The 57,545-nt window shown below is 47.7% G+C and carries 57 protein-coding genes, 4 pseudogenes and 1 other annotated feature (2 of these 62 cut by a window edge); of the genes and pseudogenes, 18 read left to right on the top strand and 43 right to left on the bottom strand.

Annotation, left to right across the window (positions count from 1 at the left end; genetic code table 11):
- From OTK50_RS18675 to OTK50_RS18650, 6 genes are all read right to left on the bottom strand, one after another.
- Positions 1-1,053, bottom strand: the 5' portion of a protein-coding gene (locus OTK50_RS18675; protein WP_044802724.1) for a toxic anion resistance protein. Its footprint begins 36 nt before the window's first position; only the first 1,053 of its 1,089 coding nucleotides appear in the window; the start codon lies at positions 1,051-1,053; its stop codon lies off the left edge, out of view.
- 6 nt (positions 1,054-1,059) lie between these two features.
- A complete protein-coding gene (locus tag OTK50_RS18670) occupies positions 1,060-2,682 on the bottom strand; it encodes a YceG family protein (RefSeq protein ID WP_105938128.1) in 1,623 nt (540 codons plus the stop codon).
- Between the two features lie 72 nt (positions 2,683-2,754).
- On the bottom strand, positions 2,755-3,528 hold the full coding sequence (locus OTK50_RS18665) for a TerC family protein (RefSeq protein WP_003156644.1): 774 nt from the start codon (positions 3,526-3,528) through the stop codon (positions 2,755-2,757).
- A 38-nt stretch (positions 3,529-3,566) separates the two neighbouring features.
- Positions 3,567-4,145 (bottom strand): TerD family protein, encoded by a 579-nt coding sequence (locus OTK50_RS18660; RefSeq protein WP_032872756.1) that lies wholly within the window; start codon positions 4,143-4,145, stop codon positions 3,567-3,569.
- A 33-nt stretch (positions 4,146-4,178) separates the two neighbouring features.
- Positions 4,179-4,760 carry a TerD family protein gene (locus OTK50_RS18655; protein WP_003156648.1) on the bottom strand — a complete coding sequence of 194 codons (582 nt, stop codon included), beginning with the start codon at positions 4,758-4,760 and terminating at the stop codon, positions 4,179-4,181.
- A 23-nt stretch (positions 4,761-4,783) separates the two neighbouring features.
- The gene (locus tag OTK50_RS18650; protein ID WP_003156649.1) at positions 4,784-5,380 is read right to left on the bottom strand and encodes a TerD family protein; all 597 of its coding nucleotides are present in this window, start codon (positions 5,378-5,380) and stop codon (positions 4,784-4,786) included.
- Positions 5,381-5,655: 275 nt separating this feature from the next.
- Between OTK50_RS18650 and OTK50_RS18645 the strand changes: the two genes are divergently transcribed.
- Positions 5,656-6,651: an LLM class flavin-dependent oxidoreductase gene (locus OTK50_RS18645; RefSeq protein WP_007409045.1), complete on the top strand. Its 996-nt coding sequence runs from the start codon at positions 5,656-5,658 to the stop codon at positions 6,649-6,651.
- Positions 6,652-6,696: 45 nt separating this feature from the next.
- On the opposite strand, the gene OTK50_RS18640 is transcribed toward OTK50_RS18645, so the two are convergent.
- From OTK50_RS18640 to OTK50_RS18615, 6 genes are all read right to left on the bottom strand, one after another.
- A complete protein-coding gene (locus OTK50_RS18640; protein WP_007409044.1) occupies positions 6,697-7,536 on the bottom strand; it encodes a metal ABC transporter permease in 840 nt (279 codons plus the stop codon).
- Positions 7,494-8,189, bottom strand: coding sequence for a metal ABC transporter ATP-binding protein (locus tag OTK50_RS18635; RefSeq protein ID WP_003156655.1), 696 nt, complete (start codon positions 8,187-8,189; stop codon positions 7,494-7,496). The genes OTK50_RS18640 and OTK50_RS18635 overlap by 43 nt, the downstream gene beginning before the upstream one ends.
- Before the next feature lie 54 nt (positions 8,190-8,243).
- The gene (locus OTK50_RS18630; RefSeq protein WP_029973931.1) at positions 8,244-9,203 is read right to left on the bottom strand and encodes a metal ABC transporter substrate-binding protein; all 960 of its coding nucleotides are present in this window, start codon (positions 9,201-9,203) and stop codon (positions 8,244-8,246) included.
- 185 nt (positions 9,204-9,388) lie between these two features.
- A complete protein-coding gene (locus tag OTK50_RS18625; RefSeq protein ID WP_224224010.1) occupies positions 9,389-11,068 on the bottom strand; it encodes a glycoside hydrolase family 13 protein in 1,680 nt (559 codons plus the stop codon).
- 83 nt (positions 11,069-11,151) lie between these two features.
- Complete coding sequence (locus OTK50_RS18620; protein WP_224224009.1) at positions 11,152-11,931, bottom strand: glucose 1-dehydrogenase; 780 nt, start codon at positions 11,929-11,931, stop codon at positions 11,152-11,154.
- A gap of 115 nt (positions 11,932-12,046) precedes the next feature.
- A complete protein-coding gene (locus OTK50_RS18615; RefSeq protein ID WP_088461478.1) occupies positions 12,047-13,168 on the bottom strand; it encodes a tetratricopeptide repeat protein in 1,122 nt (373 codons plus the stop codon).
- Positions 13,169-13,277: 109 nt separating this feature from the next.
- On the opposite strand from OTK50_RS18615, the gene OTK50_RS18610 reads away from it, so the two are divergent.
- Positions 13,278-13,781: a M15 family metallopeptidase gene (locus OTK50_RS18610; RefSeq protein ID WP_045206609.1), complete on the top strand. Its 504-nt coding sequence runs from the start codon at positions 13,278-13,280 to the stop codon at positions 13,779-13,781.
- On the opposite strand, the gene OTK50_RS18605 is transcribed toward OTK50_RS18610, so the two are convergent.
- Together OTK50_RS18605 and OTK50_RS18600 are read right to left on the bottom strand one after the other, a co-directional pair.
- Positions 13,778-15,136 carry a YcdB/YcdC domain-containing protein gene (locus tag OTK50_RS18605; RefSeq protein WP_130571649.1) on the bottom strand — a complete coding sequence of 453 codons (1,359 nt, stop codon included), beginning with the start codon at positions 15,134-15,136 and terminating at the stop codon, positions 13,778-13,780. The genes OTK50_RS18610 and OTK50_RS18605 overlap by 4 nt on opposite strands.
- Before the next feature lie 200 nt (positions 15,137-15,336).
- Positions 15,337-16,737 carry a YcdB/YcdC domain-containing protein gene (locus OTK50_RS18600; RefSeq protein WP_266121997.1) on the bottom strand — a complete coding sequence of 467 codons (1,401 nt, stop codon included), beginning with the start codon at positions 16,735-16,737 and terminating at the stop codon, positions 15,337-15,339.
- 126 nt (positions 16,738-16,863) lie between these two features.
- Here OTK50_RS18600 and OTK50_RS18595 point away from each other — a divergent pair, with 126 nt between their 5' ends.
- Positions 16,864-17,859, top strand: a complete 996-nt coding sequence (locus OTK50_RS18595) for a DUF5105 domain-containing protein (protein WP_094031472.1) — start codon at positions 16,864-16,866, stop codon at positions 17,857-17,859.
- A 42-nt stretch (positions 17,860-17,901) separates the two neighbouring features.
- Here the strand turns inward: OTK50_RS18595 and OTK50_RS18590 are convergent, their stop codons facing one another.
- The 4 genes from OTK50_RS18590 to OTK50_RS18575 all read right to left on the bottom strand — a co-directional run bounded on the left by OTK50_RS18590 (position 17,902) and on the right by OTK50_RS18575 (position 22,128).
- A complete protein-coding gene (locus tag OTK50_RS18590) occupies positions 17,902-18,834 on the bottom strand; it encodes an aldo/keto reductase (RefSeq protein ID WP_094031471.1) in 933 nt (310 codons plus the stop codon).
- 130 nt (positions 18,835-18,964) lie between these two features.
- The gene (locus tag OTK50_RS18585) at positions 18,965-20,035 is read right to left on the bottom strand and encodes a helix-turn-helix domain-containing protein (protein ID WP_094031470.1); all 1,071 of its coding nucleotides are present in this window, start codon (positions 20,033-20,035) and stop codon (positions 18,965-18,967) included.
- Positions 20,036-20,171: 136 nt separating this feature from the next.
- Positions 20,172-20,816 carry an esterase/lipase family protein gene (locus OTK50_RS18580; RefSeq protein ID WP_025284183.1) on the bottom strand — a complete coding sequence of 215 codons (645 nt, stop codon included), beginning with the start codon at positions 20,814-20,816 and terminating at the stop codon, positions 20,172-20,174.
- A gap of 196 nt (positions 20,817-21,012) precedes the next feature.
- A complete protein-coding gene (locus OTK50_RS18575; RefSeq protein WP_094031469.1) occupies positions 21,013-22,128 on the bottom strand; it encodes a type II asparaginase in 1,116 nt (371 codons plus the stop codon).
- Between the two features lie 177 nt (positions 22,129-22,305).
- On the opposite strand from OTK50_RS18575, the gene OTK50_RS18570 reads away from it, so the two are divergent.
- Positions 22,306-22,872, top strand: coding sequence for a TetR/AcrR family transcriptional regulator (locus OTK50_RS18570; RefSeq protein WP_039062533.1), 567 nt, complete (start codon positions 22,306-22,308; stop codon positions 22,870-22,872).
- Positions 22,873-22,908: 36 nt separating this feature from the next.
- Positions 22,909-24,348, top strand: coding sequence for a lincomycin efflux MFS transporter Lmr(B) (gene lmr(B) / locus OTK50_RS18565; protein WP_038455963.1), 1,440 nt, complete (start codon positions 22,909-22,911; stop codon positions 24,346-24,348).
- 35 nt (positions 24,349-24,383) lie between these two features.
- Here the strand turns inward: lmr(B) and OTK50_RS18560 are convergent, their stop codons facing one another.
- A complete protein-coding gene (locus tag OTK50_RS18560; RefSeq protein WP_094031468.1) occupies positions 24,384-25,511 on the bottom strand; it encodes an aminotransferase class V-fold PLP-dependent enzyme in 1,128 nt (375 codons plus the stop codon).
- A gap of 71 nt (positions 25,512-25,582) precedes the next feature.
- Between OTK50_RS18560 and pcp the strand changes: the two genes are divergently transcribed.
- Positions 25,583-26,230 (top strand): pyroglutamyl-peptidase I, encoded by a 648-nt coding sequence (gene pcp / locus OTK50_RS18555; protein ID WP_029325709.1) that lies wholly within the window; start codon positions 25,583-25,585, stop codon positions 26,228-26,230.
- On the opposite strand, the gene tatC is transcribed toward pcp, so the two are convergent.
- The 4 genes from tatC to OTK50_RS18535 form a co-directional block, all read right to left on the bottom strand.
- Positions 26,227-26,952: a twin-arginine translocase subunit TatC gene (tatC, locus tag OTK50_RS18550; RefSeq protein WP_044802706.1), complete on the bottom strand. Its 726-nt coding sequence runs from the start codon at positions 26,950-26,952 to the stop codon at positions 26,227-26,229. The genes pcp and tatC overlap by 4 nt on opposite strands.
- A gap of 61 nt (positions 26,953-27,013) precedes the next feature.
- Positions 27,014-27,211, bottom strand: a complete 198-nt coding sequence (locus OTK50_RS18545) for a twin-arginine translocase TatA/TatE family subunit (RefSeq protein ID WP_003156681.1) — start codon at positions 27,209-27,211, stop codon at positions 27,014-27,016.
- 12 nt (positions 27,212-27,223) lie between these two features.
- Positions 27,224-28,975 (bottom strand): alkaline phosphatase D family protein, encoded by a 1,752-nt coding sequence (locus OTK50_RS18540; RefSeq protein WP_266121996.1) that lies wholly within the window; start codon positions 28,973-28,975, stop codon positions 27,224-27,226.
- 262 nt (positions 28,976-29,237) lie between these two features.
- Positions 29,238-29,666: a cell wall hydrolase gene (locus OTK50_RS18535; protein WP_032872720.1), complete on the bottom strand. Its 429-nt coding sequence runs from the start codon at positions 29,664-29,666 to the stop codon at positions 29,238-29,240.
- Positions 29,667-29,819: 153 nt separating this feature from the next.
- Between OTK50_RS18535 and OTK50_RS18530 the strand changes: the two genes are divergently transcribed.
- Complete coding sequence (locus tag OTK50_RS18530; protein ID WP_130571654.1) at positions 29,820-30,203, top strand: DUF2512 family protein; 384 nt, start codon at positions 29,820-29,822, stop codon at positions 30,201-30,203.
- A 221-nt stretch (positions 30,204-30,424) separates the two neighbouring features.
- Here the strand turns inward: OTK50_RS18530 and OTK50_RS18525 are convergent, their stop codons facing one another.
- The 4 genes from OTK50_RS18525 to OTK50_RS18510 form a co-directional block, all read right to left on the bottom strand.
- A complete protein-coding gene (locus OTK50_RS18525; protein ID WP_057080017.1) occupies positions 30,425-30,763 on the bottom strand; it encodes a thioredoxin family protein in 339 nt (112 codons plus the stop codon).
- 172 nt (positions 30,764-30,935) lie between these two features.
- Positions 30,936-31,325 carry a DoxX family protein gene (locus OTK50_RS18520; protein ID WP_224224000.1) on the bottom strand — a complete coding sequence of 130 codons (390 nt, stop codon included), beginning with the start codon at positions 31,323-31,325 and terminating at the stop codon, positions 30,936-30,938.
- Positions 31,326-31,457: 132 nt separating this feature from the next.
- On the bottom strand, positions 31,458-32,396 hold the full coding sequence (locus OTK50_RS18515) for a ring-cleaving dioxygenase (protein ID WP_224223999.1): 939 nt from the start codon (positions 32,394-32,396) through the stop codon (positions 31,458-31,460).
- Between the two features lie 24 nt (positions 32,397-32,420).
- Complete coding sequence (locus OTK50_RS18510) at positions 32,421-33,041, bottom strand: nitroreductase family protein (RefSeq protein WP_108654936.1); 621 nt, start codon at positions 33,039-33,041, stop codon at positions 32,421-32,423.
- Positions 33,042-33,469: 428 nt separating this feature from the next.
- Here OTK50_RS18510 and OTK50_RS18505 point away from each other — a divergent pair, with 428 nt between their 5' ends.
- Entirely contained in the window at positions 33,470-34,363 is an 894-nt protein-coding gene (locus OTK50_RS18505) for a cation diffusion facilitator family transporter (protein ID WP_088461491.1), read from the top strand.
- Positions 34,364-34,508: 145 nt separating this feature from the next.
- On the opposite strand, the pseudogene OTK50_RS18500 reads toward OTK50_RS18505, so the two are convergent.
- From OTK50_RS18500 to OTK50_RS18480, 5 genes and pseudogenes are all read right to left on the bottom strand, one after another.
- Positions 34,509-34,687 (bottom strand): annotated as a pseudogene (locus OTK50_RS18500) (IS5/IS1182 family transposase); the annotation flags it as partial.
- A gap of 128 nt (positions 34,688-34,815) precedes the next feature.
- Positions 34,816-34,980, bottom strand: a complete 165-nt coding sequence (locus tag OTK50_RS18495) for a tryptophan RNA-binding attenuation protein (protein ID WP_224223998.1) — start codon at positions 34,978-34,980, stop codon at positions 34,816-34,818.
- 88 nt (positions 34,981-35,068) lie between these two features.
- Positions 35,069-35,319, bottom strand: a binding site (T-box leader).
- Between the two features lie 48 nt (positions 35,320-35,367).
- A pseudogene (locus tag OTK50_RS18490) lies at positions 35,368-35,602 on the bottom strand (hypothetical protein); the annotation flags it as partial.
- A 5-nt stretch (positions 35,603-35,607) separates the two neighbouring features.
- Positions 35,608-36,555, bottom strand: coding sequence for a DNA-binding domain-containing protein (locus tag OTK50_RS18485; RefSeq protein ID WP_044802701.1), 948 nt, complete (start codon positions 36,553-36,555; stop codon positions 35,608-35,610).
- Between the two features lies 1 nt (position 36,556).
- The gene (locus OTK50_RS18480) at positions 36,557-37,849 is read right to left on the bottom strand and encodes a sensor histidine kinase (protein WP_038456858.1); all 1,293 of its coding nucleotides are present in this window, start codon (positions 37,847-37,849) and stop codon (positions 36,557-36,559) included.
- A gap of 243 nt (positions 37,850-38,092) precedes the next feature.
- Between OTK50_RS18480 and OTK50_RS18475 the strand changes: the two genes are divergently transcribed.
- From OTK50_RS18475 to OTK50_RS18460, 4 genes are all read left to right on the top strand, one after another.
- Positions 38,093-39,076: a glutaminase gene (locus OTK50_RS18475; RefSeq protein WP_007409011.1), complete on the top strand. Its 984-nt coding sequence runs from the start codon at positions 38,093-38,095 to the stop codon at positions 39,074-39,076.
- A gap of 24 nt (positions 39,077-39,100) precedes the next feature.
- Positions 39,101-40,537: an alanine/glycine:cation symporter family protein gene (locus OTK50_RS18470; RefSeq protein ID WP_224223997.1), complete on the top strand. Its 1,437-nt coding sequence runs from the start codon at positions 39,101-39,103 to the stop codon at positions 40,535-40,537.
- A 115-nt stretch (positions 40,538-40,652) separates the two neighbouring features.
- Entirely contained in the window at positions 40,653-41,600 is a 948-nt protein-coding gene (gene mmuM / locus OTK50_RS18465) for a homocysteine S-methyltransferase (protein ID WP_224223996.1), read from the top strand.
- A 113-nt stretch (positions 41,601-41,713) separates the two neighbouring features.
- Complete coding sequence (locus OTK50_RS18460; RefSeq protein ID WP_224223995.1) at positions 41,714-43,117, top strand: amino acid permease; 1,404 nt, start codon at positions 41,714-41,716, stop codon at positions 43,115-43,117.
- A gap of 41 nt (positions 43,118-43,158) precedes the next feature.
- Here OTK50_RS18460 and OTK50_RS18455 read toward each other — a convergent pair whose 3' ends face one another.
- On the bottom strand, positions 43,159-44,226 hold the full coding sequence (locus OTK50_RS18455) for a branched-chain amino acid aminotransferase (protein ID WP_082998925.1): 1,068 nt from the start codon (positions 44,224-44,226) through the stop codon (positions 43,159-43,161).
- 370 nt (positions 44,227-44,596) lie between these two features.
- Here OTK50_RS18455 and gltP point away from each other — a divergent pair, with 370 nt between their 5' ends.
- Positions 44,597-45,847, top strand: coding sequence for a glutamate-aspartate/proton symporter GltP (gene gltP, locus OTK50_RS18450; protein WP_007609166.1), 1,251 nt, complete (start codon positions 44,597-44,599; stop codon positions 45,845-45,847).
- A 36-nt stretch (positions 45,848-45,883) separates the two neighbouring features.
- On the opposite strand, the gene OTK50_RS18445 is transcribed toward gltP, so the two are convergent.
- The 9 genes from OTK50_RS18445 to OTK50_RS18405 form a co-directional block, all read right to left on the bottom strand.
- Entirely contained in the window at positions 45,884-46,852 is a 969-nt protein-coding gene (locus tag OTK50_RS18445; RefSeq protein WP_224223994.1) for a rhodanese-related sulfurtransferase, read from the bottom strand.
- Positions 46,853-46,956: 104 nt separating this feature from the next.
- The gene (locus OTK50_RS18440) at positions 46,957-47,232 is read right to left on the bottom strand and encodes a hypothetical protein (protein WP_044802697.1); all 276 of its coding nucleotides are present in this window, start codon (positions 47,230-47,232) and stop codon (positions 46,957-46,959) included.
- Between the two features lie 42 nt (positions 47,233-47,274).
- A complete protein-coding gene (locus OTK50_RS18435) occupies positions 47,275-48,090 on the bottom strand; it encodes a phosphatidylserine decarboxylase (protein WP_007409003.1) in 816 nt (271 codons plus the stop codon).
- A complete protein-coding gene (locus OTK50_RS18430) occupies positions 48,083-48,571 on the bottom strand; it encodes a DedA family protein (protein WP_003156711.1) in 489 nt (162 codons plus the stop codon). Before OTK50_RS18430 ends, OTK50_RS18435 begins: the two co-directional genes overlap by 8 nt.
- A complete protein-coding gene (gene pssA, locus OTK50_RS18425; RefSeq protein WP_007409002.1) occupies positions 48,562-49,095 on the bottom strand; it encodes a CDP-diacylglycerol--serine O-phosphatidyltransferase in 534 nt (177 codons plus the stop codon). The genes OTK50_RS18430 and pssA overlap by 10 nt, the downstream gene beginning before the upstream one ends.
- A 476-nt stretch (positions 49,096-49,571) precedes the next feature.
- Positions 49,572-50,726: a phosphoribosylglycinamide formyltransferase 2 gene (gene purT / locus OTK50_RS18420; protein ID WP_094031459.1), complete on the bottom strand. Its 1,155-nt coding sequence runs from the start codon at positions 50,724-50,726 to the stop codon at positions 49,572-49,574.
- Between the two features lie 81 nt (positions 50,727-50,807).
- A complete protein-coding gene (locus OTK50_RS18415) occupies positions 50,808-51,878 on the bottom strand; it encodes an iron-containing alcohol dehydrogenase family protein (RefSeq protein WP_061581726.1) in 1,071 nt (356 codons plus the stop codon).
- Between the two features lie 71 nt (positions 51,879-51,949).
- Entirely contained in the window at positions 51,950-52,420 is a 471-nt protein-coding gene (locus OTK50_RS18410; protein WP_003156718.1) for a helix-turn-helix transcriptional regulator, read from the bottom strand.
- 264 nt (positions 52,421-52,684) lie between these two features.
- Positions 52,685-53,128 (bottom strand): hypothetical protein, encoded by a 444-nt coding sequence (locus OTK50_RS18405; protein ID WP_025284165.1) that lies wholly within the window; start codon positions 53,126-53,128, stop codon positions 52,685-52,687.
- A 373-nt stretch (positions 53,129-53,501) separates the two neighbouring features.
- Between OTK50_RS18405 and OTK50_RS19995 the strand changes: the two are divergent.
- Positions 53,502-53,840, top strand: a pseudogene (locus OTK50_RS19995) (peptidoglycan-binding domain-containing protein); the annotation flags it as partial.
- 286 nt (positions 53,841-54,126) lie between these two features.
- Here OTK50_RS19995 and OTK50_RS19990 read toward each other — a convergent pair.
- Positions 54,127-54,219, bottom strand: coding sequence for a hypothetical protein (locus OTK50_RS19990; RefSeq protein WP_377864224.1), 93 nt, complete (start codon positions 54,217-54,219; stop codon positions 54,127-54,129).
- A 2-nt stretch (positions 54,220-54,221) separates the two neighbouring features.
- On the opposite strand from OTK50_RS19990, the pseudogene OTK50_RS19985 reads away from it, so the two are divergent.
- The 4 genes and pseudogenes from OTK50_RS19985 to hpaB form a co-directional block, all read left to right on the top strand.
- A pseudogene (locus OTK50_RS19985) lies at positions 54,222-54,266 on the top strand (hypothetical protein); the annotation flags it as partial.
- Between the two features lie 9 nt (positions 54,267-54,275).
- On the top strand, positions 54,276-55,676 hold the full coding sequence (locus OTK50_RS19980) for a glycoside hydrolase domain-containing protein (protein ID WP_407966279.1): 1,401 nt from the start codon (positions 54,276-54,278) through the stop codon (positions 55,674-55,676).
- 72 nt (positions 55,677-55,748) lie between these two features.
- Positions 55,749-56,174: a hypothetical protein gene (locus tag OTK50_RS18395; RefSeq protein WP_072588752.1), complete on the top strand. Its 426-nt coding sequence runs from the start codon at positions 55,749-55,751 to the stop codon at positions 56,172-56,174.
- 147 nt (positions 56,175-56,321) lie between these two features.
- A protein-coding gene (gene hpaB, locus OTK50_RS18390; RefSeq protein ID WP_025284162.1) for a 4-hydroxyphenylacetate 3-monooxygenase, oxygenase component crosses the window boundary here: on the top strand, positions 56,322-57,545 show its 5' portion. 222 nt of this gene lie beyond the right edge of the window; only the first 1,224 of its 1,446 coding nucleotides appear in the window; the start codon lies at positions 56,322-56,324; the stop codon falls past the right edge of the window.

Genomic DNA, 57,545 nt, shown 5'->3' with positions numbered 1-57,545 from the left:
AAGCTGTTGAATCCGTTTCGCGCCGTCTTCTCTGATACGTCTGTTCTCTTCCTCGATCTGTTTCGTTTCCTGCATACCGCTGACGATCGTGTTCCAAGACGTTTCAATCGTCTCAATGTCAATGCTCGGACGGCCTGCCATACGGGCAATCTCCACGCTTTGGCTTGAAATATTTTCAGCGTTGCGCTTCAGCATTTCATTCGTGCGGCGGTCCAGCTCGCTCATTGAATCAGCCACAAGCTTTTGCCGTTTGACTGTGACAGCCTGAATGATGCCGTTTTTGAAAATCGGAATCGTAATGACGAAAGCGGAATTGATTTTCCCGATGAGCTTCGTATTCCCGCGCTGAAGGAGGCGGATCTGCGGCGCCGTTTGCAGCGCCACCATCCGCGCCATATCTAAATCATACACACGCTCCTCAAGCGCCTGAAGCCCGTCACGAAGCGTATCAAGCTGCATTTGCGCAAGCTGGTTTCCGCCGGCCGCTTTTTCTTCATAAGAAGGAATGAGCGCCTGCATTTCCTCAAGCTTCATCTGCCCGGCAACGACATACTTTTCAAGCTCCATGTAGTAGTTAATGTTGTTTTCATACATCTCTTCAAGCGTATGGTTCGTCTTTGCCATTTCATCTTTGTATTTTGAAATTTCAACGTGGATTTTTTCAATTTCTCCGCCCAGGGTGCGGTACTTTTGAAAAATCTTTTCAATCATGCTGTTGCCGCGTTTGAACATTTTAGCGAGAAATCCTTTTGGTTCATCGAAATCATTTTTGTCAAAACGGTCCATGATTTTTCCGAGCTGCGTCAGCATTGTGCCTGAATCCGTGACACTTGTTGTTTTCATCATATTTAAGATGCGGTCGGAGAACTTCGAGATTTCAACTGCCGGTTCTTTTCCGTACTCAAGCAGCTCCATTTGGTTTTTCACGTCAATCTGCTGCGAAATGCGCTGCACTTCAGGGTCTTGGCGCAGCTGCACCCTGATGTCATCTGCTTTTTGTTCAGAAATCTCTTCATTTTTATCAAGAACAAGCGGATTTTGATTTTCTGTCATGTTTATTTACTCTCCCTGCTTTTGCGTAATGGTTCTAAACAGCTTTCTTACGAGTGACGGCTCCTTATATTCCTGCCGAAACACCATATCCTCCAGCCAATGGACATCAAATTGGCTTTCTTCAATATAATGCTCAATATCTTGATGCCCCGGCGGATTATACAAGATGATATCGACGCCGAATTTATTTAAAAACAAAAGAGCGGCGGCGTCCGAACGTGTGAGTTCGCCATTTTGTTCCGTATGATATAAAACGAGTTTCGGAACGGTTTGGGCGTAATCAAACGTCTGAATCAATTGCAGCAGCGAAGCGGGCAGGTTCGTCGCCTGGCGGAACAAATAGATTGCGGCATCCCTTGCCTGCTCCCCGGGCAAAGCCTTCAGCCCTGGGTTTCTGCACATGTCAGAAATCACATTGGCGATGGCGTTCTGCACACCTGAAGGCAGATGCTTGTACTGCCAGATGTTGCTTCTTTTCAGCCTGTCCGCGTCAATCGCTCCTTCTTCGTTCAAAACCTGAGTGTAGTGATACTGGTAGTTGGCTTTCAGCTCTTCCGTAAACGGAAAACTGCGGATCATGTGTGTCTCCTGATAGTCCGCGGCGGTATGGAGTCTGTTCCAATATTCTTTCGTATCTTTGGAAACCCCCATCACTTTCGCAAAAAGGTTCGGAACGGCCACCCGCTCCCTGTCCGCTTTAAATTGCGGCCGGATAAACGCCCGCTCCTTCGCAATGAGAAATAACTCATCATACGTCGTTTTTAAAGTCACGGACTGCGGGGTATGATCCCTGAACTGCCAAGGCTTATACATCATAGATTCCTCATGGTTCAGCACATGCTCAATTTCTTTCGTTGACCGGTAGGCCGTCGTGGACGTTCTGTCCGGCTTTTCTTTCGGGAATGGCTCAAGGCCGCCTGTTGCGGGGAGCTTTATCACAAAGCTGAGTTCCTCATCCGGATCAATCAAGCTGAACGGATCTTCCGCAGCCGGATGAAACAATAGGACGTCACAGCCGATCAGCATGAGATAATAGAGAAAATAGAGCTGGCTTTTGGTAGCGTCTCCATACCACACCACCTTCGGCATCTCACGCTCTATATCGGCTTGTTCGAGCCATGGATTCAGGTGGTTCAGCGAAAACTTTGACACATCCAAGAGCACACGCCGGAAATCGGGATGATTCAGCCCGTTTTCATGCCGGTCCGCAAAGGTTTCCAAAAGCGTCATAAACGCGGTTCTCAGCCGGCGGTGCATAAGCGGATCAGCGTGTTTGGCAAGCAGCCTGCCCCCATCGAGAAACGCGACAAATCTGGAAACCGAAAGCCCTTTCTCTTTTTGATTGACCGAATGGATGTGCTGGAGCGCCTGAAACGTTTCAGGCGCGATGGTCTTATCCAGCGTCTCGCTTAACACATGGATGTTTTCATGAGAAGACAGCTCGAAAAGCTTATTGTAATACTCCGTCTCATCATAAGGAGTGCCCAAAATCCGGACGGCAAGCCGGGTAAACGCCAGCCCGTTTTCCCGCTCGTAACCGGGACGTTCCGGCAGCGGCCGCATCAGAAACGTTTCCCAGTCATCGTTTTCCGGCTCGGCCTTTCGGATCACCAATTCTTCCTGCCTCATCATCTTCCTCCTTTCTTTTCATGATTATCGGTACAAAAAAGGAAGGAAATGAACTCTCCCTCCTTTTTTGTTTTATTCTTCTTTAGATGCAGCCGTTTGCTCCTGAACCTGCTTTTGTTTGTTGAAATAGTGGATAATAAACGTTACCACAAACGCAGCGATGATGATTCCGAAGAACACAACGTGCGGCATTTCATAATCAAAGGCGCTCGCCGCCATTTTCACGGCGATAATCCCGATCAGCACGAAAGCCGTGTTTTCAAGCTCAGGGATTTTATCAATTAAAACAAGGAATACTTTTGCGACTGTACGCATCATGAGAATGCCAAGCATACCGCCGATCAAGAGCACCCACACTTTTTCCGATACCGCAAACGCGGCCAAAATGCTGTCAACAGAGAAGGCCAGATCCATTAACTCAACTGAAACGACAGTGGCCCAGAAAATTCCGAACGTACGGACCATCCATGAATTTTTCTTCATGCCTTCCGTATCATCATCACCTTCTCCGATCCAGAAATGCTTAATGACGAGCCAAGCCAGGTACAGCGCGCCAAGCACTTTGATCCACCAGAACTTAATGAGCAGCATTCCGATCCCGATAAAGATAAAACGGAAAATATATGCCCCGAACAATCCGTATGTTAATGCTTTCTTCCGCTGTTTTTCCGGCAGATGCCTTACCATAACCGCAAGCACTAACGCATTGTCGGCCGACAGCAGCCCTTCCAGCAGAACCAAGGAACCGATCAGCCCCCATGATACAGGGTCAGTCAGCACCTCACCCCACATTTTCCAATCAAAAAAGGAAGCGTAGGTCGACATAATATGATGTAGAAAATCCAAGTTTTTTCCTCCTATTTAGTAAAACGGTAATTTCCTGCTTACACCTGCAAGCCGTAATTCCGGCAAAGTGATGCCAGACCGCCGGAAAACCCGCTGCCGATGGCGTTAAACTTCCACTCAGCCCCATGGCGGTAAAGCTCACAAACGACAACCGCCGTTTCAATCGAGAAGTCTTCCCCTAAATCGAAACGAAGCAGTTCATTCTGGCTGTTTTCATCGACGACGCGCACGAACGCGTTAGACACTTGTCCGAAATTTTGGCCGCGCGCTTCCGCATCATGAATCGTGACGGTGATGCCGATCTTTTCAATATTTGCGGGTATTTTTGAGAAGTCGACGATAATTTGTTCATCGTCGCCCTCGCCCTCGCCCGTCCGGTTGTCTCCCGTATGGATGACGCCCCCGCTTGGGTGTTCCAGGTTATTGTAGAAAACAAAATCAAGATCATTTACACAGTTGTCATGGGCATCGACAAGAAAAGCCGACGCGTCAAGGTCAAAGTCATGCCCTCCGGAGTACTTGTTCGTATCCCAGCCTAAGCCGATCACCGCTTTTGTAAGGCCGGGGTTCGTTTTTGTCAGATCAACACGCTGTCCTTTCGATAATTGAATAGCCATGTGCCGTCCTCTCCCTTCTGTGTTTGATATGGTTCAGCCGATTTGCAGGCCGTAATCTGTCGCAATACGGGCCAGTCCGCCTTGGTAGCCTGAGCCGATCGCGGAAAATTTCCATTCGCCGTTATGTCTGTAAAGCTCCCCTGCGATAATGGCTGTTTCAATTGAGAAATCTTCAGCCAGATCGTAGCGGATCAGCTCTTCATTTGTCTCTTCATTGACAATACGCACGAACGCGTTGGAAACTTGTCCGAAGTTTTGGCCGCGCGCTTCCGCTTCATGAATCGTGATGACGAATGAAATTTTGTCAATAGCCGCAGGCACCGCGCTCAGGTTGACTCTTACGCTTTCGTCATCGCCCTCGCCCTGGCCTGTCAGGTTGTCGCCTGAATGTGCGACAGAGCCGTTTCCGCCTTCAAGCTGATTATAGAAAATGAAATCATCGGGCGACGCGCATCTTCCTGCTTCATTTAGTAGAAAGACGCTGGAATCTAAATCAAAATCATGTCCGCCGTCGTATTTGTTTGTATCCCAGCCAAGGCCGACAACGACTTTAGAAAGACCCGGATTTGTTTTCGTCAAATCTACTTTTTGTCCTTTTGCCAATGAAATTGCCATGTGAGCACTCTCCTTTTTATCGTTTAGGCGTATCGGTTAACGATATCGCCGATTTTTGTATCGTTTGTACCTTCTCCTACTGCGGCGAATTTCCACTCGCCGTCCTCGCGGTAGATTTCAGCCGCGATCAGGCTCGTTCTGCCTGAATAGTTATCTCTTAAATTGTAAGTCACCAGTTCTTCGCGATTAGCCTGATCAACAACGCGGATGAACGCGTTTTGAATCATGCCGAAGTCCTGTTTTCGTCTGACGCAGTCGTAAATATTGACGACAAACACAAGTTTATTAATCTGAGCGGGCACTTTCGCCAAATCGATGAGAATTTGTTCATCATCGCCGTCGCCTTCACCCGTCAGGTTGTCACCCGTATGTACGACACCGCCGCACCGGCTTTTCAGATTGCCGAAATAGATGACGTTTTTGCTGTCTGTCATTTTATCATTTTCAAGCATCAGTACGGAAGCGTCACAGTCGATATTGGCACCGCCTCCGCCGAACAGCTTTCCGAAAAAGCCCCCGGATGATACAGGGTCCCAGCCGAGTCCGACCAGCAGTTTTGACAGGCCGGCTTTTCCTTTTGTTAAATCAATCCGCTGTCCTTTTTGTAAAGAGATCGCCATATGATTCACTCCTATTCTGTAAGGGTGCCGCTAAGCACGCCGCAAGTGCGCATTTTTACTAAATTCCGGGACAAGAATCCCGGTGTTTATTAAGATATACGTCTTTTATTATATCAAAGTTTCATAAAACATAAGAATTTTTGGCGAAAAACGGCGAAAAATCACTTCCTATATTCTCCTTCGTTCCGGAGAGAATAGAGAAAACAAAGAAATTGACGGGGACTGAACATTTTTCCTATCCTTGTATCAATACATGTCAGGAAAGGGGCAGACGAGTGATTGATTTAAGCATACTTGATCAGGCGCCCGTATCCAAAGGAAACGGGCCGCACGAGACGCTCCGCCGTTCAGCGGAGCTCGCCCGCCTCAGTGAAGGATGGGGCTATAAGCGGTACTGGTTTGCCGAGCATCACGGCACAAGAGGGCTCGCAAGCGTTTCGCCGGAAATTATGATCGCTCATACCGCCGCAGCTACAACATCCATCCGTGTCGGATCAGGCGGCGTGCTGCTGCCGCAGTACAGCCCCTATAAAGTCGCGGAAACTTTCCGTCAGCTTGAGGCGCTGCACCCGAACCGGATTGACCTTGGGGTCGGACGCTCACCGGGCGGCACAACGAAAATCCGGCTCGCCCTCACAGACGGGGTAAAGAAAAGCATGACCGAGTTTAACAGGCAGCTTCAGGATTTATCATCCTTTCTGACAGATTCAGTTCCCTCGGACCATGCTTATGCAGGAATAAAAACAGCGCCCTTGATTGAAACAGCCCCGCAGCTTTGGGTGCTCGGCCTCGGGGAAAACAGCGCCAGACGCGCCGCTCTTCAAGGTGCGGGCTATGTCTTCGGCCATTTCATTAATCCGGAACGCGGGGAAAAAGCCTTTCAGATCTATCGGGACCATTTCCGGGCCTCCGCCCATTTTTCCGCTCCCGCCTCGCTCTGTGCCATTTTCGTCATATGCGCGGCTACGGATGAGAAAGCGGAAGAACTCGCCTTAAGCCAGGATTTATGGCTTCTTCGTGTCGGAAAAGGCGCCGACAGCCGCGTGCCGAGTGTGGAAGAAGCGAAGGCTTATCCGTATTCGCCGGAGGACCGTAAACAGATAGAAGAAAACAGGAAGCGGATGGTGATCGGCTCTCCTGCCGCAGTGAAACGCCGTCTGCTTGAACTTTCCGAGCGGTATCAGACAAAAGAGATGATGGTGCTGTGCAACGTCTTTGATTTCGAAGCAAAAAAAGAGTCATATGAGCGTCTTGCTGATATATTTCTGTAAAAAAAAAGCCGTCAAACGGAGCAGCAGATGAGACTGCTGCACCGCTTAACGGCGATTTTTTCGTTCTTTTCCTTTTTTAAACGCATTCCAAATCCCCTGCAGCGTAAACCCGAGCAGAAGCAGAATGATTAACAGTAAAGTGATTGACGGCCCCGGAGGCGTTCCGAGCTGGTACGAAGACGTCAGCCCCATGAACACACTGAAAAGAGAAATAATAATGGCTGCCGCAAACACCCATTTAAACCCTTTGGCGATACGGATTGCAAAAGCCGCGGGCAGTACGAGGAGCGCGGAAACGAGCAGCACGCCGATAATCGGAATAATGACCGAAATCGCCAGCCCCGTCACGATGCTGAATGACATTGACAGGAGGTTTGTGTTAATGCCTGATGTCTTTGCCGTCGCCTCGTCAAAGGTAAGCAGATAGAGCGGTCTGTTTAATATAATGAAATAAAGCAGGATCAACAGGGTAATTCCGCCGATAATATAGACCTGCTGCTGGCTGACCGTCACAAGCGATCCAAATAAATATTGATCTATGCTCATCGATGCGCCGCCTTTTGACAGGCTGATCAGAAACATCGCAAACGACAGCCCGGCCGCCATTAAAATTGCGATAGATACCTCTGAATATGTACGGTACGCCCGCCGCATGTATTCAATGCCGATCGCTCCGATCGTGACGACAACGATGCTCGCCGCCGTAATATTGGTACTGAGAAAAAAACCGATGGCCACGCCCGACAATGAAATATGAGACAGCGTATCCGCCATCAGCGCCTGTCTTCTCAGCACGAGATATACGCCTAATATCGGCGCCATAATTCCGATCATGCTTCCCGCTAGAAAAGCTCGTCGCATGAATTCCAAGTCAAACATTTCCATCCGCCTTTTTCCCCCCTCTCAAGCCGTATGACTTTATCCAGATACTGCTGTACTTCGTTTTGTTCGTGTGTCACCATGACGACGGTGCGGTTGTGATTTTTCACCTGATGGTGCATAAATTCGTAGAACCCCTGTCTGCTTTCATAATCAACCGCGGTTGTCGGCTCATCAAGCATCAGCAGATCCGGATTGCTCGCAAGCATTCTCGCAATGCAGATTTTCTGCTTCTGTCCGCCGGATAAATCGCCGATTTTCCGGTGGCGGAAATCCCACATTTCCACCATCTTCAGCGCGTTTTCCACCTCGTGGTGATCCGTTTCGTTCAATCGTTTAAACCATTTTCCTTTCGTATAACGGCCTGATTGCACAAGCTCCAGAACCGTGCTTGGGAATCCTGCGTTAAATGAAGAAATCTGCTGCGGAACATAGCCGATTGTCAGGCGTTTTCCGGCTGCGTTTTTTTTACTGATCTCGGCCGTTCCTTCCCAAGGTCTGAGCATGCCGAGCATGACTTTCATGAGCGTCGATTTTGACGCGCCGTTCGGCCCTGTAATACCGACGAATTCGCCGCTTTTGATTTCCAGCGACACGCCGTCAAGCACGGGTGTATGCGAATAACCAAAAACGATATCCTGTAATGTAACGAGATTCATGCTGACCTTCCTTTCCCGCATAGAAATAGTGTGCACCCCGCGGCGCACACTATGTTATTTAACCAATAGCGAATCTTTCAGTGCATCAAGGTTTTTCTCCATAATGTCGATATAACCGATGCCTTTATCCCGTTCTTTTTGGCTTAAACCTTCCAGTGTATTGAGCACTTCCGTTTTCGCGCCGATTTCACCGGCAAGTGTATCTGCAACTTTAGGCGATGCAACTTCTTCAAAGTAGATGATCTTCACATCATGCTTTTTGGCAAACGTTTTGAGATCCGCCAGTTTGGCCGCACTCGGCTCTTCTTCAGGAGAAAGGCCTGCAATCGCGACTTGTTTTAAGCCGTATTCTTTGGCGAGATAGCTGAATGCCGCGTGCTGTGTGATCAGTTCTTTTTTCGCCGCTTTATTTAATGTTGTACGGTATAGTTTATCAAGATCCTGCAGTTTTGCAATATATTCTTTACTATTTTTCTCATAGTATGCTTTATTCTTCGGGTCCTGTTTTACGATCTGCGCCGTAATGGTTTTGACCTCTTTTTGCGCAAGAACCGGGCTGAGCCACACGTGAGGGTCCATGCTGTGGCTGTGGTCATGACCGCCGTGTCCATGTTCCTCTTCCTCTTCATCCGAACCTTCGAGTAAGTCAATTCCTTTTGACGCCTTTACAAACTTCGCATGATCAGAGCTCATGCTTTTTTCCGCTGAAGGAACCCATGTCTCCATATATTCGCTGTTGTATACGAAAAGATCGGCGTTTTGAATGCCGGCGATATCCTTCGGCGTCGGCTCCCAATCATGGGGTTCGACCGAAGACGGGATGAGAATGTCTACATCGCCTTTGTCTTTGACAATTTGTTTCGTGAATTCGTACATAGGATAAAAGGTCGTCACGACGTGCAGTTTGCCGCTTTTTGAAGAACCTGACGAACCTTTTGAAGATGAATTGCCGCAGCCCGCCGCGATTAAAAAGCATGCCGCAATGACAATGATTCCGCTCCATTTTTTAAACAAGCCGTTTCCCCCTGTTCTGTAAATCAGAATGATGACGATTTCCAAAGCGTACTTTCTCGTTCATTTGTTACCTATACCATAATAAAACGAAGTAATTACGTTTTGCAAGATATTTTTTTCTAAATTGATATCCGATTTACCTAAAAAGCCCCCGTCATGTATGGACGGGGGCGTCATATCACATATCAGGCAAGCAGATAAACTCTTGTTTCGTATGGGCGGAATGTAATGCGGGATTCCGTGCCGCCGTCATTTTCATAGTTGCTGAGAAGAAGCTCGGCGCTTTCAGGTTCGGAGCCGTCCGGCCAATAAAAGACGGCTTCTTCTTCCGATACGTTGCTGATGGACATGAGTTTTTGTCCGTTTGCCTGTCTTTCATACACAAACAGCTGCGGGTCATCAGGAAGCAGCAGCGTGTAGCTGCCTTTTATGATATCAGCATACTGTTTTCGCAGGCGGATCAGTTTTTTGTAAAAGTTCAATATAGAATCGGGATCATCCTGAGCCTCGGCCGCATTGACGGTTTTGTAATTGGGATTGACCGTGAGCCACGGTTCGCCCTCCGTAAATCCGGCATTCTTGCTGCCGTCCCACTGCATCGGTGTACGGGCATGGTCCCGGCTTTTCGCCATAATGGACGCCATGACTTCTTCCCTGTTGCGGCCCATTTCAAATACCCTTTTATGATACATATTGACGGTCTGAATATCTTGATAATCCTCTATTCTGTCAAACGGAGCGTTTGTCATGCCGATTTCTTCCCCCTGGTAAATGTACGGCGTGCCTTTCATGAAATAAAGCAGGGCGGCAAGCATTTTGGCGGATGCTTTGCGGTATGTGCCTTCATCTCCGAAACGGGATACGATCCGGGGCTGGTCATGATTGCACCAATACAGCGTATTCCAGCCTCGATGTTCCAGTTTTTCCTGCCAGTCTGTGAGCACTTTTTTCAAATCGGACAGCTCAAGCGGTTTTACATCCCAATGCTCTTGGCCCGGCTTTTGATCAAGCTCCATATGCTGAAAATGAAAAATCATATTCAGTTCATGCTCATCGGTTCCCGTGTAGACGAGTCCTTCCTCAGGCGTCACTGATCCAGCCTCGCCGACCGACATCACGTTATATTTGGAAAATACCTCTTTCGTCATTTCTTTTAAGTAATCATGTATCCGTGCCCCGTTTGGCCGGAAAGGCTTCGGATCGGCCCGGCGGGCGATGTAATCTTCATATGGCGGCAAATATTCTTTTTTTGACAGGAGATGGAGCTGGTCTATACGCAATCCGTCCACGCCTTTATCGAGCCAAAATCTCATCATCTCGTACACTGATTGCCGAACCTCGGGATTTTCCCAATTCAGATCGGCTTGTTTGACGGCGTTCATATGCAGGTAATATTCGCCCGTATGTTCTTCGTACTGCCAGACGGATTGTCCGTAATCCGACACCCAATCGGTCGGCGGGCCGTCCGCGGTGCCCGGCCGCCAAATATAATAATCGCGGTATTTGCTGTCCGGATTCATTTCCGCCTCTTTGAACCAAGGATGCTCCGTGGAGGTATGATTTAAGACGAAATCCATCACAAGCTTTAATCCGCGGCTGCGGCATTCTGTAAGCAGATCGTGAAAGTCCTCCATCGTTCCGTAAGATTCCATAATTGCTTGATGATCCGTCACATCGTAGCCGTTATCGACGTTTGGCGACGGGTAAATCGGGCAGATCCATATCACATCAGCGCCAAGTTCTTTTATATAATCGAGACGCGCGATAATCCCCCGCAGGTCGCCTATGCCGTCGCCGTTCGTATCTTGAAAGCTTCGCGGATAGATTTGATAGACAACGGCGTCTTTCCACCAGTCATTCGCCATCTTGCGATCCCCCTGTTTTTTTAGAAAACCATTTCCTTTATGACCCTGCTCTAAACAAAAAAGAGAAGGTTTCCCCTCCTCTTTTATCTATCCAGCTGAGACGGATAAAGCGTCATGCCTCCGTCGACGAAAAGTGTCGTTCCGGTCACGTAACTCGCTTCTTCCGACACCATCCATGCGGCGGCCGCGGCGACTTCTTCCGGTTTTCCGAAGGCGTTCATCGGAATTTTTTTCAGCTGGGCTTGTTTATGTGTTTCATCTTCCAGATCCTTATTGGACTCCGTGGCGATCGTGCCGGGAGCGATGGCATTCACCCGGATGCCTTTGTCTGCGTAATTGAGCGCCATCGTTTCCGTCATCATTTTGATCCCGCCTTTGGATGCCGAGTACTGCACGTTTTCAGGACGCGGTATTTGCTGATGAACGCTCGATATGTTTAAGACCGTTCCTTTTTTGCCGCGCTCGAGCATATGTTTCAGTGCCGCTTTCGCCCCCAAAAAGGTGCCGGTCACGTTGACGTCGATGACCCTTTGCCAATCCTCCAGGCTCATTTCATGGGGCATCGCTTCGGTCCCATTAAAGCCGGAATTGTTGACCATCACGTCCACACCCCCGAAATGCTCCTGCGCAGCATGAAACAGCGCCTGAATCCCTTCTTCTGAGGATACATCGGCTTTTACGGTGACGGCTCTGCCTCCCGCTTTCTCAATGATGTCCGCCGCTTCTTCCGCTCCGGAGGAATCACCGAGGTAATTCACAACCACATTCATCCGCTCCTTGCCGAAGCGTTCGGCAATGGCCTTTCCGATTCCTTTCGAAGAACCTGTTACGATTGCTGTTTTTCCCTGTAAATCCTGATACATTGTCTCTTTTCCTCCCTGATGTTAATACAGAGCATGTACCCGGTTTTAATCAGCTGAAAACAAAAGAGATCATAAAAAGAACGATGAAACCGAAGCTCCCTCGTTCTTTTTTTCATTATGCGTAGTTGTTCATTTGCAGCCTTTTTTGCACGCCGACAAGCCTGCTGAAAAAATAAGATGCCGCTTTGTAGTTCTCCCGTTTATGAAAGAAATGAGCCGCGTCCTGAAGCAGTTCCTCCGTGTCAGCCAACAGCTCTTTTGATTCCAGAATGTCAAAATACTCTTTGAGCGAATCCTGTCCGCCTTCCCCCTGATAAAGCTCTTTAATCAGACGGAATTTCGTCATATAGATCTCATCTTCCCATTCCGCCGCGCTTCTCATGCCCCGCGCGCAGCTGGCGGCGGCTTCACTGTATTTTTCCGTTTTAAAGTAGATATGCGTGAGTGAAAAAACAGCCTGGATGACCTGCCGGAAGCTGTGTGCTTCAAATCCGGCAGCCGCCCGTTCAAAATCCTCCGCCGCCTTGCAAAAGTCACCCAGACTGTACATACAGTGCCCGATATTATAATAGGCCGCAGCAATCATATATTGATCATCAAGCCGCTCCGCGTGTTCCAAGGCGCATTCGAGGTATTCCAGCGCTTTTTTATGCTGCTGGGCGTCCATCAGATTTCCGGCAATGATAAATTTGCACTGCACCCTTCTCATTCCGTATAATTCATATTTCTTGTAAATATCAAGCGCCTGCCCCGCGTAATTCATCGAAAAGAAAGTCTGCTTGATATGATAGTACACCTCAGAAATTTTATACAGAAACTCGGCTTTCTCTATGTCATCTTCCACATATTCAAGCTTTTCCTCAGCCCGCTTATAATGAGAAATCGCTGAGATGAAGTTTTTCTGCTTAAATTCATACATTCCCCTGAAATAGTAAAAATAATATTCCAGTAAGCCGGTCAGCTTTTGCTGGTTCATCTCAATCTCAGTGAGCATTTCAGAGAACGGAGGCTGGCAGTCGCCGTCTTTCATGGGTTTTAATTTATCCAGCATGATGCGGTGCCGAAATTCCATCAATGAAAAATACAACAATAAATCCTGGTTCTCTTCCATATCTTCGAGTTCATATTGAATCTCCTGCTTCAGCGCTTCAGCTTTATCGGCTTCAAACGCGCGGATCAGCTTATACCATTCATTCATCTTTACGGCCACTTCTTCAGATGGAATCTTGGATTTCATAGATTTGCCTCCTTCCTCCGGCTACTAATTATGTTATATTTTATCATAGCAAATTTATGGCAGTGAGCAAACAAAGATTTTAATCAATTAAAGAAAGAGAGAATTCACCATGAAACGACCAGTCAGAATTGCGCTGCTTTTGATCCTCTTCTTTTCCGCAGACCTATGTTTTTCCTATGTGCAGAAAGAATTGAGGCCGCAGACGGCATTACAAGATAGAGCCATTCCAAGCGCTCTTCATCCGCTCGTGAGGCAGAATGCGGAGCTATTGCAGACGGCCGCTCTGAAAAAAGGCATCACCGTCGTTATCACAGAGGGTTTCAGATCAATTGAGGAACAAAACGAATTGTACCGTCAAGGACGTTCAAAAAAAGGAAATATCGTCACCTACGCAAAAGGCGGGGAATCTTACCACAATTACGGCCTTGCGATCGACTTCGCCCTGCAAAAAAAGGATGGAAGCCTGATTTGGGATATGGCGTACGACGGAAACCGAAACGGCACGCCCGATTGGCTTGAGGTCGTATCGATTGCCAAAACGCTCGGTTTTGATTGGGGAGGCGATTGGAGAGGCTTTAAAGATTATCCTCATTTACAAATGATCCCTGGCTAATAAAACCTTTTCTTTTTTCGCTTTTGCGCATCAATGTACGGAGGATAGACAGGCCTGTACACAAGCTTATATCCTTCATTGCCGGACGGCGTAAAATCGCGCTGCCACTCCAGCCGCAGATGGAAATCGGATAAAAAAGCGGCCTTTGCTTCTTCGGGAGTAACGGCCGGCACCGGATTGATCTTCTCCAGCTGCTCCGGGTCAATGTCAGGCGCCATGTAAGCTTCCACAAGCCCCGTTACGGGACTGACAAGTATTCTCGCAGCGCCGAACCGCAGCGGAATATCCTGATGCCATATGGAAAAATGGAAGCGGAACCTGCCCCTTCCGTCCGTTTTCAGCGGGTTCATTTTAAAAAACTCGTCCGCTCTCGGATAAAGCTTGTATAAAAATTGAAGCGCGACGGCCTCACACTCTTCCGCAGAATAAAAGGCCGGGCCCTGATGCTCAATAAAAGATTTAAAGGCTGTCATTTTCCCTGTCTTTTTGTCCGTTTTCATCTTCATTGTATTTTTGTTGCTGCTTTCAAAATAGCTTTCGATACTCAAATCTTTCCGTTCCGGAACCGACCCTTTCCGCCATGTCGTTCCGATCTCATCCCCGAGATCGCGCCGGCGCGTCTGAACCATATCCGCGGTAAACCCCATTAATTCATCCAGGCTGATTTCCCGTTTATGTTCAAACGCGGGAAGCGGTTTTGCCGGCTCATTCCTGTCTTCGCAAAGCTGCTGATCCGGCACGATATCATCTTCACCGGCCGGATAGCTGTAAGCCGGCAGAATCGGTTCATAGACGAGACGCGGTATTTTCTCAAAATTGACCACATCATAGACGAGACTGAATGTCAGCACACTCATATAATGCGAGACGACTTTTTCCCGATCGACGAATGTTTCCGGAACGGGCGCTTCACCCTTATCCCCGTAATAGATAAACTGCACGACGAAGCCGCTCCTGGTTACATCAACGAAAAAACCTGAATCGGGAAGCGGCCGGCCGAGCACTTTTTTTGTATAGATAAATCGGATGCACCCATTGCGTTCTTCCCTCGCCTGAAAGGTGAAATTCATAAAAGTAAGCGGGCGGTGTCTCGCCGCAAACCGAAGAGCCGTCAGCTTTAATTCGGCTTCTGACAGCTGTATGTCTGAACTCGGACAGTCGTTGCGTGAATAAGTAAGCAAAGATCCGTCGTCGCCCAGCTCAATCGTGACCGTTTTATCCGGCTGGTTACGATCTTTCCATATATAATAGGCTTTCGTTTTTTGTTTTTCATCATAATCTTCTATTTCAAGCTCATAGTGCGGCGGTATGTTCCCGATTTCCAGCGCTTTTTTTCTCAGATGTTCTTTCAGCAATGGGGTCATCCTTTCAGAAGAGTGTATAAAAAAGAACTGTTTTTTATTATATAAAAACGCCCTTATCCTTTTAAAGGGAAGAAAGTGCCTTTTATGTGTCTATTTTTAGCAAAGAGGGAAAAGATCCGTATTCAGAGCGGCACTTTTTCATACAAATGTCACACTCCCCGTGAAAGCCCCGGGACGAACGCCCATGACCTTCAGCCTATTAAACTCGTGATCGCTTCTCCCGTATGAGCCTCAATAAACCGCGGGAAAACCGGTTTGTATACGAGCCTGTACACTTTTCCGGAGCTGTCGTCATCGTAACAACGATCCCAAGCGAGCTCTGCTTTGATGGCCCGGCGGATCGCATCCTTCGCCTCTCCCAATGTCAATGAAGGAACGGGATCGATTTCCTCGAGCTCTTTCGGATCAATTTCCGGCGGCATATATACAGTGACAAGACCCGTCTTTTTGCTGACACAGATTCTCCCCTCTCCGAATCGCAGATCAACACCGCCCGAACAAGCCTTAAATGTAAGCCCTGCGTTTTCTCCTTCATCATCCGGTTCATCATATTGAACCCGGAAATACTGATCCGCTTCCGGAAACATGGCGAATAAAAAGCGGACGGCCATGTGATGGCATTCTTCCTCGGAAAACACCGGTTCGCCTTCAACTTTTATAAATGACATCACCCCGGTGAGCCGGCCCGATTCTTTATCATACCTTGTTTTCAATACGTGTTCATTCCGTTCTTTAAACAAACTTTCAAAGCTTTTATCTTCCCGTACGGATTTTGTTTTTTCAGGACGCCAGGCAATGCCGATACAGCCCTCTCCAAGATCGCTTTCCCTCTCTTTATAAAAACCGTCATGCAGCCCTATCATGTCATTGATGCTCATCTTTTCCGCTTCAGGTTCAGGGCGTGAAATCGGGACATACGGCCGCGTGTCGTCTTCCAGCTCTTCATATTCATCTATTTCTGCATTCTCTTCCTTCAGGTCGGCCGATATCGGCCGCGTCGGAGACACGATTTCATAGACGAGATGGGGCTTGTCATCCCCCTGCACATAGACGGACTGATGCAGTACGGTGAACAACAGCTCTGCTTCAATATGTTTGACAAAGTGAGCCAATGCTTCCCGCTTGTCCGCAAATGTTCCGGGTCTTAAGAGATTATCGGCCTTCCCATGGTAAGAAAAGCCGGTTACTTCCCCGGTCAAAGACAGGTCGACGTAAAACCCGGTCAGCGGAAGCGGCAGACCGTCAGCCATCTGAACATAGGAATATCTCACATCGCCATCATTTGCGGAGCCGATTGTTTCCAATTCAAACTCAGCCAATGCCCCCGGACGATGGGTTTCTAAAAACGCCCGCATCCGTTTTTCTATGTCCGATTCCGAAAGAGGCGGCAGATCAGTCCGGAAAGCCGGACGGGATAAGTATTTCAGTTTTCCGTCCCGGTCTAATTCGACCATGATGCCGGCTTCCGGATCATTCTTATCTTCCCACCAAAACAGAACCTCATCTTCCCGGTATTCTTCCACATTACTCTCGTAGCGGGCAGGTACGTTTCCGATTCGGAGAGCCAGCTGTTTCAATTCTTCTTTATTCATCATAACACTTCCTTTTCTTCCAAAAAGATTGATGATTACCAAGACTCTTTTATACAAAACTAGTATAATTAACCTGTCCGTCTTCATGACTATCGAATTAATCATTAACAACAGGGGGTAAACCAGATGTCCATCAAAAAAATGAGCGCCGTGTTTTTCATTATGCTTCTCACGGCATTTACCGCCGCGTGCAGCAGCGAAACGAGCGGCGGCCAGGAAAGCAGCACGGCGAAAGTGAAAATAAAAGAGACGGCATGGGCCGCTTCAGACGATACTGAACATCCGGCCGCGCTGAAAGTAACGGTCACCGTCAAAAATACGGGCAAAGACCCGCTTACCGTCAAAAGCAGCGACTTCTCGCTTTATCAGGATGACGCGAAAACAGCCAAGGCCGATAAGGAAGACTTGATGCAGAGCGGCACGCTTCATGCGGGTAAGACAGTGACGGGCAATCTGTACTTCACGGCTGACGAAGGCAAATCCTATGAATTGGTATATCAGCCGCAGGCAAAAGACGCGAAGCCTTTATCTTATAAACTGAAAGTCAAAGGCACAGCCTCCAACGCAAAACCTGACCCGGCGGACGCATTATCCGCATACATTGATGTGATGCTGTACGGCAAGCACAATAAAGATTTCACCCGCCTGACTGGTGTAAATGAAAAAATGACGGCCGCCGCATATCAGGAATCGGCGAAAGCCAGCTTTATCGCTTCTGCAGGCATTTCACAAGAACAGGCGGATTCAAAAGCCATTTCCGCTATTATTGACACCATGTCATCAGCGCTTCGGGATAACACAGAGCTCAAGGTGCATACCAAATCCATGTCAGGCAAAAAAGCCGTCCTTGAAGCAAAAGTGACGCCGCTTGATATGTCTCCGCTTGCGGGCCAGCTGCAAGACCGCGTGCAAGACTATGCCGGAAAGCACCCTGATGCTGATGAAAACGAAATTGTCAGCCACCTGCTTTCTGTCTATCCGGAAGAGTTTATGCGCCTGAAACCGGCTTCTTCTTCTGTTACAAGAGAAATTGAGATGAAGAAAAACGCCCGCGGCCAGTGGTATCTGGATACAGACGCCGATCTGGAAGGATTGACAGAAGCGTTTTTGAAAACGTCCTGACAACAAGAAAGGAAATAGCGCAGGCTATTTCCTTTTTTATTTTCACTTAAAGATGTCACTGATATATTGAACCTCATCCTCGGTTAACTGCACATTAAGCGCGTCCAGATTGTGTTTCAGCTGGACGGGGCGTTTGGCTCCGGGAATGATCGCATCCACCGCCGGCTGCGACAGAAGCCATGCGAGTGCGATATGCGCTGTCTGCGCCCCTTTTTCCTCCGCAACGGCCCGAAGCTTATCCACTCGCTCCAGATTTTGGTGAAAAGCTTCTCCCTGAAACGGCGGCCTGTTCTTTCGGCTGTCCTCAAAGACTGTGTCTTTTGTAAACTTTCCCGTCAGCAAGCCGGAAGCAAGCGGAAAATAAGGAATAAAGGAAATGCCGTTCTTTTCACAATAAGGCAGCAGATCATGCTCCGCCTCACGCTGAATCAGTGAATATTCCGATTGAAAAACCTCTAAATAGCCGTCGGCGTTAAACTCCTGCAATTGCCGGAAGCTGAGATTGGACGCGCCGATTGCTCTGATTTTCCCTTCGTCCTTCAGTTCTTTTAGCGTGCCCGCCACTTCGGAGAGCGGTGTTTTGCCGTCAGGGAAGTGGACGTAATACAAATCAATCACGTCTGTTTTCAGCCGCTTCAGGCTGTTTTCCGCCTCACTCCGGAGAAAGTCACGGCTGTTGTCCAGCTCGATTTGTCCGTTGACTTCTTTATGCGCGCCTTTTGACGCAATCACGAGGCTGTCCCGCACGCCGCGCTCTGCGACAACTTCACCGATTAACTCTTCGGAACGCCCCAAACCGTATATAAACGCCGTATCAATAAAATTGACGCCGCCGTCCAATGCTGTGCGGATGAGTTCTTTTCCCGTTTCATCATTAAGATTCGGAAACAGATTATGTCCTCCGACCGCATTTGCGCCAAAACCGATACGCTTTACCCGTAAATCCGTCCTGCCCAGCGTACGTGTCTCATCCATGGCTCAGGCTCCCTTCCTTTTATCGCTCTGTTTAGTATTAGATAGACGGTAAGAATTATCCTGCCTGAGAGCCTATCTGCAAAAAAAACCTTGAAAAGCGTTTGCCCTTCAAGGTTTTTTTGGCTGTGTATTAAGATGTCAGAGCTGCGGCGAAGCGTTCGGCTTCATCCGTGAGAGCACCCTCGATTTCCTTATAGCGGCTGGAAATCGTTGAGGCGCTGACGCCGTACTTCTTCGCCAGCTTGGCTTGAGAAACGGACGCGCCGTTCAGAGAAATGCTGTTTACGTAATATTCGACCGCCGCCGCGAAAGCTTCAGGCTTTCTGATCGTCGGTGTTTTTTTGATACAGAACGTTTTCCACAGATCAATTACGGCCGGAACCAGCTCAGCCGGGTATTCATCCCCGCTCAGGCCTTTTTCAATGGCGTCTGCCGTTTCCTTCTCCATGTCGTTGGCCCACTCTGTCTGTTTTTCTTCAGCAGCCTGCTCAGGCTCTTCCGCCGTTCCTAAAAGAGCGGCCAGCACAATGTCGAAGTTTTCCTGCATAAAGCGCTCAGGCGATTTTCCTTCCGCAAGAGCCGGGGCAGCCGCCTTTTTCACTTTGCTGATTAGAGCTTCGGTCCGCTTCACAGGGAAGATCGTAAATTGCATGAAGAACTCCGCTTTTTCCGCTTCGTGGATCGGATAGCCGAGAATCAGGCTTCCCGCCGGCGGAAGATCCTGCTGGCTGACGTCCATTTCCACTTTGAATTGTTTTTTCGTCATCACATCTTCAAAGTGAATCATTCCTTCTTTCACATCTTCAAGCACCATAACGGCAGGTGTCATGCTTTTCCATGATTCAACGATTTCCCGTGTTTTCGGGCGGTTGATGCCGCCGGCTTTTTTCTGAAGATATTCTTCAAAAATCGTCTTGCCGCCTGCCAGCGGACGGAAGAAAATTCCCCAGATGCCGAGGTTGAAGACTCCGATGTCTTTTGTCTGTCTGTCCAGCTCCGTAATGAACGCGTGCTGGTTAATAAATGATGATATGCCGTCTCTATGTGCTGTAAAGGCGTACTCCATTAGGCTTTCCTGAATCTGTTTCGCTTCTTTTGCCGCGATGTCTGCCGGAATGGCAGCTTCTTTGCTTCCGCAGCATTTTTTATATTTCTTCCCGCTGCCGCATGGGCAAGGGGCATTTCTTTTCACTTTTCCCACAATAAACCCTCCGAATTCTGATATAACTTTATTATTTTAACAAAAATAACTTCAGAGGGCTTGGTTTACGGCGAAAAAAGAATATGGAAGAAAAAAAGCCCCCGGGATATTCTCATTCTCCGGGGCTTTGAAACTGTTAATTTGTATTTTGTCCGCCGCCGTTCAGACCTTCTTTAATCAGCCCGTTTACTTGGCTGTTCATCAAAAGTCCGATGTGTCCGACACCGTGAATCTGCACGTTTTTCCCGCCGATCAGCCGTGACAGCGGGTTCAGGACGATTAAGTCCGCTGAGCTGTAAATCGATGTATATAAAATCTTTTGGTTCGGATCAGTCCCCGGAAGCGCCCGGTTGGTCACAAGGCCGTTCGCTCCGCCGAGTGTGACGACGTTTGCGATTTTGTCTCCGCCGTCAAGATTTTTAATGTAATAGAGCGTGTTGGCTCCGCCCATGCTGTGCGCGACGATATCGACTTTTTTCGCACCTGTTTCGCTGAGCACTTTTTTCACGTAATTGGACAGTCTCGGCGCATTGTGTCTGTTGTTTCCGGTTTTGTCTAAGAAATCGATGGCGTACATCTCTTTTCTTGACCAGCCTTGGGATGCCAAGTATGTTTTGATTCCCGCGAAGTTAAAGGACGCCCCGCCGATTCCGTGGACCATGACAACAGGGTTATGCCCTGAGGAGGCTTTCGATACGGTCGGCTGGAAGGCAAATACGGAAATGACGGACAGCATACAAACTGTAAGGACAACTAGAATTTTGCTTTTTATATGTTTCATGAACTTTCCTCCTGCTATGTAATATTTTTGCAGTTTTTATTCTATTAGAGAAGAAAAGGAAAAAATAGTGTATTTTTTACTGTTTTCAACAATTAAAAAAAGAGCGGAAAAATGAGAAAGACGCCCCTTTCCCGAAAGCACGCTTATGCTTTAATACGGCATAACAAAAAAGGAGAGAACACCCGGTTCTCTTCTCCTAGTACTCATTGAAATAGGTTTGAATCCGCTTAGGGTCATGCGTTTTTGTCAGCGCAAGCATCAGAAGAATCCGCGCTTTTTGAGGGTTGAGAGAGTTTGAAGCTGTCAAATGGTCTTTTTCATACTCTCGATTAGGTGTTACCGTTCCGTTTCCCGTCCTTGTGGAGCGGACGACCGCCAGCCCGCTTTTGACCGACTTTACGGCGCCTTTTTGCGCCGCATCAGACATTGAGCCGTTTCCCGAGCCTGCAAAAATAATGCCTTGCGCCCCTGATTTTACGGCAGCTTCAAAGAGATAGCTTCCGTCATTTTGATAGCCGTATATAATATCGACCTGCGGCAGTTTATCAAGTTTATCTATCTTGAAATCTGTATCCTTCGTATGCTTTCGGGTCATGATGTTATTAAAATAGATGTCATCAGCAATTGTTCCGATATAACCCATTTCTTCCGATTTGAATGTGTCGGCCGCGGTTGTATTGGTTTTTGTCAAATAGCGCGCCGAAGCGATTCTGTCATTTAATACGACAAGCGTCCCCTTGCCTTTCGCATCAGGCGCAGCCGCTGTTTTTACAGCGTTATATAAGTTGGATGGCCCGTCCGCTCCGATCGCCGTGGACGGCCTCATTGACCCGGCGACAACAACGGGCTTGTCACTTTTGACCGTCAGATTGAGAAAGTAGGCGGTTTCCTCAAGTGTGTCTGTTCCATGTGTAATGACAATGCCGTCTGTATCATCAGACTTGAGCAGCTTGTTTACCCGTTTTGCAAGTTTCAGCAGTGTCTCGTTATTCATATTCTGGCTGCCGATATTCACAACCTGTTCTCCGCTCACATGCGCGACCTCTTTTATCTCCGGAACGGCCTGAATCAGGGCATCAACTCCGATTGCCCCCGCCGTGTACTCCGTAGCTGACGTCTTTGAAGGAGCAGCGCCTGCAATTGTGCCGCCGGTGGCAAGAATTTTAACATTCGGAAGTCCGTCTTTTTTCGCTGGGGCTGCGGCTGCCATCCGGGGCGGTGTTTCTTTCGCTTGAGGAGATTGGGAGCAGCCGGCCGCGATGAAGAGCAGAGCCGTGATAAATGTAATGAAGGGCATGAATTGTTTTTTCATTCTTTTCTCTCCTTTTCTTTATTTATGAAGATTTTCCTCTCACCGGTCAACGCGCTTGTCAGGCAACCTCCCGAAGAAAATAACCGTTAAAAAACCTTGACACCGTCATGTGAAATCAAGATAATAGACCAGTCACTATATTTTAAATTTGTCAAAAATCAGTAAGGTGGGAACATTATGAGCTATGGAGATTCTCGTGAGAAAATCCTCGCCGCGGCAACCAGGCTGTTTCAGCTTCAGGGGTATTACGGCACGGGGCTGAATCAGATTATTAAAGAAAGCGGTGCGCCGAAAGGTTCTCTTTACTATCATTTTCCGGACGGCAAAGAGCAGCTCGCCATTGAGGCTGTCAATGAAATGAGCCATTATATCCGTATGAAAATAAAAGAAAGCCTTGATGCCCATCCTGATCCTGCGGAAAGCATTCAAGCGTTTTTACAGGACTTATCAAGCCAATTCACATGTCCGGAGAACTTTGAAGGGTTTCCTGTCGGTTTACTGGCTGCCGAGACGGCTTTAACGAGCGAAAAGCTCCAGCAGGCCTGTCAAAGCGCTTATCAGGAATGGGAGAATCTGTTCGCGGGCAAATTGAGATCAGCCGGTTTTTCTGATGAGAAAGCGGCGGAAATCAGCACCGTTTTAAATGCCATGATAGAAGGCGGCATCATTGTGTCCTTAGCCAAAAAAGACAAAATGCCGATCCTCCATATTTCTAAACAAATCCCGAACCTGCTGAAGACATAAAATACGAGAGACATGTACGTATAGAAAGAGAGGAGAATGATTTTGGAAAACGCTCAGCCTTCCAAACAATATAAAGTCATGCCGATCATGATTTCTTTACTGACGGCAGGGTTTATCGGCATGTTCAGTGAAACGGCGCTGAATATCGCCCTGACTGACCTGATGAAGGAGTTACATATCACTCCTGCGACTGTCCAGTGGCTGACGACGGGCTATCTGCTCGTTCTCGGTATTCTTGTGCCGGTATCGGGTCTGCTTTTGCAATGGTTTACGACGAGACAGCTGTTTATCGTTTCACTCGCTTTTTCCATTATCGGCACGCTGATTGCAGCGCTTGCACCGAGCTTTCCGTTTCTTTTGGCGGCAAGAATCGTGCAGGCTTTAGGAACCGGGCTGCTGCTGCCGCTGATGTTTAATACGATCCTCGTCATCTTCCCGCCGCATAAGCGCGGAGCGGCGATGGGGACGATCGGGCTTGTCATCATGTTCGCTCCTGCGATCGGTCCGACATTTTCAGGGCTTGTGTTAGAGCATTTGAACTGGCATTGGATTTTCTGGATTTCCCTGCCGTTTCTTGTGTTGGCTCTTTTATTCGGCATCGCCTACATGCAGAACGTGTCTGACATTACAAAACCGAAAATTGACGTGCTTTCCATTATTCTGTCTACGATCGGGTTTGGCGGCATCGTATTCGGATTCAGCAATGCGGGCGAAGGATCAGACGGCTGGTCAAGCCCGACGGTTATCGGTTCGCTCACTGTCGGTGCGATCGCGCTCATCTTATTTTCCATCAGGCAGCTGACAATGAAGCAGCCGATGATGAATCTGCGCGCTTTCCGCTATCCGATGTTTGTTCTAGGTGTCGTGATTGTATTTATCTGTATGATGGTTATCTTATCAACAATGCTCCTATTGCCTATGTATTTACAAAGCGGACTGATGCTGACGGCGTTTACGTCCGGGCTCATCCTGCTGCCGGGCGGTATTTTAAACGGCTTTATGTCTCCGGTGACGGGGCGCCTGTTTGATAAATACGGACCGAAGTGGCTTGTCATTCCCGGGTTTGTCATCACGGCAGCCGTACTTTGGTTTTTCTCAAACATTACCGGCACTTCTACGGCCATTCTCATCGTCGTGCTCCACACATGCCTGATGATCGGCATTTCCATGATCATGATGCCGGCGCAAACGAATGGCTTAAACCAGCTGCCGCCGGAATTTTATCCTGACGGAACGGCCATTATGAATACGCTCCAGCAGATGGCCGGCGCAATCGGCACTGCGGTGGCGGTCAGCATCATGGCAGCCGGGCAGAAGAATTATATGAGCACCGTGAAAAACCCGAATGATCCTTCCGCATACTCTCACGCGCTGATTGCGGGCGTCCAGCACGCCTTTATCTTCGCGATGATTGTCGCCGCTATCGGTTTGATCAGCGCCTTCTTTATGAAACGGGTCAAAGTGAATCACTCATAAGAAAACAGCAGGCTCCCCGTGAGTCTGCTGTTTTTTTATATACCGCGCGCTTCAGCCAGTTCATCAATCGCATAGATCAGATCGTCAGCCGTGTTATAGAAATGAGGCGCCAGCCGGATGATATGTCCGCTGGGTGCGCATACGATGTTTTTCCGCCTCAACAGCGCAGCCGTTTCCGCCGCTTTTTCATCCCGTATGGAAATCATGCCGGGTCTGTCATCGGCAGACGGAGGCCCTGTGAGGTGCAACCCTTTTTCAGAAGCGTATTCATACGCAAATGTGCTGAGTTTTTTTACTTCCCGGTGAATGCGGTCTGTGCCGGCATCATTTAATAGAGATAATGCCGCCTGTGCCGCATATATGCTGATAAATGCCGGGGTTCCGGTCTCAAAGCGTTTGGCTCCGTCCGCATAAGAAAAACGGGTTAAATCCAGCATCGACGCCCGCTGCTGCCCGAACCATCCGGTGACTTTCGGCTTCAGCCGTTCGGCAAGTTCCTTTCTGACATAAAGAAACGCCGTTCCCGGTATGCCGAGCATATACTTTCTCGCACCCGCGGCCAGCATATCAACTCCCCATTCTTTTACATCAATCGGGATGTGCCCCGCCGATTGATAAGCATCGACAAAAAGAAGCGATCCCTTCTTTGCGGATATCTCGGCAATGCGCTTCATATCCTGGACAAAACCGGACGTATAGGACACATGGGGCACACAGGTGAAAAGCGTCTGTTCCGATATGTACGTCTCATACCGCTCTAACGGGATCATTCCGTCTTCAGACGGCACGACTGAAAGCTCCATCTCAGTCTGTGCCTTCAAAATGTGGGCGATCGCCGGAAAATCCAATTCCGTATACACCGCCTGTTTCTTTCGGCAATCCGGTAAAGCAGAAACGACGGCAGAGACAGCAGCCGTTACTGAAGGTAAAACGGCGATTTCTTCAGGATGGGCGCCGATCAATTTCGCAAATTCACACCTTGCCCGCTCCGTTCGTCCAATGGCTTCTTCCCAGTTTCCGCCATGCTGAAGCAGGCTTTCCTGATAGTCATTGATCGCTTTTGAAACCGGCAGGGCAAGAGCGCTTTGAGAGCAGCTGGCGAGCATCGTATGTGTGCGGAGCGCCGGAAATAAAGATCGGTATTGCACCAGAGGCGAATTCAAGACATGTTTCCCCCTTCGGCAGGAATATATGTCCATTATAGAGTATGGTAAAAAGAAAAGGAGGGTTTTATATGGAGAAAAAAGTATTGCTGACAGGCTTTGACCCCTTCGGCGGGGAAACGGTCAATCCTTCATGGGAAGCGGTCAAACGGCTGAATGGTGCCGCTGAGGGCCCCGCCTCTATCGTATCTGAACAAGTGCCGACCGTTTTTTATAAGTCTCTTGCCGTGCTGCGCGAGGCGATCAAAAAACATCAGCCTGACATTATCATCTGTGTCGGACAGGCAGGCGGCAGAATGCAGATCACGCCGGAACGGGTCGCGATCAATCTCAATGAGGCGCGCATACCGGATAACGAAGGAAACCAGCCTGTCGGGGAAAACATTTCTCAAGACGGTCCCGCGGCCTATTGGACCGGCCTTCCGATCAAACGGATCGTTGAGGAAATCAAAAAGGAAGGCATTCCCGCGGCTGTATCCTACACGGCGGGGACGTTTGTATGCAATCACCTCTTTTACGGGCTGATGGATGAAATCGCCTGCCGCCATCCGCACATCCGCGGCGGGTTTATACACATCCCGTACATTCCGGAGCAAACCTTGCAGAAGTCTGCGCCGAGCCTCAGCCTGGATCTCGTGACAAAAGCGCTCAAAATCGCCGCGGTGACCGCCGCGGCGCATGAGGACGATATTGAGACCGGCGGAGGCGAACTTCACTAAGCTGCAGACGGCGCCTCGGCCCATTTCTTCCGGTAAACGATGCGGGACAGCGTCACACTGATTTCATAGAGGACGAGCAGCGGAATCATGACGAGAAAGTCAGACATAAAATCCGGAGGCGTAATCAGCACCGAGACGACGATCAGCACAAAATACGAAAGCTTCCGCGCCTTTGCCAGCCGGGTTGGATTCACGATTCCGAGCCGTGTCAAAAACATCACGGCCAGAGGCATTTCAAACAAAAATCCGAACGGCAATGTAAGATTCAGCATAAAGGTAAAATACTTGTCCGCCGTAAATACCATGTCAAAATGGCCGGCGGATAATTGTGTTAAAAATCCGAGCACAATCGGAAACAGCACAAAATACCCGAAGGAAATTCCGATAATAAACAAAACCGAAAGCCCCGGAATGTAAAGCAAAGCGGCGCGGCGTTCAAACGGGGTCAAAGCCGGCGCCGTAAAACGCCAGAGCTGAAAAGCAGCAACCGGAATCGCTGCCGTAAGGGCGCATATTCCCGCAATCATCATATACACCCATAAAATCTCGCTCGGCCCTAAAACGGCCAGCCTTCCATCCAAATCCTTGATCAGCCAGTCATAAATGTCCTGCACAAACCAGCAGGCGCCGATAAATAATAGAAGAAAGGCGATAACGGTTTTAATGAGACGCTGCCGGACTTCCTCTAAATGCCCGATCAAGTGGGTTTCTTTTTTATCCAATCGTACATCCTCCTTATAGAGAAAGAGGCAGAAGCGGATTCGTCTGCCCCCATGTCAGGATTCAGCCTGCCGTTTTGTCTTTCTCAGCTGTCTGCTTGTCCGGCTCTTCATTTGAGACCAATGTTTTTGCGGCGCTTTTAAATTCAAGCAGCGTGCGGCCGGCGGCACGGCCGATTTCGGGAAGCTTTGAAGGTCCGAAAATGATGAGAGCGATGACGAAGATCAGGATCAACCCGGGAATGCCGATATTTGAAAACATGAGTGTGCCTCCTTATTGTGAGATTTTGACCCGTTTCTTTCTCATTTGCTTTTCATGCGCATTGTTATGGGCGAAGAAACGATCCTCTTCCACCTCGTTTGACTGCTTTAAACCGCCTGCAACCGCAGCTTGAGAGACCTTCCGAATCCCCGTCTGGTCTTTCTGATAAATGAATGAAGCCCGCGTGGATACCTCAGCCCCCGGCTCCGTCACGTACGGCACCACTCTGTAATCCGCTCTCCATTGGGCAGGGGTCACCGTACAGCGGACATAGCCGCGGTAATCGTTGAAAAACTTAATGTGCGGGTTTTGTTTTAAGATTTGATCCGTATCGGCCCGTTTATCCGCCCCGTTTCCTCCAGATGTAATGGAAGTCCCGACGAATTCGGCTCCGAAAATCTTTGAATTCGTTTGATTAAAATCGGTATGCAGGTTTGACGCCCAGCTTGCGTGAACATCACCCGTCAGCACGATGACATTGTTCAGGTTTTTGCTTTTTATAAAATTGATGACCCGCTCCCGCTGAGCCGGGTAGCCGTCCCATGAATCCATGCTGTATATCGGATTGGCGGTTGTTCCGAAATTCCATTGCGCGAAAAAGATTTGCTGCGCCAGCACATTCCACTTCGCTTTTGAGGCGGCTAAATTTCCGAACAGCCATTGCTCCTGTTCTGTCCCCATCAATGTGCGCTTCGGATCTCTCCACTCATCAGAAGGCGGCTTATTCCCGTCGCCGTTGGCTTGATCATCTCTGTACTGTCTTGTATCAAGCACATTGAACGATGCCAAATTGCCATAAGAAAATTGCCTGTACAGCCGCATATCAGGACCGTTCGGCAATGACATGCGCCTGAGCGGCATGTGTTCATAATAAGCCTGATAAGCTGCGGCCCTCCTGAGCACAAACGCTTCAACGGATTGGCCTTTTTCAGGGATAGTATTGGCATAATTGTTTTCCACCTCATGATCGTCCCACGTCACGACCCACGGAAATGCGGCGTGGGCGGCTTTCAGATTGGCATCAGAGCGGTATTGGGCATGACGGTTGCGGTAATCTGACAGTGTATACACTTCAGCGCTGCTGTGCGTCCTGACATTTCCCGTTTTTGACACGTATTCGTTCGGTCCGTATTCATAAATGTAATCTCCGAGATGGAACACGAGATCAAGCTTTTCCTTCGCCATATGTTTATACGCCGTATAATAGCCGTGTTCATACTGCTGGCATGAAGCAAACGCAAACGTCATGGCGGATACGTCAGCGCCGGGAGCGGGCAGCGTTTTCGTCCGGCCGACGGGACTGAGCTCATGCCCGCTTTTAAACCGGTAATAGTACACTTTATTGGGCTTGAGCCCGTCCGCCTCGACATGGACGGAGTGTCCGAGATTCGGCTTGGCCATTTCCGTTCCGCGTTTGACGATGTGACGGAAATGTTCATCAGCGGCGATTTCCCATTTTACCGGCACGGCCTGCTTCGGCATGCCGCCCCCATTCAGCGGGTCAGGGGCAAGACGCGTCCAGAGAATGACGCTGTCAGACAGCGGGTCGCCGGAGGCTACGCCGAGGGTGAACGGATAGTTTGAAAATTTCGGAGCTGCATTCACTTCAAACGCGCCGATGGATTGCGCGATCGCTAACCCGAGGGAAAGACCGGCGATTTTCCCGGCGCCCTGTATAAATGCGCGGCGGTCAAACGTATTGTTCTGAAAGCTTTTGTTCTCCAATTCCTTGATCCATTCATCTAAACGGCCGTCATATGTCATGTCAGTTCCCCTTTCGTCTCATTGATCGCCCTTATTATAAAAAAGAAATGTTAAACCGCTATGAAGAAGTGTGAAGGGTTTGTAAGGCTGAAAAATGGACGGCGGGAGACATTTTTCACATTGTTTCGACAAACCTTGCCCCGCCGGGAGAAAACCCCCTCTGTTTCTTTTTGGCTTGTCATCCGTCAAGCGCACTTTTTTCCTATTTTTCTTCACAAAAAATTAAAAAACACCGTTCATTCTAAGAACGGTGCGCCCGGGATTAAAATGTATTGTACACGTTTTCGCACGTCTCACCTGTCGGCTGATAGAAGCAGTGGGATCTGAATCTGGCGACAAACGGCTGGCCATACCAAGTCTGCGGGCAGTTGCCCGGCGGCTTAAAATACCACAGGCTGAATTTAGCCGGCCAAAACCGTTCTCCGTTAATGTTCCTGCGGGCAAGCCTCCGCTCGGATTCACGCGGTCTCTGGTAAAAGTATCCGTGAGTCACCGCTTCAAACGCGTGCGGCTGAAACACCATCTGCCTGATGGTGCGCAGGCCTTTAAAATCAGAACAATTCGCCCGCACCCTATTGATTCCCACATTGCCGACCAAAAGCATTCCCTGCTTCCCTTCGCCTTCCGCTTCCGCCCTGAGCAGCCTTGCCATTAGATTGACATCGGCGCTCGACGCTTTTACGACTGCCATCATGACACCTCCCGTATTTTCTCCTTTCATCATATTCAGCAGCGGCCCAGTGATGACAGCCAAAAGCCAGAAAACAAATGTTCACGAAAAAAGGGTTTATATTTCTCGTTATGAGGAAACATACTAACATGATTTCCATAAGGAGGAATTCGCATGGAACACATTAAAGCGCTTGCCATTAAAGGCATTATGACCATCATTATTCTGTATCTGATACTCGGCTTAGGTTTTCGCTTTACATTCGGCGACGTGCTGCTGATGACCATTGTGCTGGGAGCCGTTTCCTACTTTACGGGCGACCTGTACGTGCTTCCGAGATGGAATAACATCACGGCGGCGTCCGCTGATTTCGGAATCGCGTTTCTTGTTGTCTGGCTGATGGGAATGCCGCTGTCCATGGGCATTTCCGGAGGAAGACTGGCGTTTGCCGCTCTTATTTCCGCCGTCATCATCGCCATCGGAGAATATTTTTTCCATATTTATCTGATGAGAAAAGACTTGGGCGGGTCCCGTTTTTTAGAACCCCGGTCCGAATAACGTAAAAAAGGCCGGATAACGGGCTTCAGCTTGTAGAAAAAATGATGTTTTTTCTGCAAGCGTTTCTTGTGCGGAACATGAGAAAGACACCGTCCTTTTCTGACTTTCTTTTATTTTATGACAGGGGAATGGATATTTTAAGGAAAAAATAAAGGCTGTCGAGATTTCTCGACAGCCTGAGCCCCTTAAAGGGGGCTTTTTATTTGTAAAGTATAAACATTTTATACATCTTGATATAACTGATAAACCCTTTTCAGCCTTTCTTCGAGCTGTTCAAAATGAACAAAGCGGGCTTCTCTCAGAAACTCAGTCCCATCAATGAACAAAAGAAGCACGGGGACAGTGAAGACTGAAAATCTGCCGGCAACCTCTTCTACCTCGTCAGCGTTGGTATGCCCCAATTTGATATTCGGAAACTGATCCAATACTTTTCTGAGCTGCGGCAGAACAGCGTGACATACTGTACAGGCGGGTCTTGAAATGTAGATAAAACTGAATTGATGCTGCTTAATAAAATTCTCGATAGAATCTAATGAATGTAAGTCTGTCAGCTCTTTCATCAAAATCCTCCTTCAAATCGGCTCGTCTTTCATGACCAAGCTCATCGTACATTCACTATACACATTTATATTGATCATATCCGCTTTTTTGCTATTCAGAGCACCTTAACGTTGTGCTTGAAAAATAAAAGAACAGTTACCGCTTTTCAGTAACTGTTCTTAGATACTTATATTAAAAATGCAAAGCGTACGCCCCTGAACCGATGAGTGCAACTCCGATGGAGACTGCAATCAGCACCAAGTTATATTCAAAACCGCCGGCACCGTTCGCAAACCCTTTCGCTCCATGAACTTTTACAATGGCACCTAACATAATGATCGTTATAATAGCAGCTCCAAGCGGGAGGAATACACCTAAAATAAATAAAATTCCGCTTGCGAGTTCCCCGAGACCTGATAAAGCGGCCGCGGCATTGCCTGGTTTAACTCCAATTGACTCGAACCATTGTCCGGTTCCTTTAATCCCGTATCCGCCAAACCAGCCGAATAATTTTTGTGATCCATAAAACAGAAACACCACACCAATCATAATTCGAATAAGTAATAGTCCTGCATCTACCATTTTTATCTCTCCTTATTTTTCATATTATATAATGTGCTGCAAGGCAGCTTGTTTACCAACAGTCGCTTCCAGCAAACATCTGTTAAATGTATGCCTTATTATTTTTCTTCATGCTTCACGTTCATCTATCAATCAATCTAATTCTCTCACTTCAAACGGCAGCAGCCCTTGTTCAATATGAGCCCGGTGCGGTTCATACTGCTCAGGGAGCATCAATTTTTCGCCCATTGTTTCTTGTGACTCATCATGGGCAAAGCCCGGCGGATCAGTTGCGATCTCAAATAAGATTTCCCCGTGTTCTCTGAAGTAAACCGCATTAAAATAGTTTCTATCCTGAACAGGAGTCACACCATATCCGTTCGCAGCAATGAATCTTTGCCAATCTAATTGATCTTCGTCATCCTGAGCCCGCCAAGCGATGTGATGGACCGTGCCGACACCCATTTGTCCGCGGCCGATAGGCGTTAATTTAAGATCAATCACATTTCCGATATCACCGGCAGAACGATAACGAACGAAGTCTCCTTCTTTGCCGACTCGCTCAAGCCCCATGAGGTTTTCCAGCAATTCACCTGTTTTTTCAGGCTGTGCTGATAACAGGGTTGCACCGCCAAAGCCTTTAATGGCAACATCCGGGGTTACATCTCCGAAAGTCCACGTATTGGCGTCCCCTGCTTCTCTTTCCACAATTTCTAAATGCAGGCCATGCGGGTCATCAAATTCTATATATTGTTCTCCAAAACGCTCGATTTTTGTGTATGGCACGTTGAACTTTTCAAGTCTCTTTTCCCAAAATGCCATAGCACCTCTCGGCACGACGTAAGATGTCACGCCAACCTGTCCGTCTCCAATGATGCCTTGACGGGCGTCCGCCCACGGAAAGAATGTGATGATTGTTCCCGGCTTCCCGCCTTCATCCCCAAAATAAAGGTGATACGTACCCGGATCATCAAAATTGACCGTTTGCTTGACCAATCGCAGCCCCAGCACTCCAGCGTAGAAATCAGCATTCTCTTGAGGGTGACCGACAATTGCTGTAATATGATGGATTCCCATCGTTTTTTTAGCCATTTTTATCCGCTCCTTTACAAATATTTAAATATACTCCACAAACTCATTCACAGGCTTTCGGTAGCCGCGCGGCCTTCTGCTTTCTATTTTTTCTTTACCGATTGTAATCATCATGACAACCTCAAATTGATCATCTATCTTCAAAATCTGTTTCACGGCTTCAGGATCAAACCCTATCATCGGACAGGTGTCCCAGCCTTTTTCCTTAGCACTCAGCATAAACATCATCGCAGAAAGTGAAGCATTTCTTATCGCCTCATCTCTCTTAAATGGTTCTCCCTTGTTTTCATAAAACGAAACGGTATCTTGAACCATGTGATCATACTCTTGTTTATTTAATACCCCAAGCAGCTTCAATCCTTCATAGATGTCAGCCGCTTGCTGATATGCCTGCTTATCCCCTAAAACCAAAAGAACCGCTGATGAGCTAAACACTTTATATTGTCCGTTTGCGGCCTGCTTCAGCTTCTCTTTTACATCCGGGTCAAGAACCGTCACATATTTTGTATGCTGCAAATTAAAAGCTGATGGAGCCAACGCAACCAATTCAAACATTTCGTTGAGCTCATCTCTTGTGATTGGATGTTCTGGAAGAAAGTTGCTTGCAGATCTTCTTTCATTCACCAGCTGTACAAATTCAGCCATTTTTCTCGTACCCCTTTTATCTCGAATTCGAGATATTATAGTATAAAAAATCAAATAACGTATGATTAAAAAACGAAACGTTCTCTTCACTGATCTTTTCGTGAATCAAACGATCGGCAGGTTCTTATCCTGCACTCTAAATAAATTATCTTGAATTAAAAAATCTTGAATTCGAGATAATAATAAAAGATAAATACTCAAATGTCAACAGTTCATTTTTAAATTCAGCGCCATTTTGTCTGTGTACTGTTTAGCCCTGCTCCAACTTTTTTTCTGTCACCTTATTTATTAGGAAACAGGAAACAACCTTGCTATAGACCCACTCGAAACTGAATTGGTACGATAAGCAAAGTGATTACACAAGAAAGGATACGGAGAGCGAATCAAAAGCGCCCCTATTTTTTTGTGCAGTTTTATAGGAGGAAAAAATGACAAGTGAAAGAGAACAAATAAGCAAAAAAGTTGCTTTGATTGCATTGATAGCCAATCTGATCTTAATGGCAGGAAAGATCTTTTTTGGACTGATAGGCGATAGTGAAGCAGTTTTTGCCGACGGTATACATTCTGCAGCGGATGTCGTGGCTTCAATTGCTGTCCTGGCCGTCATCGGCATTTCTAATAAGCCGCCCGATCAAGACCATCCTTTCGGGCATGGCAAAGCTGAGGTCATCAGCGAAGCGATTGTAGGAATAATATTAGTGCTCGTTTCCGTGTATATTCTAATAGAAGCGATTTCGTCCTTTGTTGAAGGCCCAAGCATCCCGCAATACAGCGCATTGTTTGCGGCTCTGATATCCTACGCGGCTAAGCAGATCTTATATCGTTATTCGATCAAACAAGGGGAAAAATGGAACAGTAAAGCGATTATAGCGATTGCATACGACCATAAAGGCGATATCGTTGCCTCTCTTGCCGCTTTTATCGGCGTCCTATTGGCGATTATCGGGAACACCCGCGGATGGTCCTATCTGTTGTACGCAGATGCAATTGCCAGTGTCATCGTGGCGTACCTCATTTTTAAGATTTCAATGGAATTAATCAGGCCGTCTGTTGACGTTCTCATGGAAAAAAGTGTTGATCCCGAACTGATAGAGGAATATAAAGCGGTTATTTTGCATTGCCCTCAAGTCAAACGGCTCGATAAAATCCGAGCAAGAGAACATGGCCACTATAAATTGCTTGATGTCCGGTTATCTTTGGATCATGATTTGACGATTAAGCAGGGACACGATATTGCCCGCGAAATCCGAAATGAAATCAAAAGACACTTTTCAGATGTTGAAGAAGTGCTCATCCATGTGAATCCTTATTTTGAAGAATGAAAAAGCAGCTTGTAGAGAAAATGATGTTTTTTCTGCAAGCTTTTTTGTTTCGTGCTGTTTCTTTACATATTCATTTGATTTCAGGTGCAGAAAAAGCACTCCCACATGCCTAGCCTTGCTTGGCTGGGTATGTGGCAATCTTCAACATCATTTTGAATAAGATCAGCGGATCAAGTGAGCGCTGCAGTAAGGTTTGACCTTTTCAACGATGAAAGAGAAGTCTATGTATTTATCAATTTTTCGAAGAAGGTGATCCTCTTCGACGAGTTGGTCAAACAGAACGAATTCGGCTGTGTTTTGAGGAAAATTTCTTGTGCGGAACATGAGAAAGCCATTTTTTCAGTCTTTCTTTTATTTTATAACAGGGGAATGGATATTTTAAAGGAAAAATAAAGGCTGTCGAGATTTTCTCGACAGCCTGAAGGCCGGATAACGGCCTTTTTCGTTTGATTTCACTGATCAATATGCTTTCTGATAAAATGCAGCAGCGTGTTTCCTTGAGCGGTCAATATGACGCCCTTCGCGCCGCACTTCGGACAGAGCGCCCCTTCCTTCTCCTGGCCGGTTCCTTCACAATGCGGACACGTGAGCTCAAGATCGTCGGTTGCGATCACCATGAATATCCCTCCTTTTTTGATTGTCTGTCCGTCTCCAGTCACTTTCCATGGCCATCACCTCCTTAACAACACAAAAAAACCCCGTCCATCAAAGGACGAGGTTTTCGCGGTGCCACCTTTATTAACGGCTGAAAAGCCATTCTCTCAAAAAGTACAGAAACACACGGTTTCAATACTCCTTTCTTGATAACGGGGAAAGAATCCCGGCACCGCCTACTGTCATTTCAGCACAGCAATTCAGAAGCCCATTCGGCACCGGACGGGGATCGGTTCACAGCGGCCACCGACTCTCTGAACCCCGCGCGCTGATGCGTACTTACTCTTCCTCAGCATTGTTCATCCGTTCTTTTATTTTAAAATGTATCATACGCTGTCATCCGGCGGAAGTCAATAACCTTTCGGATCGGACAGGCCGAGCATGTCCCGCGCCATTTCCATATGCTCCTCTTGCCCCGTCTGAAGCGCGAACTTCGCCGTTTCCACAGGGTAAGCGGCCTGCCATTCTGTCACATGCTGATTTTCGTTTACAAAAATATGCGGAGGGTGCAAGCCATGGATCAGCGCGGAAAAAATCAGGCCAGTACGAGCTGTCATTTATCCACGTTTGCCATCTTTTCCAAAGCCAGCTCACCGGCTGCCTCCGCTGACAAATTTTGATCCTTCGCGTAAATCTTTCGCCTCCAAAAAAAAGACGTGAATGAATTTTTTCATATTCACTTTAACCGGAGAAAGCGGCACGGTTTCCTTAGCCTGCATTTCTTTCATTCTCTTGCTGACAGCGGGGAAATCAAAGAATTTCGAGGCGTAATATTCAAATTTGGGGTTTGAAAAATCCGTTGTGCCCAATGAAGCAAAATGGTTTAACGAATGAATGACGGCCCTTCTGATCCGCTGTTCCGAGGCTTTGATTTCTCTGTTAACCTCGGCTTGTGCCGCCGCAGGCCCCAGCTTCCGGATGGCGGTGTTTGTAAACATCTGCTTTAAAGACGGGATGTTTCTTTCCGCCTGTTCATCCTCAAATAAATAGTGAAGGACGGCCATGAGGTCATGCGCCCCGCTTTCTCCCACGATGCCTAATTCCGATAAAAGAAATTTTCCTGTTTCTTTGATTGATTTCTCGTGCATCCCCCCAGGCCCGCTTTTTTTCGGCTCATTCCGCTGAATAAGACGGCTTAACGAGTGTTGGATGTCGCCGATCGAGGTTTCCAGTTCAATCCGCTCTTTTACTTTTCGCAAAACGGTGACGATCTCGATTTTGTTGATCGGTTTGTGGATAAAGTATTCGATGCCGAGAGAATAAGCTTCTCCCACCATTTCCTTTGCCTCCACCTGCGATATCATCACCGCTTTTCCGTTGTACGAGCCCTGAAGATGCCGGATCGTCTCAATCCCGTCCCGCCCCGGCATCAGCAGATCAATTAATAAAATATCGACTTGTTTAAAATGGAGATAATGCCCTTCAATCTGGCTTCCGTCCTCTGCCTCACCGACGACTTCGCCTAAGTCCTCGTCCTCGATCATCTGTTTTAAAATGGAACGGATCGCCCGGTCATCATCAGCTATAAAAAAACGCATATTATGAGTTCATCCTTTCTGCAATCAAATGCTTCACTGGCAGCTTAATCGTAAATATGACGCCTTTTGGCTTGTTGTGAAAGGAAATGTCTCCGTCAAGTTCAGTTACGATTTCCTTCACGTAAGTAAGCCCGATGCCCGTTGAAGGTGTGCCGAATTCATCGTATTTGGATGTAAACCCGGGATCATAAACGACCTCTCCGATTTTTTCCGGAATGCCGGGACCGTCATCTTCAGCCTGAAATTCGGCCATCTCCCCCTCAGCCCTGCGCAGTGCGAGGCGGATCTCACCCCTGTCTCCCATGGCTTCGACGGCATTGGCGGTCAGATTATTTAAGATCGACAGGACGGTAAAGACGTGATAATCGGGATGTTCTCCTTCAATCACGCTCCGGAATTGAATGTCCTTGCCTAAAGATTCGGCGTATTTTTCATTGATTCGGATGACGATGCCGACCAGAGCGGCGGCATTCATGTAATCCCGGAATCTCTCATTGGAAATCAGCTTCGACAGGCCGGCGAATATTCGCTGATTGTCTTTTTTCACTTCATGAATTTCTCCCGCAAGGCGCAGCATTCGGCTCCCGAGCTCCCGGTCGTTCCCGCTCATTTCCCGATACAGCTGATAGGATTCTTTCGTCACATGCTCTGTCGTTTTCAGCGTTTTTTTCAAATGAATCGTTTCTTCATATAAGTTAGACACAATCATCAGCATGTGCTCATGCTGCTTTCTCGTTTGTTTTTCCCTGACCTGAGATTCGTGCAGCTTCATCACGTTGAAAAAACTCAGCACAATAAATGTGTGAGAAACAGCAATAACCGCAATATCCGCCAGCTTGTCCGGCATCATAATCTGCCGGCCGCCGGAAAACTGAACCGTCATTTCAACGGCATCGGACGCAATTTCAATGAGAAAGCCGAGAAACCCGATCATCAGCGGCCGATCCCAAAAAAGCCTGACCTTCAGCACATAAAACAAGCAGGCATATGTAAAGTAAAAAAAGAAACTGGGATATTGGCTGAAAAAAGCCTCCGTAAAGCCGGCATGCTCTCCTCCCCAGCACGCCAGGCCGATCCGGAATGCCACAACGGCTGCACCTGTCAACAGCCCTGACAATACTGCCGGCACATGCCGAAGCAGCAGCAGAAAAAAGAAAAAAGCCGGGGCGCCAAAGCTGATCCGATATACCTCATTCAGGGGATAAAATTTCAGTTCCCCCGCCAGCGGCACGGTGATCAGCATAAGAGCGAAAAGATAGCCGTCTTTTTTCAGTAAATAGTCGAGCCTGATCATAATCACTTCCTTCTTCTGTCTATTTTGAACAAGACCGATACAGTCCGCAAATTTCTTTAGACCCGAATGGCGGGACACTCCGGCTGATTTATAAATCTATCGGCTTATTTTAAGAATGATTTTGTCGTATTTTGTATGATTCTGTAGATGTCATTATACATTAACATGGAACACGCTATTTTTGAAAACGTTTTCCAAGACCGGGTTCCGCTTCGGACAGGCTTGCAATAGAGGAGGAATGTTATGAAAGATATGGTCAGAGAGCGCCTTGAAAAAGAGGAACTGGCTTCACTTTTACAAGATTGGGTGGAGCATTACCGACCGTTTTCCGTCAATGGAAAAAGCGCAAATTATATACCCGCCCTCGGAGAAATCAACGACTCTCAGCTGGGCATTTGCATATTAGAGCCGGATGGCTCAATGATTCATGCCGGTGAATGGAATGTCCCGTTCACATTGCAGAGCATCTCGAAAGTCATCAGCTTTATTGCCGCCTGCATGAACAGAGGCATTTCTTACGTGCTTGATCGTGTGGATGTGGAGCCGACGGGTGATGCGTTTAATTCTATCATCCGGCTTGAAATCCATAAACCCGGGAAGCCCTTCAACCCGATGATCAATGCCGGCGCCATTACCGTCGCCTCGTTGCTTCCGGGTGAAACGGCGCATGATAAATTAGAATATCTCTTTTCCGTTTTTGAAAAATTAATAGGAAAACGCCCTCACATTCACGAGGAGGTCTTCCGTTCTGAATGGCAGACCGCGCATCGGAACAGAGCGCTCGCCTACTATTTAAAAGAAACGAACTTTCTCGAGGCGGATGTGGAAGAAACGCTTGAAGTGTATTTAAAGCAGTGCGCCATGGAGGGTACAACCGAGGACATCGCTTTAATCGGATTGATACTTGCGCATGACGGCTACCATCCGATCCGACGGGAACAGGTCATTCCGAAAGATGTCGCGAAACTCGCCAAAGCCCTGATGCTGACGTGCGGGATGTACAATGCGTCAGGCAAATATGCGGCTTTCGTCGGCGTCCCGGCCAAAAGCGGGGTATCCGGCGGCATTATGGCATTGGTTCCCCCAAGCGCCAGAAGAGAACAGCCTTTTCATAACGGCTGCGGCATCGGCATTTACGGTCCGGCCATTGATGAATACGGCAACAGCCTGACCGGCGGCATGCTGCTGAAACATATCGCACAGGAGTGGGAGCTCAGTATTTTTTAATCAAACGAACCAAGAGGTGATTGGATGCAGGAATTCCTTGAAAATGTAATCGGCTCGGCAAATGATTTTTTATGGTCAAAACTGTTAATCGTACTGCTTCTTTCTCTGGGACTGTTTTTTACGTTCAGATCAAAGGGTCTGCAAGTCCGCATGCTGAAGGAAATGATCCGGGTTTTGAAGGAAGGCGCGGCCGCCCGGACAAAAAACAGCATTTCCCCGTTTCAGGCATTTTGCATCAGTATGGCGGCGCGTGTCGGAACCGGGAATATTACCGGAATCGCCATTGCGATCTCACTCGGCGGTCCGGGCGCTATTTTCTGGATGTGGATTATCGCAGTCATCGGTTCGGCTTCAAGCTTTGTTGAAAGCACGCTGGCCCAAATTTATAAAGTAAAAGATCAAAACGGATTCCGCGGGGGCCCGGCCTATTACATGGAAAAGGGCCTGAAGAAACGCTGGATGGGCGCGCTGTTCGCCGTATTAATCACACTGTCATTCGGGGTTGTTTTTAATTCCGTTCAATCCAATACGATCAGCGTCGCCTTTCAAAACGCATTCGGCACCAGCCGTTTTACATTGGGCATTATGTTAATCTTGGTTTTCGGCGGCGTAATCTTCGGCGGCGTCAAACGAATTGCGAAAATGGCGGAATACATCGTAGTCGTTTTGGCCGTTTTATATATCGGTGTCGCTTTCTTTGTCATTCTGACGAACATCACCCAATTGCCCGGCGTTCTGTCGCTAATCGTAAAAAATGCGTTCGGCATTGATCAGGCTGCGGGCGGCGCTTTAGGTGCGGCCTTGATGCAAGGTGTAAGGCGCGGGATTTTCTCAAATGAAGCGGGTATGGGAAGCGCTCCGAACGCGGCGGCGACAGCTACGACGAGCCACCCGGTGAAACAGGGGCTCATTCAGGCATTCGGCGTCCTGACGGATACGCTCGTCATTTGTACAAGCACGGCGCTTATCATTTTATTTTCAGACGCTTATCACCAGCCGGGACTGAGCGGCATCGCGCTTTCTCAGGCCGCCTTGAGCGACCATGTCGGGGCGTGGGCGTCAGGTTTCCTTGCCGTCTTAATGCTTTTGTTCGGCTTCAGTGCTCTGATGGGCAACTATTATTACGGAGAAACCAATATCGGATTTTTAAGCCAGAACAAAAAATGGCTGTTCATTTACCGCATCTGTGTGCTCGGAATGGTACTGTTCGGCTGTATTTCCAAAGTCCAGCTTGTGTGGGATATGGCTGACTTGTTCATGGGCTTAATGGTGGTCGTGAACTTAATCGCGATTTTCCTTCTGTCGAAAAAAGCGTTTGCCGCTTTGAGCGATTATGTCCGGCAAAAGAAAGCCGGAAAGGACCCCGTCTTTTACAGAGATGTGCTCCCTGATGATGACGGGATCGACTGCTGGGAGTATTCAGACATCGCGAAAAGTGCGAAAGGCAAACACATTTCCTAAACAAAAGGTGTTCGGGCAGCGTCCTGAACACCTTTTTTCTGCCGGTTCATTGACAAAGAGAATAGCGTCCATTACCCTTTTTATATATTTTCAGTAAAGTCAGAAAGGAAGGCCTATGAATCCCATTACACAAATATTAAATGAATACCCGGTTATGATCATAGACGGCGCGATGGCAACCGAGCTTGAGCGGATGGGCTGTGATTTACATGACGATCTGTGGTCGGCCAAAATTCTTTTGGAGAGGCCGGAACTGATCAAACAGGTGCATGCAGAATATTTTGCCGCCGGCGCTGATTGCGCGATCACCGCCAGTTATCAATCGACAATCGAAGGATTTGCAGCGCGCGGCATCCCTGAAACCGATGCGATACGTCTTATTCAGACATCTGTTGAACTTGCCGCGCAAGCACGCGATGAATTTTGGGCGCATGAAGAAAACCGTTTACACCGGCCCAAACCTTTGGTCGCCGCTTCTATCGGACCTTACGGCGCGAGCCTCGCTGACGGCTCAGAATATCGCGGGCATTACGGACTGACGGAGGATGAGCTGATCAGCTTTCACCGCCCCCGGATGAAAGCCCTCATAGAATCCGGCGCCGATCTTTTGGCCTGTGAGACCATTCCGTGCCTGTCAGAAGCAAAAGCGATCACAAGGCTGCTGGAGGAATTCCCCGGCACTTATGCATGGATCAGCTTCAGCGCCAAAGACGGACGGCATATCAGCGAAGGCACGCCTATTTCCGAATGCGCGGCCCTGCTCGGCTCCTGCAGCCAAATCGCAGCGATCGGCATCAACTGCACACCGATCGAACATATTCCGCAGCTGGTACAAGAAATCAAACGGGCAACGTCCAAACCGATTATCGCCTATCCGAACTCTGGCGAACAATATGACCCAGTGACAAAAACCTGGAAAGGCGCAGCGTGCGAAAACCATTTCGGAAAAAGCGCGCAAAGCTGGTACGAAAACGGCTTGAGCCTGATCGGAGGCTGCTGCCGGACGAAACCCGCGGACATCCAAGCCATTGCCGATTGGGCCAAGACCATAAAAACAACTTGACTAATCGGAATAGTTTGTATATTCTATTCAAAAAGCCGGTTCGCCGGAATCTCGTGCCGTTCGCCGGCATGAGATTTTTTATTAGAACGGCCCTCGCAGAAAGTTGGAAAACAATGAACAACAAGAACGAGACGAATTTTCAGAGAAGTATGAAAAGCAGACACCTCTTTATGCTATCACTCGGAGGTGTGATCGGAACGGGGCTGTTTTTAAGCTCTGGGTATACCATTCATCAGGCGGGTCCGGCGGGCACCATTTTCGCTTACCTTTTGGGCGCGGGCATCGTCTATCTTGTCATGCTTTGCCTCGGCGAACTGTCAGTGGCCATGCCGGTGACGGGCGCATTCCACACCTATGCGAAGACCTATATCGGGCCCGCGACGGGCTTTACGGTCGCATGGCTGTACTGGCTGACGTGGGCGGTGGCGCTGGGCTCTGAATTCACGGCGGCCGGGCTTTTCATGCAGCGTTGGTTCCCGCATACTTCAGTTTGGATGTGGAGTGCGGTATTCGCTCTTTTCATCTTTTTATTAAACGCCTTCTCCGTGAAATTTTTTGCTGAATCGGAGTTTTGGTTCTCAAGTATTAAAGTCTTAGCCATCTTACTGTTTATTTTATTGGGCGGAGCGGCGATGTTCGGCATCGTCCCGATGAAAAGCGGTGAGGCCGCACCTATGCTGTCGAACTTTACGGATGGCGGCAGCCTTTTTCCAAATGGCTTTTTCCCGATACTGATGACGATGCTTTCAGTAAACTTTGCTTTTTCAGGGACGGAATTGATCGGAATCGCCGCAGGGGAAAGCGCCGATCCGGAAAAAACCGTTCCGCGCGCCATTAAGACCACAGTCTGGCGGCTGGCGCTTTTCTTTATCGGAACGATTTTTGTGCTGTCAGGGATGATCTCCATCAAGGAAGCCGGTGTGATTGAAAGCCCGTTCGTCACGGTATTTGACAGAGTCGGCGTGCCTTATGCGGCCGATCTGATGAATTTCGTCATTTTAACAGCGCTTCTGTCTGCGGCCAATTCAGGGCTGTACGCGTCATCACGTATGCTGTGGTCCCTGTCTAAAGAAGGGGAGCTTCATCCCGCCTTTGCCAGGCTGACCTCTGGAGGCATTCCTTTTAACGCTCTGATCTTCAGTATGATCGGCGGCATTCTGTCGTTGTTGTCAAGCGTGGTTGCAGCGGATACAGTCTATCTTGTTCTCGTCTCCGTCTCAGGATTTGCGGTAGTGGCTGTGTGGATGAGCATCGCCGCATCGCAATTTTTGTTCAGAAGACGGTTTCTTACAGAAGGGCACCAGCTTTCAGACTTGAAATACAGGACACCGGGATATCCGGCCGTACCGATAGCGGCCTTTCTCCTATGCCTCGCCTCCTGTATCGGCATCGCTTTTGATCCGAACCAGGCTATCGCCCTTTATTGCGGAATTGCATTTATGGCCGTTTGCTACACCGCTTATTACTTGAAAAACCGGAAAAGCAGAGCCCGCGTGCAAGCCGTAAAATCCCAATAACCGAAAAAAGAACCCTGCAACGCAAGGGTTCTTTTTTTTGTTTATACTTCAACCACCCATCTGAACGAATCCGGCACCTTCCCGACCTGGATGCCGGCAATCGTTTCATAGAGCCTTTCTGACACTTCACCGATCAAACCGTTATTCAGTTCAATTGTTTCTCCGTGAATGTGCAGCGCGCCGACCGGCGAGATGACGGCCGCGGTTCCCGTACCGAATACCTCTGACACCTCGCCTCTCATCGCAGCCTCATAGATGTCATCAATCGCGACCTGTTCTTCCCTGACGCGGATGCCCCAGCTTTTTAACAGCTCTATCACAGATGCGCGTGTGATGCCCCCGAGAATGCTTCCGTTTAATGCCGGCGTTACGGCCTCTCCGTTTATGATGAAAAAGATATTCATACTCCCTACCTCTTCGGCATATTTCTTTTCCACCCCGTCGAGCCAAAGCACCTGATCATACCCCAGTTCTTCGGCTTTCCGCTGAGCCTGTAAGCTGGCCGCATAATTTCCGGACGTTTTGACGTCGCCCACTCCGCCGGTGACGGCACGCACATACTCATCCTCCACATAAATACGGATCGGTTTCAGCTGATCGCCGTAGTACGAACCGACAGGCGTCAGAACAACCATGAACTTGTAACGCTTTGAAGGCCGGACGCCTAAAGAAGGCTCAGTCGCAATTACAAACGGACGAATATATAAAGAGGTTCCTTTTTCTATCGGTATCCATTCCTGCTCCAGCTCCACCAATTGTATCAATGCTTCCAGTGCCAGCTTCTCGTCAAGAGGCGGCATGCTCATCCGCCGTAACGATTTATTCAGCCGTTTTATATTTTGGTCAGGACGGAACATCAACACCCGGCCGTCTTCTGACCTATAAGCCTTCAGCCCTTCAAATACGGCCTGCCCGTAATGGAAAACGGATGCGGACGGATCAAGATGGACCGGTTCATAAGGGGTGATTCTCGGATCATGCCACCCTCTCTCCTCTTCGTAATCCATAACAAACATGTAATCTGTGAAGTACTTGCCAAATCCCAATGAAGCGGAATCCGGTTTTTCTTTTCTTGCTGTGACCTTACGTCTTTCAATCAGTTGATTCAACAAAAGCACACCTTTCTTATAATTGTTTAAATTTTCAGTCTTTTCTAGGCTGCATGTTTTTTCTGTCCCGAATCTTGTATGCACAGATATATGAGAATGCAGTTGACCGTATCATATCAAATATACCACTTATAAGAGGATAATTATCAAAATTTTTAATATTTTCATCAGAAATCTTTCTTTATTCTTATGCTCCTTCATTTTTTTCAATGAGGACTTTCTGTCATATTAAATGATTGCGCTTACATAATGTAAAGCAATCCTTTCTTTCGCACAGTCAATAATGTGACAAATTTATGGCGGATAGGAAGGTGGTTGCCGTCTGCTTCACGAATTACGTATGAAATGCGCAAGTAAAAGGGGGATTCGCTTGAAAAAATTTATCGCATTCCAGATTTTGATCGCTTTAGCCATCGGAGCATTGATCGGCCATTTCTTCCCGGATTTCGGGATGGCGCTGCGGCCCGTCGGAGACGGATTTATCCGCCTGATTAAAATGATTGTCGTGCCGATCGTGTTTTCAACCATTGTCATCGGAGCCGCCGGCAGCGGCAGTATGAAAAAAATGGGCAGTCTCGGCATCAAAACGATTATTTGGTTCGAAGTGATTACGACGCTTGTTCTGGCGCTCGGTCTGTTTTTGGCGAACGTGCTGAAGCCGGGAGTCGGACTTAACCTTTCTCATCTTGCTAAAAAAGACATTCACGAGCTTTCCGGCTATACGGAAAAAGTAGTCGACCTGAAACAAATGCTTCTTGATATTATCCCCGTTAATATCATTGACGTTATGGCGAAAAACGATCTTCTCGCCGTCATTTTTTTCGCGATCTTATTCGGTGTTGCCGCAGCCGGCATCGGCAAAGCCTCCGCACCTGTCATGAGTTTCTTCGAATCCACGGCAAATATTATGTTCAAGCTGACGCAGATGGTGATGGTCACCGCTCCGATCGGCGTTCTCGCCCTTATGGCCGCCTCTGTCGGGCAATTCGGAATCGCGCTTTTGCTTCCGATGCTGAAGCTGATCGGCACTGTGTTCCTCGGGCTGTTCCTGATACTCTTCGTTCTGTTTCCGATCGTGGGGCTCATCTTTAAAATCAAATACTTTGAAGTGCTGAAAATGATTTGGGATCTGTTTTTGATCGCTTTCTCCACGACAAGCACAGAAACCATTCTGCCTCAGCTGATGGATCGGATGGAGAAATACGGCTGTCCGAAGCGGGTGGTCTCCTTTGTGGTTCCGTCAGGTTTATCGCTGAACTGTGACGGCTCAAGCCTCTATTTATCGGTGTCCTGTATTTTTCTGGCGCAGGCGTTTCATGTGGAGATGCCGCTTTCTCAGCAGCTTCTGATGATGCTTGTGCTCGTCATGACAAGCAAAGGCATTGCCGCCGTCCCGTCAGGCTCACTCGTCGTGCTTCTGGCGACAGCGAATGCCGTCGGTCTCCCCGCGGAAGGTGTCGCCATCATTGCCGGTGTCGACCGCGTCATGGACATGGCGAGAACCGGCGTCAACGTGCCCGGCCATGCGGTCGCCTGCATCGTCGTGTCCAAGTGGGAAAAAGCATTCAAATATAAAGGACCCGTCACGGCAGACCAGACTGCCCGGACAGAAAGTATGTAAACACAAAAAAGACCACCTCATTGGTGGTCTTTTCTATTAATCAATCGCCGCATGATCCTCTTTTTCAATCAAAGCAAGGCGTTCATTGATTTCTTCCTGAGTCATTTCGTGCTCTTTCACATACATGTTGCGTTCGTTCGTACGGCATTCGTGACTGCAGCTGCGCATGTATTTGTATTCATTCTCAGGTGTGCAGATCATTTTTTTATTACATGCCGGATTTGCGCAGTTCACATAACGCTCGCACGGCTCGCCCGTGAAATAATCTTTTCCGATGATAACGTGCTCTACGCGGTTGACCGGTACGCTGATTCTTTCGTCAAACACGTAGCACTGTCCGTCCCACAGCTGCCCTTTCACTTCAGGATCTTTACCGTAAGTGACGATACCGCCGTCAAGCTGGGACACGTCTTCAAAGCCCTTCTTCACCAGCCAGCCGGAAAATTTCTCACAGCGTACGCCGCCTGTGCAGTACGTGAGAATTTTTTTGCCTTCAAGCATGTCTTTGTGCTCTTCAATCCAGTCCGGCAGCTCACGGAACGCCTCAATATCAGGTCTGACCGCTCCGCGGAAATGACCGAGATCATACTCATAGTCGTTTCTGGCGTCGATCACGATGGTATCAGGATCCTGCATTTGCTCATAAAAGTCTTTCGGTTTCAAATGCTTGCCCGTCGTGACATTCGGATCAACATCATCTTCGAGACGAAGCGTCACCAATTCTTTTTTATGACGCACAAACATTTTGCGGAATGCATGTCCGTCAGCCTCGTCAATTTTGATCGGCATGTCGGCAAAGCGCGGATCAGCTTTCAGCGCATTCATGTATTGTTCCGTCTGTTCAACCGTTCCGGACACCGTACCGTTAATGCCTTCTTCAGAAATCAAAATACGGCCTAACAGACCGAGCTCCTTACAAAACTTCAAATGCTGAGCCGTGAACTCTTCAGGCTCATCAATCTTTACATATTTATAATAAAGTAAAACTCTATATTGTTTTTCCATAATTTATACACCCTGTTCAATTAAATTAATGATCGCACACTCTACTATATCATACAGGAAAACGGGCGAAAGATGAACATTTCCGTCCGTACTCTTTCTTCCAGTCACGCTTCGCCTTTTAAAACCTGCTGAAAATAAAACCGATACGTGTTGCGCAAAAAGGTCTCAAGCGAAAGGCCGGCCGCGGTCTGATACTTGCCGATAATAAACGGAAAACGGTCACGGCCTTTTGCCCGCAGAAGATCGGCGCTGTCTTCAGCCAGTTCTGAGATGAGCGCCTCAACGACAGGCCGGCATGCGTCCCGCACGGCTTCAAGAATTTGCTGATCCCCTGTATGCTGGTACTGCTCTATCAGCTTTGCCAAATCCTTTTCTTTCATAATGTTCACTTCCTTACACCATATAAAAAAGAGGAGCAGCTTTTATAAAGCGGACGCCTCCTCCTGTGACTCCGCATAACCGATGATCTGACCGACCTGTAATTCACGGCCTTCAGTCAGGTTATCCGAAGGGGTAAACATATCTTTCTCGAATACTAAAATAACGGTCGATCCAAATGAAAAATAGCCCAGCTCTTCCCCCGTCTCAAGCCTGTTTCCGGTGTTTGTCTGAACGATCGAGTTAATATTCATCGCACCTACCGGAATCATGAGCATCTGCTGGTCAGCACGGGTCAGCTCGTACACATAACGGTAATTTTTTGAGAGCACATCTTTCCCGTACTTCAATCCCATCGTATTAACGGGATAGGAACGTTTCCCCAGCTCGGCCAGCTTCTGATACGTGCAGCTGACGGGAGAATGGAAGCGGTGATAATGTCTCGGGCTCAGATAAAGCACGGCAAAACACCCGCCGTTATACTTGTGATCGGCGCTTTTAAACCCCGTCAGTTCGGCGAACGAATAATCCTTCCCTTTTACCATGAAAGTTTGATTGGGTTTAATCATGCCAACCGTCTGAACGACGCCGTCCACCGGGCTGACGATGGCGTTCTTCTCTTTTGCCACGGGGCGGAGATTCAAATTAATATCACGAATGAAAAATGACGCCAGTGAATCAAAGTCAGAAGCCGTACGTTCCGTTTCATTCCAGTTGATGCGATAGTGTTTGGAAAACAGCGGAATCATCGGCTTGCTCAGTTTTGATTCACAGAAGTTTTTAATGAGATAAGACGTCAATCGATTATTAGTCAGTTCAATCAATGAACGGTAAAGAACTTTAGCGGCAGTATTAAACATTGATTACTCCTATGAATTTTCCTATAGTAATAAAAATAAAACACCATAAAAACGCTCCGATGGCGGCGAAGCATAAGTAGGTTTTGAATTCCATTCTGCCGATTCCGGAAAAGTAGCAGGTCACGTGTCTGATGCCGGGGATGAAATAACCTAAAATAATGGTGTACGGCCCGTACTTCTTCATCCACCTGTCTACTTTCTCCATCCTCTTTTCCTTCAGGCCGACCCATTTCCCGAACTTATTAATAAACGGCCGGCCGGCTTTTCTGCCGATGAAGTAGCTGATAATCATCCCAAGGAGCGCTCCGATAAAGCTGATCAGAATGGAGAGCCCGTAATTCAGCACGTTTAAATGAGCGAAGTAGCCCACAAGCGTCATCATGACTTCATCCGGAATAGGCAATCCGATAATACCGAGTGTCAGCATAAGAAAAATCGCGATATATCCGTAATCGGATATTAATTGCTGAACTAATTCCATCTTCTGCTCTCCAGGTTTTCAGGCGCCTGTTTTTTAAAGTGCGGAAATTTAATGTTGCTGACCATTAAATAACCGAGCGCGATCGTTCCCGCCCCCAGAAGAAATGCGTTATTGATAAAGCTCAAAATGACAAGACACATACCCGCAAACGGAATCGGCATCCCGATAAACGTCGGCAGCTTGCTTTGTTCAATATTAAATCTGGAAAGACGGATCATCCCGCAGATACTGTAGGAAAGCGCGATTAAAATTCCGATGAACGGAATCGTATATAGTGAAACACTGTAAGCGAGCATGGACGGCGCAACGCCGAACGTCACGAGATCAGCAAAAGAGTCAAGCTCCCTTCCCATCTCCGATACCGCGTTCAGCTTACGGGCGGCCAAACCATCAAAGAAATCAAGAAACATCCCGGTGAAAATAAAAATCACCGCAGAGTGTATATTATGATACAAAAGGGAATGAATCGATAAGAGCCCGCAAATAAAATTTCCAATTGTAATCATACTAGGTATATAATTCACAGTTTACACAAACCTCCAATTAAAACCATATCAAATCGGACTGCGTATGCATAAAGGCTCCATTTTACGGAAACATAAAATGAAATTCTTTCAATGCTATCATTCAAATTCTTTTATTATACAGCATTTGGTGTTATTTGAACAATCTAATCTGGTGATTTTTGTTTTTTCGCCGTTCATATTAAGGTAAGCAATCATGGATTCCTCTATTCCGGATTACCCTGCTTAAATATTCCATGCCGCGATCCGGATTGTCCGTTCTTGATGAATGAAAAGCCGTATGATGTATTGTTATTTCCTTCTCCGTGAAATGAGAACATTACATATAACGATTGCGGACATAAAAAGTTTCATGAATTAAAAAGCCGGCACAAAACGGCCTCATACATTATCTCACAACCCCGTTTTCCAGTATATAGTCTGCCAAACAAAAAAGGCGCCTTACCATTACGGTAAAAACGCCTTTTAAGATCATTTTATGTAATTGATAAATGACTGAGTGCTTCGGCCGCTCTTTCTCTGGCTTCTTCAACGGTCTCAGCTGCAGAAAGCGCAACCGCCATACGGCGTCCAACTTTCGTGACGGGTTTACCGAATACGCGGACCTGAGTGCTTTTTACCCCCAAAGCCTTCTCCAAACCTTCAACCGCGTAATCAGCAAGCTCTTTTGGCGCCTTCAGCGGACGGCTTGCCCCCGGCGACAGCTGAGTGATTTCCGGAATCGGGAATCCCAATACCGCGCGGACATGCAGCGCAAACTCTGACAAATTTTGCGTTACAAGCGTAACGAGCCCCGTATCATGCGGACGGGGAGACACCTCGCTGAAATATACTTTATCTTCAGTAAGGAAAAGCTCCACCCCGAACAAACCGTATCCGCCGAGCTCGTCCGTTATGCTTTTCGCAATATGTTTCGCCTCTTTGATCTGCTGTTCCGTCATATGATGAGGCTGCCATGATTCAATATAGTCACCGTCTTTTTGTTCATGTCCGATCGGCGCGCAAAAGGACGTACCGTTCGCCGCGCGCACTGTCAGAAGAGTGATTTCTGATTCAAACGGAATGAATTCCTCAACGATGACCCGGCCGTTTTTCACCCGGCCGCCTTCCATCGCCATGTCCCAGCAGCTTTTCAGCCCGGAAGCCGAGCGGCACACGCTTTGCCCTTTTCCGGAAGAGCTCATCAGCGGTTTTACCACGCACGGAAAGCCGATTGTTTCCGCCGCTTCTTTAAATTCTTCATATGTATTCGCGAATTCATAGCCGGCAGTCGGAAGATGAAGCGTCTCTGCCGCAAGCCGTCTGATGCCTTCACGGTCCATCGTCAGCTTTGCCGCACGCGCATTCGGAATGACGTGAAAACCTTCTTCCTCAAGCTTCAGCAGCTCATCCGTCGCAATGGCTTCCACTTCCGGCACGATCAAGTCCGGTTTTTCTTTCTCAATGACTTCTCTGATCTGCGCTTTATCAAGCATATCAATCACATAGCTTTTGTGCGCGGCCTGCATGGCGGGAGCATGCTCATAGCTGTCAACGGCTACAGTGACAACCCCGAGCCGCTGCGCTTCAATGACGACTTCTTTCCCCAGCTCGCCTGATCCTAATAACAACATCTTCTTCGCCTGATACATGTCCTTTGGCCCCTCCCTTTCTATACCCCACTCATTATAACGGAAATATTCAAAAAATAAAGACAAGATAGATAACAAGCTCTATCCTGTCTTTTGCGCTGATTCGAGCGATTCAATCGCAGCTGACACATCCTTCTCGCGATATTGCCCCATTAAGCATAACGATTCTTCCGCCCGGCAGGCGTGAGAAGCAATGCGGCGCTTGGCTTCCTCATGGTTGTCAAGGATGCCGAGATCACAGAGACTGACGGGGAAACCGAGCCGGCGGTAAAACGGAAGCAGCTCTTCAATCTCAGGTCTCCGATTCTCAAGCGCGAGCTGCACCAATATGCCGTAAGCAACCTTCTGGCCATGCAGCACCTGATGTGTCTCCTGAAGAAAACTGAGTCCGTTGTGGACCGCATGCGCCCCTGCCATCCTGCACAAACGGCCGCCATACCCGCCGACCGTTCCCGCAAGCATAATGATCGTTTCCGCCGTATGGATGAACGGCACGGACAGCTCGCCTTTCTCCATGCTTCCGACGGCCGCTTCACTGTAACGCAATAACAGATTACGGATATATTCCGCCTGTCTCAGCCCCGCCTGCGCCATCAGCGGCGCCGCCTCCTCCGTATTTCTGATGACCGCCTCGGCCTCATACCATTTCGCCAGCGTATCACCGATCCCGCTTTTCATATATTCAATGGGAGAGGAAAGCAAAAACAGCGGATCAACAAGCGTCAAATAGCTTGAACGCTTATGATAATCAACTCTGATAAAATTGCCGCTCTCATCATATATGACACTCAACGGCGTACTTGCCGCACACGTCCCCGCAATGGAAGGAACCATCACAGCTTCAATATCAAGCCGGTCTGCCGCCGCTTTTGCCAAATCCAATATCGTGCCGCCTCCGATACCGATGATCACATCCGCGTCTTCCGCCTGCTCACAGACCTTACGCACCGCCTCAGGTGAACAGTATCCTTTATGCTGAATCACATCCCAGGAAGAACCGCCGCTGTAATCGGAGAACGCCTGATAGGATTTGATTCCGGTCACAATAACGGGTTTTCTGAATGTCTCCAGCAGCCCCGGAAGTTCTTTTGCGATTCCTTCCTTGCATATGTACTGATTCGGGCCGCTTCGGACGATATCTTCAGGCTTCATTCGAATCTCTCCTTTGGCTGGAATTTATATATATTTTCCCACTTGTCAGAAAATACATCAACCGGAGGTGCTCAGCGCTTCGCTTCTTCCGCCTCCAAAAACAGCTCATCAAGCCGCTCCAAAGCCTCTGCCTTTTCAAAACTGCTGAACCACAGATCATCATAAGAATCAAGGATGCGGTAATGGTGGGAAATCAAATGCTGCTGCAAGCGGAACTCGCCTTTTTTCTCGATGGCTTTCCACCACACCTTGCCGCCCATCGTCTTCCCCTTCGGCCTGTCAATTGTGCGGTGAGCAACCGTTTCAATGACCTCCAGCGGATCATCTCCTAATACGGATTGCAGTGTTTCACTTGATCTGAAAAGCGCGCAAACCGCCACAACATGCGGCCATTCCGCAAGCGCCCGCCCTTTCTCAATCTGCACCAGCGACTTTTTAGAAAGGCCGATCACATCCGCCATTTTCTCCTGTGTGTAGCCTCTCTCCGACCGGATTTTCTTCAGCTGGACTGAGACAAGCTCAGTCATATAATCTTGATCCATCTCAACCTCCATATTTATCAATATAGCCATTTTACACCGGGGCACGCCTTTTTTATATCAGAACATTTTCAAACGAATCAAAAGAACCCGGGATTGGCTTATCATTGAAGCGATGTACCTTCCCGCATAATCCAGAATGATGCGGTGAAATACAAACGCACGTCCGAATAGACAGGTGCGGGCTCCCTGGCGGTTGAGCTCCGGACAAAATAAAAAGCTGCCGCAGCTGCAGCAGCTAAAACTTTATAGACCGGAAGATCAGCATTATGAAGCGAATACAATCCATCTTGCACTATAATTGACACGTTTTTTCGAACCCTGATTGACCAATTTAAATCTGTATGAATCCCCTTTTTTCAACGAAGGTGTTTCAAAATAAGTCGTTCCATTTTTCTTTGCATTGGCGGTTTTGATTGTTTTCCAGGCACCTTTGCCGTTGACTTGCTTTTGGACGTATATTTTATACGTGCCCTTCCCTTTACTGTTGGATTTAAAAGTCACGGCTCTCAAGGTGTACTTTTTTGTCGTTTTAGTGAATTTAGGGTGATATGTATTGATCACATAGTTAGTGAAATACCCGCTTTTATAAGTATGAAGCCAGTCTTTAGCCTCTGCTTTTTGCGGAGAAGAAAAACCCATAAAACCAATTCCGCTGATTAAAAGAGTAAAAATAATGATGAGCGACTTAAAAATCTTTTTGCTTTTCATCGAGAAAATCCTTCCTTCCTGTAACTATTTACCCTATTTATGTTAATGACAATATAGCCAATCATAAATCCGTCCAACTAACCATTTTGACTGCAGGAAGAGATGTGAACAGCCCTTAAAATGACTATATGACTACTACTTATGATTCTTGTCATTTTTGATTAAGTGATAAAGTTACTTTAAACCGCTATTCATTTTGTTGTTTTTGTATCAATTGTCATAGCGAGGTCTTTTCCTATCAATGCCTCTCTTTCGGCGTTTGTTCTGCTGCTGTGATGGGGCTCTCCTTGGATAAACCCCTGCACCCATGACAAACTGTCATACGTTTGCCACCTATGAATGAACGCACAATACACATAATGGAGGGATTGCAATGGACGAAATGGTCCTGGAAACACAACAATGGCTGAATGAGACGTACAAAGGCAGACACGGGTACAACAAAGTGCCGGAAAACGGAAAAACGGGCTGGGATACCATTTACGGTCTGACACGGGCGCTTCAAATTGAGCTTGGTATTTCAGAACCTGCCGATAACTTCGGACCGACGACACAAAGATTGTTTAAGCCGTTGAAAAAGCAGGCTCCCGATTCTAAGCCGACAAACATGAATTACATTCTGCAAGGGGCGCTGTGGTGTAAAGGTTTTAACCCCGGCGGATTTTCAGGCGTTTTCTATGAAAATACCGAAAGCGCTGTAAAAGAGTTTCAAAAAGCGGCCGGGCTCACTAAGCAAGACGGCATCGTCACGGCACTCATTATGAAAGCCTTGCTGGATATGAGCGCTTTTCGATTAGTAGCGGGAGGCGACAAAAGAATCCGCCAAATCCAGCAGAACCTGAACCGGGATTACAATGACTACATCGGCTTGATGCCTTGTGACGGCTTATATGCCCGCGATACAAACAAGGCTCTCATTTATGCCCTGCAAAAAGAAGAAGGCATGAGCACAAGCGTCGCCAATGGATTTTTCGGAAACGGGACGACCAGCTTATGCCCTACCTTGACTCCCGGCGATTCACGGACAGGCTTTGTTTTAATTGTTCAATACGCGCTTTACTGTAATGGGGAAGCGTTTGATCCCGGTGAATTCGACGGAAAATACGGCGTCGGCGTTGTATCGGCAGTGAAAGCTTTCCAAAAGTTTATGTGCCTGCCGCAGACCGGTTATGCGGACATGCCGACGATTAAGGCTTTATTATCAAGCTCAGGCGACACAACACGGGCTGCTTCAGCTTGTGACACCGCTGCCATTTTGACGGCAGATACGGCCAAAACTTTGCGTGAGAATGGCTATAAGATCGTGGGAAGATATCTGACCGGGAATGTGCGGACAAGCAGCGGACTGACATCGAAAGCGTTGACGTCAAAAGAACTTTCCACGATTTTCAATGCCGGCTTAAGCGTGTTTCCGATTTATCAGGACGGCGGCTATAAATCTTCTTATTTTGTAAAAGACCAAGGAACGAGAGATGCGTACAGCGCTGCATCAGCCGCCCGAAGATTAGGTTTTCCGTCAGGAACGACCATTTACTTTGCGGTCGATTTCGATGCGTATGATTATGAAGTCACGGATAAAATCATCCCTTACTTTCAAGAAATCAAGTCAGCTTTTATGAAAATGCAGGCGTTCTCAACTGCGCCGAAATATGAAATCGGGGTATACGGACCGAGAAACATTTGTATCCGGACGTCAGAAGCAGGTCTGACCAAATATAGCTTTACGGCTAACATGTCGACCGGATTCAGCGGCAACCTCGGATACCCGATGCCGAAAAACTGGGCTTTTGATCAATTTTATGAAGGAACGATCGGAAGCGGAGCGGGAAAAGTCGCCATTGACAAAGACGGATACTCCGGAAAAGACTCGGGTGTAAGCAGCGTCCATCCGCCTTCTGATCCTGTGTATGATGCAAGACTGCGCACACTGACGGATATTTTAACAACCATTCCTGCTTTAGAAAATATATCGAATCTTGCGAATGCCATGTTTGAATTCGACAAGACAGAAACCATTTATGCATCACCTGAAATGGATATTCTTTTATCTACTTCACTTTTGGCAACAGTGCCAAGCGAAGGTTCTCCCAACACAGTTACCATTACAAATGGCAAACCGGGAGCTTATATTACCGGTCTGATGGGGGATTCACAAGTCTCTTTTACAGCATCACAAATTGATTCCTATCAAAACCTGCTTAACAGTCTGAGCTTGTCAGTCCGCAACGGTTATTTAGAAGTGTATGTCAATCCGGCTGCGGGATCGCTGAATATTCAATTTAAAATTTATACACCTGATATTCCGGTCGGTGACAGTGCTACAACTGGACTAACAACTACCATTACATTTAAAATAAAACAAAAGAGCTTCAGGTTGCCGGATTCCGAAAAAGTGTACTCTCCGGATTGGGATTCTGTCGTGAATACCATGGCTATTGCAGGCGCAGGAATTATTGTTATTGTAGGGATCGGTGCTCTAGTCGTTTTAGCACCTGAATTAGGAGGAGCTGCAGCCTTGTTCAGCACGGTTTTATCACTATTTCTATAATTGAACAGGCAGCTCCTTGCTCCAGGAATGCTCAATGAGTATTCTTGGAGTTATTTCTAAAGGAGGATTCGCATGAAGATTGATATGCAGACATACAAGGAAACCGTTCAAAAAATAGAAACCGATTTGATTCCGCGAAGTCAAAATGACAAAGAACTGCTTACATACTTAATGAAACAAGATTCGCTCACACTGAATCAAATGAAAATGTGTTTCACTGAACCGCCCCTCACCTTCCAACATACTGTCAAAATCGTATGTACAGTCACATTCATCACGTTATATATCTTTTTTTTCAGCACTCATTTTAATGATTTAATTGAAATGGCTCTGCAGATGGTTTTCGGCCTGGCCGGCCTTGTTTGGGTTATTGCTGTATTTCCGTTTTCAAGAAAAATCCAAGTGTCTGACCGTTTCAGACAAAAATCTGAAAACACCCGTATCACCGGAATGATAGACTTTGTCCTCGAACAACGATACAAAGACATGATCAGTTAAAAACCCCTCTGCTTAAGGGGTTTTTTTATTATGCAATCCCTTCACCCCCCTTCAAAAAGGCTCTTCCCCTTTGGAAATAACCGGAACACCCAATTTCGTTTTCAATATAATGAGGTAGTGGATCTGCAAAGAAAGAAGGGCGACATGATGGGTATCATTAATGGAAAAATGTTCATTGACCGATTAAATCAGCTTGGAAATGAGATTTGGCTTGATGGTGAAAAGATCGAGGGACAGATTTCTGAACATCCCGCATTTAAGGGCCTTCTGGAAACGAAGCGCTCTCTTTATGATTTGCAAACGAAACCGGACATGAAAGATCAAATGACTTACAGTCTTCCCGGTAAAAAAGAACGGGCCGGGCTTTCATACCTGCAGCCGAAAACGAAAGAAGACGTAAAAAGAAGAAGAAACATGTTCGAACATTGGGCCAGACACACGCACGGAATGATGGGACGAAGCCCGGATTATATGAATACCGTGCTGATGAGCTTCGCCTCCTCTGCCGCGCTTTTGAAAGACCGCGATCATTGTTTTCCGGAACATGTTCAAGCGCTGTACGAACGCGCTGCTGCACAGGATCTTTCTTTTACGCACACGTTTATCACCCCTCAGGTGAATCGTTCACAAATGGGTGTAAACGTATCGCCGACACCTATCTCGGCAAAAGTCGTCGATAAAAATGAAAAAGGCCTCATCATACACGGCGCCCGGATTTTAGCCACACAAGGCGGCCTGACGGATGAAGTGCTCGTGGTTTCTCTGCCTAAAATGTATTTTGAATCGGATGAAGCGTTCGCTTTTTCAATCCCTTCCAATACAAAGGGAGTAAAATTCATCTGCAGGGAATCTTTCGTACTCGGAAAATCATCGTTTGATTATCCGCTCAGCTCAAGATATGAAGAAATGGATTCTATCGTTGTATTTGATCACGTTTTGGTCCCTTGGGAACGCGTATTTTTTTATAATAATTACGAGGCGGCTTTTGATTTTAATATGAAAAGCTCTTTTAACGCCTTCGCATTTCATCAAGTCATCACGAGACAAATTGTAAAGACGGAGTTTCTCCTGGGCCTCGCCCAAACGCTTGTCGAAGCGATAGATGTGGGCGAATATCAGCATATTCAGGCTAAGATGGCTGAAATCATCACCGGTCTGGAAACGATGAAAGCCCTTTTGGAAAAGTCGGAGAATGATGCGGAAACAGATGAATGGGGTTATATGCGTCCGAGTGTCACTCCGCTTCGTGTGGTCAGCGCGATTTTTCCCGACATCTACCCGCGCTTCACGGAAATCATTCAGCTGATCGGGGCAAGCGGAATGGTGACTTTGCCGACTGAAAAAGCGTTCCGTTCTGACATCAGAGGAGAC

This window comes from Bacillus sp. NEAU-CP5, assembly GCF_026420705.1.
Taxonomy (GTDB): domain Bacteria; phylum Bacillota; class Bacilli; order Bacillales; family Bacillaceae; genus Bacillus; species Bacillus velezensis.
The sequence above is the reverse complement of the archived record's forward strand: the minus strand, read 5'-3'. Positions and strand labels throughout refer to the sequence as shown.

Bases quoted from the DNA above. Each gene is read 5' to 3' on its own strand.
- OTK50_RS19980 (WP_407966279.1), top strand. From the start codon at position 54,276: ATGTGCCTGCCGCAGACCGGTTATGCGGACATGCCGACGATTAAGGCT.
- OTK50_RS18505 (WP_088461491.1), top strand. From the start codon at position 33,470: ATGACAAGTGAAAGAGAACAAATAAGCAAAAAAGTTGCTTTGATTGCA.
- OTK50_RS18475 (WP_007409011.1), top strand. From the start codon at position 38,093: ATGAAAGATATGGTCAGAGAGCGCCTTGAAAAAGAGGAACTGGCTTCA.
- OTK50_RS18415 (WP_061581726.1), bottom strand. From the start codon at position 51,878: ATGAAGCCTGAAGATATCGTCCGAAGCGGCCCGAATCAGTACATATGC.
- OTK50_RS18405 (WP_025284165.1), bottom strand. From the start codon at position 53,128: ATGAAAAGCAAAAAGATTTTTAAGTCGCTCATCATTATTTTTACTCTT.
- OTK50_RS18650 (WP_003156649.1), bottom strand. From the start codon at position 5,380: ATGGCGATCTCTTTACAAAAAGGACAGCGGATTGATTTAACAAAAGGA.
- OTK50_RS18485 (WP_044802701.1), bottom strand. From the start codon at position 36,555: ATGCGTTTTTTTATAGCTGATGATGACCGGGCGATCCGTTCCATTTTA.
- OTK50_RS18445 (WP_224223994.1), bottom strand. From the start codon at position 46,852: ATGGAAAAACAATATAGAGTTTTACTTTATTATAAATATGTAAAGATT.
- OTK50_RS18480 (WP_038456858.1), bottom strand. From the start codon at position 37,849: ATGATCAGGCTCGACTATTTACTGAAAAAAGACGGCTATCTTTTCGCT.
- pcp (WP_029325709.1), top strand. From the start codon at position 25,583: ATGGAGAAAAAAGTATTGCTGACAGGCTTTGACCCCTTCGGCGGGGAA.
- OTK50_RS18620 (WP_224224009.1), bottom strand. From the start codon at position 11,931: ATGTATCAGGATTTACAGGGAAAAACAGCAATCGTAACAGGTTCTTCG.
- OTK50_RS18660 (WP_032872756.1), bottom strand. From the start codon at position 4,145: ATGGCTATTCAATTATCGAAAGGACAGCGTGTTGATCTGACAAAAACG.
- OTK50_RS18670 (WP_105938128.1), bottom strand. From the start codon at position 2,682: ATGAGGCAGGAAGAATTGGTGATCCGAAAGGCCGAGCCGGAAAACGAT.
- OTK50_RS18590 (WP_094031471.1), bottom strand. From the start codon at position 18,834: ATGGATGAGACACGTACGCTGGGCAGGACGGATTTACGGGTAAAGCGT.
- OTK50_RS18615 (WP_088461478.1), bottom strand. From the start codon at position 13,168: ATGAAATCCAAGATTCCATCTGAAGAAGTGGCCGTAAAGATGAATGAA.
- purT (WP_094031459.1), bottom strand. From the start codon at position 50,726: ATGTATCAGGCGAAGAAGATGTTGTTATTAGGATCAGGCGAGCTGGGG.
- OTK50_RS18655 (WP_003156648.1), bottom strand. From the start codon at position 4,760: ATGGCAATTTCATTGGCAAAAGGACAAAAAGTAGATTTGACGAAAACA.
- OTK50_RS18545 (WP_003156681.1), bottom strand. From the start codon at position 27,211: ATGTTTTCAAATATCGGCATTCCCGGGTTGATCCTGATCTTCGTCATC.
- OTK50_RS18495 (WP_224223998.1), bottom strand. From the start codon at position 34,980: ATGGTGATCGCAACCGACGATCTTGAGCTCACGTGTCCGCATTGTGAA.
- OTK50_RS18600 (WP_266121997.1), bottom strand. From the start codon at position 16,737: ATGAATAAAGAAGAATTGAAACAGCTGGCTCTCCGAATCGGAAACGTA.
- OTK50_RS18540 (WP_266121996.1), bottom strand. From the start codon at position 28,975: ATGACATATGACGGCCGTTTAGATGAATGGATCAAGGAATTGGAGAAC.
- OTK50_RS18440 (WP_044802697.1), bottom strand. From the start codon at position 47,232: ATGAAAGAAAAGGATTTGGCAAAGCTGATAGAGCAGTACCAGCATACA.
- OTK50_RS18625 (WP_224224010.1), bottom strand. From the start codon at position 11,068: ATGGCGAATGACTGGTGGAAAGACGCCGTTGTCTATCAAATCTATCCG.
- OTK50_RS18395 (WP_072588752.1), top strand. From the start codon at position 55,749: ATGAAGATTGATATGCAGACATACAAGGAAACCGTTCAAAAAATAGAA.
- OTK50_RS18535 (WP_032872720.1), bottom strand. From the start codon at position 29,666: ATGGCAGTCGTAAAAGCGTCGAGCGCCGATGTCAATCTAATGGCAAGG.
- OTK50_RS18640 (WP_007409044.1), bottom strand. From the start codon at position 7,536: ATGGAAATGTTTGACTTGGAATTCATGCGACGAGCTTTTCTAGCGGGA.
- OTK50_RS18530 (WP_130571654.1), top strand. From the start codon at position 29,820: ATGGAACACATTAAAGCGCTTGCCATTAAAGGCATTATGACCATCATT.
- OTK50_RS18470 (WP_224223997.1), top strand. From the start codon at position 39,101: ATGCAGGAATTCCTTGAAAATGTAATCGGCTCGGCAAATGATTTTTTA.
- OTK50_RS18635 (WP_003156655.1), bottom strand. From the start codon at position 8,189: ATGAATCTCGTTACATTACAGGATATCGTTTTTGGTTATTCGCATACA.
- OTK50_RS18435 (WP_007409003.1), bottom strand. From the start codon at position 48,090: ATGTTTAATACTGCCGCTAAAGTTCTTTACCGTTCATTGATTGAACTG.
- OTK50_RS18460 (WP_224223995.1), top strand. From the start codon at position 41,714: ATGAACAACAAGAACGAGACGAATTTTCAGAGAAGTATGAAAAGCAGA.
- OTK50_RS18575 (WP_094031469.1), bottom strand. From the start codon at position 22,128: ATGAAAAAACAATTCATGCCCTTCATTACATTTATCACGGCTCTGCTC.
- OTK50_RS18595 (WP_094031472.1), top strand. From the start codon at position 16,864: ATGTCCATCAAAAAAATGAGCGCCGTGTTTTTCATTATGCTTCTCACG.
- OTK50_RS18515 (WP_224223999.1), bottom strand. From the start codon at position 32,396: ATGGCTAAAAAAACGATGGGAATCCATCATATTACAGCAATTGTCGGT.
- mmuM (WP_224223996.1), top strand. From the start codon at position 40,653: ATGAATCCCATTACACAAATATTAAATGAATACCCGGTTATGATCATA.
- OTK50_RS18510 (WP_108654936.1), bottom strand. From the start codon at position 33,041: ATGGCTGAATTTGTACAGCTGGTGAATGAAAGAAGATCTGCAAGCAAC.
- OTK50_RS18610 (WP_045206609.1), top strand. From the start codon at position 13,278: ATGAAACGACCAGTCAGAATTGCGCTGCTTTTGATCCTCTTCTTTTCC.
- OTK50_RS18580 (WP_025284183.1), bottom strand. From the start codon at position 20,816: ATGAAACATATAAAAAGCAAAATTCTAGTTGTCCTTACAGTTTGTATG.
- OTK50_RS18520 (WP_224224000.1), bottom strand. From the start codon at position 31,325: ATGGTAGATGCAGGACTATTACTTATTCGAATTATGATTGGTGTGGTG.
- OTK50_RS18525 (WP_057080017.1), bottom strand. From the start codon at position 30,763: ATGAAAGAGCTGACAGACTTACATTCATTAGATTCTATCGAGAATTTT.
- OTK50_RS18430 (WP_003156711.1), bottom strand. From the start codon at position 48,571: ATGGAATTAGTTCAGCAATTAATATCCGATTACGGATATATCGCGATT.
- OTK50_RS18410 (WP_003156718.1), bottom strand. From the start codon at position 52,420: ATGGATCAAGATTATATGACTGAGCTTGTCTCAGTCCAGCTGAAGAAA.
- OTK50_RS18570 (WP_039062533.1), top strand. From the start codon at position 22,306: ATGAGCTATGGAGATTCTCGTGAGAAAATCCTCGCCGCGGCAACCAGG.